The organism is Vibrio sp. Vb1980 (assembly GCF_033338615.1).
In the GTDB taxonomy this organism is placed as follows: Bacteria; Pseudomonadota; Gammaproteobacteria; order Enterobacterales; family Vibrionaceae; genus Vibrio; species Vibrio alginolyticus.
This window is the reverse complement of record NZ_JAWOSZ010000003.1, coordinates 285,918-343,588: the sequence shown is the minus strand read 5'-3', so window position 1 is coordinate 343,588 and position 57,671 is coordinate 285,918. Positions and strand designations below refer to the sequence as shown.

General features: G+C 45.4%; 48 protein-coding genes (1 of these 48 only partly in view). 24 read left to right on the top strand and 24 right to left on the bottom strand.

Annotation, left to right across the window (positions count from 1 at the left end):
- Positions 1-190: 190 nt before the first annotated feature.
- The 4 genes from R7F64_RS08010 to dhaR all read left to right on the top strand — a co-directional run bounded on the left by R7F64_RS08010 (position 191) and on the right by dhaR (position 6,089).
- Positions 191-2,143, top strand: a complete 1,953-nt coding sequence (locus tag R7F64_RS08010; protein ID WP_318071582.1) for a PTS mannitol transporter subunit IICBA — start codon at positions 191-193, stop codon at positions 2,141-2,143.
- Between the two features lie 111 nt (positions 2,144-2,254).
- Complete coding sequence (locus R7F64_RS08005; protein WP_005379709.1) at positions 2,255-3,403, top strand: mannitol-1-phosphate 5-dehydrogenase; 1,149 nt, start codon at positions 2,255-2,257, stop codon at positions 3,401-3,403.
- Between the two features lie 84 nt (positions 3,404-3,487).
- The gene (locus R7F64_RS08000; RefSeq protein ID WP_005379708.1) at positions 3,488-4,018 is read left to right on the top strand and encodes an MltR family transcriptional regulator; all 531 of its coding nucleotides are present in this window, start codon (positions 3,488-3,490) and stop codon (positions 4,016-4,018) included.
- Positions 4,019-4,163: 145 nt separating this feature from the next.
- Positions 4,164-6,089 (top strand): dihydroxyacetone kinase operon transcriptional regulator DhaR, encoded by a 1,926-nt coding sequence (gene dhaR, locus R7F64_RS07995; protein WP_262635426.1) that lies wholly within the window; start codon positions 4,164-4,166, stop codon positions 6,087-6,089.
- Between the two features lie 80 nt (positions 6,090-6,169).
- Here dhaR and ptsP read toward each other — a convergent pair whose 3' ends face one another.
- From ptsP to dhaK, 3 genes are read right to left on the bottom strand one after another with little or no spacing between them, the layout of a single operon-like run.
- Positions 6,170-8,569 (bottom strand): phosphoenolpyruvate--protein phosphotransferase, encoded by a 2,400-nt coding sequence (gene ptsP / locus R7F64_RS07990; RefSeq protein WP_205390705.1) that lies wholly within the window; start codon positions 8,567-8,569, stop codon positions 6,170-6,172.
- A 1-nt stretch (position 8,570) separates the two neighbouring features.
- Positions 8,571-9,206: a dihydroxyacetone kinase subunit DhaL gene (dhaL, locus tag R7F64_RS07985; protein ID WP_053304323.1), complete on the bottom strand. Its 636-nt coding sequence runs from the start codon at positions 9,204-9,206 to the stop codon at positions 8,571-8,573.
- Positions 9,207-9,221: 15 nt separating this feature from the next.
- Complete coding sequence (gene dhaK, locus R7F64_RS07980; protein WP_258490716.1) at positions 9,222-10,280, bottom strand: dihydroxyacetone kinase subunit DhaK; 1,059 nt, start codon at positions 10,278-10,280, stop codon at positions 9,222-9,224.
- A 353-nt stretch (positions 10,281-10,633) separates the two neighbouring features.
- On the opposite strand from dhaK, the gene R7F64_RS07975 reads away from it, so the two are divergent.
- Positions 10,634-11,716 carry a glycerol dehydrogenase gene (locus R7F64_RS07975; RefSeq protein WP_005379703.1) on the top strand — a complete coding sequence of 361 codons (1,083 nt, stop codon included), beginning with the start codon at positions 10,634-10,636 and terminating at the stop codon, positions 11,714-11,716.
- Positions 11,717-11,798: 82 nt separating this feature from the next.
- Here the strand turns inward: R7F64_RS07975 and glmS are convergent, their stop codons facing one another.
- Both glmS and R7F64_RS07965 read right to left on the bottom strand, forming a co-directional pair.
- Entirely contained in the window at positions 11,799-13,631 is a 1,833-nt protein-coding gene (gene glmS, locus R7F64_RS07970) for a glutamine--fructose-6-phosphate transaminase (isomerizing) (protein WP_005379702.1), read from the bottom strand.
- A gap of 110 nt (positions 13,632-13,741) precedes the next feature.
- Positions 13,742-14,503 (bottom strand): DeoR/GlpR family DNA-binding transcription regulator, encoded by a 762-nt coding sequence (locus R7F64_RS07965; RefSeq protein WP_005379701.1) that lies wholly within the window; start codon positions 14,501-14,503, stop codon positions 13,742-13,744.
- A gap of 433 nt (positions 14,504-14,936) precedes the next feature.
- On the opposite strand from R7F64_RS07965, the gene pykF reads away from it, so the two are divergent.
- Both pykF and R7F64_RS07955 read left to right on the top strand, forming a co-directional pair.
- Complete coding sequence (pykF, locus tag R7F64_RS07960; RefSeq protein ID WP_005392243.1) at positions 14,937-16,349, top strand: pyruvate kinase PykF; 1,413 nt, start codon at positions 14,937-14,939, stop codon at positions 16,347-16,349.
- Positions 16,350-16,506: 157 nt separating this feature from the next.
- Positions 16,507-17,193 carry a GntR family transcriptional regulator gene (locus R7F64_RS07955; protein WP_080659233.1) on the top strand — a complete coding sequence of 229 codons (687 nt, stop codon included), beginning with the start codon at positions 16,507-16,509 and terminating at the stop codon, positions 17,191-17,193.
- Positions 17,194-17,247: 54 nt separating this feature from the next.
- Here the strand turns inward: R7F64_RS07955 and R7F64_RS07950 are convergent, their stop codons facing one another.
- The 8 genes from R7F64_RS07950 to R7F64_RS07915 form a co-directional block, all read right to left on the bottom strand.
- Complete coding sequence (locus tag R7F64_RS07950; protein ID WP_318071581.1) at positions 17,248-19,128, bottom strand: diguanylate cyclase; 1,881 nt, start codon at positions 19,126-19,128, stop codon at positions 17,248-17,250.
- Positions 19,129-19,238: 110 nt separating this feature from the next.
- Positions 19,239-19,733, bottom strand: a complete 495-nt coding sequence (gene ilvN / locus R7F64_RS07945; protein ID WP_005379697.1) for an acetolactate synthase small subunit — start codon at positions 19,731-19,733, stop codon at positions 19,239-19,241.
- 1 nt (position 19,734) lies between these two features.
- On the bottom strand, positions 19,735-21,459 hold the full coding sequence (locus tag R7F64_RS07940) for an acetolactate synthase 3 large subunit (protein ID WP_258650248.1): 1,725 nt from the start codon (positions 21,457-21,459) through the stop codon (positions 19,735-19,737).
- 449 nt (positions 21,460-21,908) lie between these two features.
- Positions 21,909-23,717 carry an AMP-dependent synthetase/ligase gene (locus tag R7F64_RS07935; protein ID WP_033906039.1) on the bottom strand — a complete coding sequence of 603 codons (1,809 nt, stop codon included), beginning with the start codon at positions 23,715-23,717 and terminating at the stop codon, positions 21,909-21,911.
- A 293-nt stretch (positions 23,718-24,010) separates the two neighbouring features.
- Positions 24,011-24,970, bottom strand: coding sequence for a LysR family transcriptional regulator CalR (gene calR, locus R7F64_RS07930; RefSeq protein ID WP_005379693.1), 960 nt, complete (start codon positions 24,968-24,970; stop codon positions 24,011-24,013).
- A gap of 555 nt (positions 24,971-25,525) precedes the next feature.
- A complete protein-coding gene (locus R7F64_RS07925) occupies positions 25,526-26,572 on the bottom strand; it encodes an MJ1255/VC2487 family glycosyltransferase (RefSeq protein WP_005379691.1) in 1,047 nt (348 codons plus the stop codon).
- Between the two features lie 3 nt (positions 26,573-26,575).
- Positions 26,576-27,124, bottom strand: a complete 549-nt coding sequence (locus tag R7F64_RS07920; protein WP_033906038.1) for a phosphatase PAP2 family protein — start codon at positions 27,122-27,124, stop codon at positions 26,576-26,578.
- A 152-nt stretch (positions 27,125-27,276) separates the two neighbouring features.
- Positions 27,277-28,074 (bottom strand): SH3 domain-containing protein, encoded by a 798-nt coding sequence (locus tag R7F64_RS07915; RefSeq protein WP_054579260.1) that lies wholly within the window; start codon positions 28,072-28,074, stop codon positions 27,277-27,279.
- 517 nt (positions 28,075-28,591) lie between these two features.
- On the opposite strand from R7F64_RS07915, the gene leuA reads away from it, so the two are divergent.
- From leuA to R7F64_RS07890, 5 genes are all read left to right on the top strand, one after another.
- Positions 28,592-30,139, top strand: coding sequence for a 2-isopropylmalate synthase (gene leuA / locus R7F64_RS07910; protein ID WP_005379685.1), 1,548 nt, complete (start codon positions 28,592-28,594; stop codon positions 30,137-30,139).
- A gap of 82 nt (positions 30,140-30,221) precedes the next feature.
- The gene (gene leuB / locus R7F64_RS07905) at positions 30,222-31,313 is read left to right on the top strand and encodes a 3-isopropylmalate dehydrogenase (RefSeq protein ID WP_054579261.1); all 1,092 of its coding nucleotides are present in this window, start codon (positions 30,222-30,224) and stop codon (positions 31,311-31,313) included.
- Positions 31,314-31,507: 194 nt separating this feature from the next.
- Entirely contained in the window at positions 31,508-32,908 is a 1,401-nt protein-coding gene (gene leuC / locus R7F64_RS07900; RefSeq protein WP_005379681.1) for a 3-isopropylmalate dehydratase large subunit, read from the top strand.
- Positions 32,909-32,919: 11 nt separating this feature from the next.
- A complete protein-coding gene (gene leuD / locus R7F64_RS07895; RefSeq protein ID WP_005383071.1) occupies positions 32,920-33,522 on the top strand; it encodes a 3-isopropylmalate dehydratase small subunit in 603 nt (200 codons plus the stop codon).
- Between the two features lie 335 nt (positions 33,523-33,857).
- Positions 33,858-34,640: a DUF547 domain-containing protein gene (locus R7F64_RS07890; RefSeq protein WP_017820269.1), complete on the top strand. Its 783-nt coding sequence runs from the start codon at positions 33,858-33,860 to the stop codon at positions 34,638-34,640.
- A 142-nt stretch (positions 34,641-34,782) separates the two neighbouring features.
- Here R7F64_RS07890 and djlA read toward each other — a convergent pair whose 3' ends face one another.
- On the bottom strand, positions 34,783-35,637 hold the full coding sequence (gene djlA / locus R7F64_RS07885) for a co-chaperone DjlA (RefSeq protein ID WP_005383076.1): 855 nt from the start codon (positions 35,635-35,637) through the stop codon (positions 34,783-34,785).
- A gap of 266 nt (positions 35,638-35,903) precedes the next feature.
- Here djlA and lptD point away from each other — a divergent pair, with 266 nt between their 5' ends.
- The 6 genes from lptD (at position 35,904) to R7F64_RS07855 (ending at position 42,664) form a co-directional block, all read left to right on the top strand.
- Entirely contained in the window at positions 35,904-38,249 is a 2,346-nt protein-coding gene (lptD, locus tag R7F64_RS07880; protein WP_064353593.1) for an LPS assembly protein LptD, read from the top strand.
- Between the two features lie 59 nt (positions 38,250-38,308).
- The gene (gene surA / locus R7F64_RS07875) at positions 38,309-39,592 is read left to right on the top strand and encodes a peptidylprolyl isomerase SurA (RefSeq protein ID WP_053306855.1); all 1,284 of its coding nucleotides are present in this window, start codon (positions 38,309-38,311) and stop codon (positions 39,590-39,592) included.
- A complete protein-coding gene (gene pdxA, locus R7F64_RS07870; protein WP_005383085.1) occupies positions 39,582-40,580 on the top strand; it encodes a 4-hydroxythreonine-4-phosphate dehydrogenase PdxA in 999 nt (332 codons plus the stop codon). Before surA ends, pdxA begins: the two co-directional genes overlap by 11 nt.
- Positions 40,577-41,386, top strand: a complete 810-nt coding sequence (rsmA, locus tag R7F64_RS07865; protein WP_005379669.1) for a 16S rRNA (adenine(1518)-N(6)/adenine(1519)-N(6))-dimethyltransferase RsmA — start codon at positions 40,577-40,579, stop codon at positions 41,384-41,386. The genes pdxA and rsmA overlap by 4 nt, the downstream gene beginning before the upstream one ends.
- A 75-nt stretch (positions 41,387-41,461) precedes the next feature.
- Positions 41,462-41,842 (top strand): Co2+/Mg2+ efflux protein ApaG, encoded by a 381-nt coding sequence (gene apaG / locus R7F64_RS07860; protein ID WP_005379668.1) that lies wholly within the window; start codon positions 41,462-41,464, stop codon positions 41,840-41,842.
- 15 nt (positions 41,843-41,857) lie between these two features.
- Positions 41,858-42,664: a symmetrical bis(5'-nucleosyl)-tetraphosphatase gene (locus tag R7F64_RS07855; protein WP_170893666.1), complete on the top strand. Its 807-nt coding sequence runs from the start codon at positions 41,858-41,860 to the stop codon at positions 42,662-42,664.
- A gap of 269 nt (positions 42,665-42,933) precedes the next feature.
- On the opposite strand, the gene folA is transcribed toward R7F64_RS07855, so the two are convergent.
- From folA to rplU, 6 genes are all read right to left on the bottom strand, one after another.
- The gene (folA, locus tag R7F64_RS07850; RefSeq protein ID WP_005379666.1) at positions 42,934-43,413 is read right to left on the bottom strand and encodes a type 3 dihydrofolate reductase; all 480 of its coding nucleotides are present in this window, start codon (positions 43,411-43,413) and stop codon (positions 42,934-42,936) included.
- 9 nt (positions 43,414-43,422) lie between these two features.
- A complete protein-coding gene (locus R7F64_RS07845; protein WP_005379665.1) occupies positions 43,423-43,896 on the bottom strand; it encodes a threonine/serine exporter family protein in 474 nt (157 codons plus the stop codon).
- A complete protein-coding gene (locus R7F64_RS07840) occupies positions 43,896-44,696 on the bottom strand; it encodes a threonine/serine exporter family protein (RefSeq protein WP_132936735.1) in 801 nt (266 codons plus the stop codon). Before R7F64_RS07840 ends, R7F64_RS07845 begins: the two co-directional genes overlap by 1 nt.
- 195 nt (positions 44,697-44,891) lie before the next feature.
- Positions 44,892-46,067, bottom strand: coding sequence for an Obg family GTPase CgtA (gene cgtA, locus R7F64_RS07835; protein ID WP_005383091.1), 1,176 nt, complete (start codon positions 46,065-46,067; stop codon positions 44,892-44,894).
- A 212-nt stretch (positions 46,068-46,279) separates the two neighbouring features.
- The gene (gene rpmA / locus R7F64_RS07830) at positions 46,280-46,537 is read right to left on the bottom strand and encodes a 50S ribosomal protein L27 (protein ID WP_005383095.1); all 258 of its coding nucleotides are present in this window, start codon (positions 46,535-46,537) and stop codon (positions 46,280-46,282) included.
- A gap of 20 nt (positions 46,538-46,557) precedes the next feature.
- Positions 46,558-46,869: a 50S ribosomal protein L21 gene (gene rplU / locus R7F64_RS07825; RefSeq protein ID WP_005383096.1), complete on the bottom strand. Its 312-nt coding sequence runs from the start codon at positions 46,867-46,869 to the stop codon at positions 46,558-46,560.
- Positions 46,870-47,125: 256 nt separating this feature from the next.
- On the opposite strand from rplU, the gene ispB reads away from it, so the two are divergent.
- Positions 47,126-48,097, top strand: coding sequence for an octaprenyl diphosphate synthase (ispB, locus tag R7F64_RS07820; protein WP_025768368.1), 972 nt, complete (start codon positions 47,126-47,128; stop codon positions 48,095-48,097).
- A 93-nt stretch (positions 48,098-48,190) separates the two neighbouring features.
- Here the strand turns inward: ispB and R7F64_RS07815 are convergent, their stop codons facing one another.
- Both R7F64_RS07815 and mdh read right to left on the bottom strand, forming a co-directional pair.
- Positions 48,191-48,382 carry a hypothetical protein gene (locus R7F64_RS07815; protein WP_005379661.1) on the bottom strand — a complete coding sequence of 64 codons (192 nt, stop codon included), beginning with the start codon at positions 48,380-48,382 and terminating at the stop codon, positions 48,191-48,193.
- A 113-nt stretch (positions 48,383-48,495) separates the two neighbouring features.
- Positions 48,496-49,431, bottom strand: coding sequence for a malate dehydrogenase (mdh, locus tag R7F64_RS07810; RefSeq protein ID WP_005379660.1), 936 nt, complete (start codon positions 49,429-49,431; stop codon positions 48,496-48,498).
- 359 nt (positions 49,432-49,790) lie between these two features.
- Here mdh and argR point away from each other — a divergent pair, with 359 nt between their 5' ends.
- The 4 genes from argR (at position 49,791) to R7F64_RS07790 (ending at position 54,989) form a co-directional block, all read left to right on the top strand.
- Complete coding sequence (gene argR / locus R7F64_RS07805; RefSeq protein ID WP_005379659.1) at positions 49,791-50,261, top strand: transcriptional regulator ArgR; 471 nt, start codon at positions 49,791-49,793, stop codon at positions 50,259-50,261.
- Positions 50,262-50,666: 405 nt separating this feature from the next.
- On the top strand, positions 50,667-51,635 hold the full coding sequence (locus R7F64_RS07800) for a TAXI family TRAP transporter solute-binding subunit (protein ID WP_005379657.1): 969 nt from the start codon (positions 50,667-50,669) through the stop codon (positions 51,633-51,635).
- 291 nt (positions 51,636-51,926) lie between these two features.
- Complete coding sequence (locus R7F64_RS07795) at positions 51,927-54,506, top strand: TRAP transporter permease (RefSeq protein ID WP_171345715.1); 2,580 nt, start codon at positions 51,927-51,929, stop codon at positions 54,504-54,506.
- A gap of 45 nt (positions 54,507-54,551) precedes the next feature.
- Positions 54,552-54,989 carry a universal stress protein gene (locus R7F64_RS07790; protein ID WP_005379654.1) on the top strand — a complete coding sequence of 146 codons (438 nt, stop codon included), beginning with the start codon at positions 54,552-54,554 and terminating at the stop codon, positions 54,987-54,989.
- A 63-nt stretch (positions 54,990-55,052) separates the two neighbouring features.
- Here R7F64_RS07790 and R7F64_RS07785 read toward each other — a convergent pair whose 3' ends face one another.
- Positions 55,053-56,129: an alkene reductase gene (locus R7F64_RS07785; RefSeq protein ID WP_318071580.1), complete on the bottom strand. Its 1,077-nt coding sequence runs from the start codon at positions 56,127-56,129 to the stop codon at positions 55,053-55,055.
- Positions 56,130-56,221: 92 nt separating this feature from the next.
- Here R7F64_RS07785 and R7F64_RS07780 point away from each other — a divergent pair, with 92 nt between their 5' ends.
- Positions 56,222-57,169: a LysR family transcriptional regulator gene (locus R7F64_RS07780; RefSeq protein ID WP_005379650.1), complete on the top strand. Its 948-nt coding sequence runs from the start codon at positions 56,222-56,224 to the stop codon at positions 57,167-57,169.
- Positions 57,170-57,187: 18 nt separating this feature from the next.
- On the opposite strand, the gene thiQ is transcribed toward R7F64_RS07780, so the two are convergent.
- Positions 57,188-57,671: the 3' portion of a thiamine ABC transporter ATP-binding protein gene (thiQ, locus tag R7F64_RS07775; RefSeq protein ID WP_005379648.1), read on the bottom strand. Its footprint extends 221 nt past the window's final position; the window shows 484 of its 705 coding nt (coding positions 222-705); its start codon lies beyond the right edge, outside the window; the stop codon is at positions 57,188-57,190.

Here is a 57,671-nt window from a genome sequence, read left to right as displayed (position 1 = left end):
AAGTTGAACTTGGTCACTTAAAAACCGTTTCTCAGCCTAAGAAATGCGGGCGTAGATCACGAAAAACCCGTTGTCAGTTCCAATTGGAAAATGTGTGGTAAATTGATTGGGTACTAAGCAATCAAACAAACGGTTTTGGCGAACCGTTTACTACAACAAGATTCATCAGAACATCGAACGGGGAATTGTTATGATATCACCAGATGCCAAGATCAAGATACAAAATTTTGGTCGTTTTCTGTCAAACATGGTAATGCCAAACATCGGCGCGTTTATCGCGTGGGGCTTTATCACTGCTCTATTTATCCCAACTGGATGGCTACCAAACGAAACGTTAGCCTCTATGGTTGGCCCAATGATTACCTACTTGCTGCCACTACTTATCGGTTACACCGGTGGTAAATTAGTTGGTGGCGATCGTGGTGCGGTAGTCGGTGCAATCACAACAATGGGTGTGATTGTCGGCACAGACATCCCAATGTTTATGGGGGCAATGATGGTCGGCCCAATGGGCGGCTGGGCTATCAAGAAATTCGATAACTACATCGATGGTAAAGTAAAAAGTGGCTTCGAGATGTTGGTTAACAACTTCTCTGCGGGCATCATCGGCATGCTATGTGCGATCCTTGCCTTCATCTTTATCGGTCCATTCGTAAAAATTCTTTCTGGTGGCTTGGCGGCTGGCGTTAACTTCCTAGTTTCTGCTCACCTACTACCACTGACTTCAATCTTCGTTGAACCTGCGAAGATCCTGTTCCTAAACAATGCGATCAACCACGGTATTTTCTCTCCACTGGGTATCCAACAAGCGTCTGAAACAGGTCAATCGATCTTCTTCCTAATCGAAGCAAACCCAGGTCCTGGTCTAGGTATCCTGCTAGCTTACATGGTGTTTGGTAAAGGTACGGCTCGTCAAACGGCAGGTGGTGCATCAATCATCCACTTCTTCGGCGGTATCCACGAGATTTACTTCCCATACATCCTAATGAACCCTCGCCTAATCCTTGCGGCTATCGCAGGTGGTATGACTGGCGTATTCGTTCTAACTATCTTTAACGCAGGTATCGTTTCTCCAGCATCACCAGGTTCAATCTTTGCAATCTTGTTGATGACTCAGAAAGGCTCAATCGTTGGTGTTCTAGCGTCTATCGCAGCAGCAACAGGTGTGTCATTCGCGGTAGCAGCACTACTAATGAAGACACAAACGTCCACAGAAGAAGACGGTGATGAAGCAGCACTAGAAAAAGCAACATCACAAATGAAAGACATGAAATCTGCATCTAAAAACGATGCGGTGGTAAACAGCCAAAGCAAAGGTGACGTAGACCTAGCGACAGTACAAAGCATCATTGTCGCTTGTGATGCGGGCATGGGCTCGAGTGCAATGGGCGCGAGCATGCTACGCAAAAAGGTTCAAGACGCAGGTCTGAGCATCCACGTAACCAACCTTGCCATTAACAGCTTACCAGAGAGTGCAGATATCGTGATTACTCATAAAGACTTAACGGATCGTGCACGTAAGCATGCTCCAAACGCACACCACATTTCATTGACTAACTTCCTAGACAGCGAGATGTACAACCAGCTAGTCACCAAACTACTAGCAGCGCAAAACCAATCCGCAGCCAATGACGACCAAATGGTAAAAGTTTCGCTCGTGGCAGCAAACGACGACAACTTCGAGCCACAGCAAACGTCGGTGTTCCAAATCCAGCGTGAAAACATTCACCTAGGTTTGAAAGCTGCCAACAAAGAAGAAGCGATTCGCTTCGCGGGCAACAAGTTGGTCGAACTTGGCTACGCAGAACCAGAATACGTAGACGCGATGTTTGAGCGTGAAGCATTGGTTCCAACTTACCTAGGCGAATCTATCGCAGTGCCTCACGGCACGGTAGAAGCGAAAGACCGCGTGAAGAAAACCGGCATTGTAATCTGCCAATACCCATCGGGTATCCAATTTACTGAAGACGACGATGATGTAGCGAAACTGGTTATCGGCATTGCCGCTAAGAACGATGAGCACATCCAGGTGATTACCACCATTACGAACGCGCTCGATGAGCCGGAGGCAATTGAGAAGCTAACCAGTACCAACGATGTGGAAGAGATTCTGAACATCCTTGGCTGTCAACAAGCGGCTTAATTACCCCTTTAATTTGCTCCTGAGGCAAATGAGGTCAGCTGTCACCCCCTATGCGGTTGGCCTCCCCCTAGTTTCGTAAGTCAACATTTTAGACATTGGTAGGTAAGAATTATGAAAAACGCAGTTCATTTTGGCGCAGGTAACATTGGTCGTGGCTTCATCGGTAAACTATTAGCAGATGCAGAAGTCGAGGTCACATTTGCAGATGTAGACGCACCACTCGTCGATCAACTGAGTCACAAGCAAGAATACAAAGTAAAAGTGGTCGGTACTGAGTGCCAAATCGACACAGTAACTCACGTCACCGCGGTAAACTCAGCCAGTGAAGATGTCATTGACCGCATTGTAAAAACCGACTTGGTCACAACAGCGGTTGGCCCTAACGTACTGGACATCATTGCAAAAACCATCGCTACCGGCATAGCTAAGCGCTTTGCAGCAGGTAACGATAAGCCATTGAACATCATCGCGTGTGAAAACATGGTTCGTGGCACCACACACCTAAAAGGTGAAGTGTACAAACACTTGGATGAATCATTGCACGCGAAAGCAGACGAATTGGTTGGCTTTGTCGATTCAGCGGTAGACCGCATCGTGCCACCAGCAGAAGCAGCGAACGATGACCCACTAGAAGTGACGGTAGAGAGCTTTAGCGAATGGATTGTGGATGAGCAGCAATTCAAGGGCGAAATCCCTGACATAGCTGGCATGGAAAGAACCAACAACCTAATGGCATTCGTAGAACGCAAGCTATTCACTCTCAATACAGGCCACTGCATTACCGCTTACCTAGGTTGCTTGAAAGGCCATCGTACAATTCGTGAAGCGATTGAAGACCCAAGTATTCATGCTGAAGTAAAACAGGCGATGCAAGAGAGTGGTGAGGTGTTGATCAAACGTTACGGCTTCGACCGTGACATGCACAATGCTTACATCGAGAAGATTCTAGGACGCTTTGCCAACCCATACTTAGTGGATGAGGTTGATCGCGTAGGTCGTCAACCAATTCGTAAATTAGGTGCAAACGATAGATTAGTGAAGCCTTTACTCGGTACAATTGAGTATGGCACTGAAAATCAAACACTTTTGAAAGGCATTGCCGCTGCGTTGAAGTACACTAACGACACTGACCCACAAGCCGTAGAGCTACAAAACTCATTAAAAGAAGTGGGAGTGAAGAAGACGCTAGCGACATACACAGGTCTTGCAGAAGACAGCGATGAAGTGGCTCAAATCGAGACACTTTACAACCAACTTTGATTTACCTGGGGGAGCTTGGCTCCCCTTCTATATCCATCTCCATGAAGAGTTGGGATAGCTAATAATTAGAAATGTATTCAGTATATGGCAGATAACATCAACGAAACCGAGATCATTGAGCGATTAAACAGCGCACCATCGGTACGAGGCTTTTTCATTGCAGCAGTCGACGTTTTTAACGATTCGATCGACGGGTTGGTGCAAAGAATCTTTCGTAAAGATAACTTCGCTGTTCAATCGGTTGTCGGTCCGCTGCTACAAGACTCTGGACCACTGGGCGATCTGTCTGTTCGTTTGAAGTTATTGTTTGGCTTGGGAGTGCTCCCCGATGACATTTACCACGACATCGAAGACATCATCAAACTCAAAAACCAACTCAATAGTGACGCTTCAGATTACGAATTCACTGACCCGAATATTCTAGAACCAATTAAGAAACTGCACTTGGTGAAGAAAATGGGCATGGTACAACTGGAAGTCAGCGAACCAGATGACGACATCGACCTTGAGTTTTATCAGCTACAACTGCAACGTCAACAACAAATCATTAAGTCAGGGCTCTCACTTGCCATTGTCGAGATTTGCAATGAGCTCGGCAAAGACAGCCCTTTTTAATCGAAAAACTGGCAAGGAAGCCTCCTCAACTCGCCCCTCTTTTTGCACATTCTTCTATACAACGTGCGTGAAAGCCATCACAGTCCATATTCCGATGTCTCTGTAACATCAGACCAATCTATCGCTAGTATTGAAACGGTATCGCATGCTTTCAATCGAAGACACTAAAACTAAGTGGGAGTTTTTCCAGAAACACCACTGGGTATCTCCAGAATTTTCCCGCACTCCCGTCCTCGAGTCGTGGGAGCGTTGCATAAAGCAATGCAGCCCTTACACCTGGTCAAAACCACATATTGCCTCTGGATTTACCTTCTCATCTCTAATGAAGCGCAACGAACATCTCATCGAATGCGCCACGACCGTACTTGAAGATACGTACGATATGCTTGGTGACGAAGACCTGGTATTGATGGTAACCGATGGCAACGGCTGTATTCTCTCCACCGTCGGGCACGACTCTATGCGACAAGAGATGCAAACGCTCGGCATAAAACAAGGCTGTTTTCTCTCCGAAGGAAAGATAGGCACAAATGCAGTCAATCTCTGTATCAACACTCATATCCCGTGTGAAGTTTTTGCTGCCGAACATTTCAATCGCCACTTGCACTCTTATGCCTCTGTAGCGGCGCCTGTTTTTGACCAATTTGGCAAATTACGCGGTACAACATGCCTTTTCAGAAAAGCGGAAAGCTATAAGAAAGAAGACTTAGTCATCATCGCGTCGAGCGCGAAAGAAGTCAGCTTGCAAATCCACATTCAGTCGGAACAAGAAAACATGAACCGCCTTACTTGTGCGCACAACGCAACGTTAGAATGCATGGATGACGGCCTTCTGGCCTGGGATGAAGAAAGCCGTATAACCATGGTAAATCACCAGTCCGAGCGCTTGTTAAACATTGAAGCCAGTCAGGTCTTGGATAAAGAAGTCTTTTCTGTTTTGCGCTTCCCACCGAATGTCCTTACTAGTATTGAGTCAGGTGCGAGCATAAACCGTAAACTCACAACGGTAGAGGTTCGTGGCGAGTTTGTTGAGGCGATCATCACCTTGCGTCCACTCAACGACGGCACACACTTATTGTTCTTGCACCCTATCGATAAAATTCGCGAACTTGCTCAACAACAAATAGGTGGCAGTGCGCGCTATACGTTCAGCACTTTGCCCGTCATTTCACGAAAAATGAAGCATGTCATTACCGTGGCAAAACGGGCCATAAAGTCCAAATCACCGATTCTAATTACGGGTGAAGAAGGTGTAGGAAAAGCCACTCTCGCCATGGCGATTCATAACGAAAGCACCTACAAAGAAGGGCCGTTCATTACGCTCAACTGCCGCTCCATCAATACAGAGCAACTGGTCAAAGAAACCCTAGGCTACGACGAAGGGCAAGGCATGCCTTCTAAGTTTGAACTCGCCCATGGCGGTACGCTCTTTTTAGAGAAGGTGGAATATCTGTCGCCCGATTTACAAGCCGTGTTACTTAAGTTGTTAAAAACTGGGCTCGTCAGCCGCAGCGACAGTTTGCGATTGATCCCCGTAGACTTTCAACTTATTACGAGCACCGCTTCAGAGATCAGCGAGTATGTCACTCAGCGCTCATTTGGTCGGCAACTTTATTATGAAATCTCCTCGAACGAGCTGCATATTCCGCCACTACGAAAGCGTAAAGAAGACATTGAATTTCTCGTCCAGCAGCTTATCAGCCATTACGAACGCCGCCACAATGTGACGATCTCGATAGAGCCAGTCGCACTGGAAGCGTTGATGAATTTTCGTTGGTCAGGCAATAACTCCGAATTAAGAAATCGAACTGAGCGAATTTTGCTTAACCGCAGTTCCAACTTAATCAAGCTGAACGATATTCCTGAAGACATTAAACTGAATTCTCGCCATACCGCAGAAAATACGCCAGTAATCACGTTAGAAGAAGCCGAGAGAAGAGCTATCGTTCAGGCTTGGAATCAGTGTGATGGCAAAATGCATGATATGGCGAAAGCATTGCAAATTGGCCGCACGACCTTATGGAGAAAAATTAATAAGTTTGGGCTGCAGGAGCAAATGAAGCTGTATTAAGTCGTGAATTGGCGTTCCTATAACAAAAGTAAAACCGGCGTAAGCACGCCGGTACAGATGTACTAACGATAAGGTATCGATTAAACATCGACAGACAACTGACGAATCTGCGCTTTTAGTCCCGGGAGCATACTCGAACTGGCGCTGAATTTTCGCAACCCCACGCGAAGCAATGTTTCTGTGGCATTTGGATCGCTAGCCATCTCACCACACATACTAACCGGTATGCCCGCGCGATCGCCTGCTGCACACGTGAGCTCAATGGCTTTTAGTACCGATGGTTCAAAGTAGTTCACCAATTCAGCAACAGCGGCGTTACCTCGATCGGCGGCCATAACATATTGAGTCAAATCATTGGTGCCGATAGAGAAAAAGTCGACTTCTTGTGCTAACGCATCAGCATTCAACACCGCGGCTGGTACTTCAATCATAATACCGACAGGTAAATGAGTCGCATCCAAGCCAAGTTGGTTTGCTTGATGTGCCAACAGCGCTTTTACTTTTCTCACTTCTTCAACCTGGGCCACCATCGGTATCATCAATTGAATATTCGGTTGCTCGTGAAAGGCTCTCAGAATGGCTCGAAGTTGGGCGGTAAACAATGACTCATGTTGAAGGCACAACCGCACCCCTCTCAAACCTAAAAATGGATTATCTTCCGATGGCATAGGATAAGCGGCTAAAGGCTTGTCACCGCCAACATCTAAACTTCTAATCGTAAGTGGCTTATCACCAAGTGCGGCGGCAATATCACGATAGACTTGATATTGCGCTTCCTCAGTTGGCAACTCATCACTGTTTTGAAATAGAAACTCAGTCCGAAATAGACCAATGCCCTCAGCTCCTGATGTTAGTGCATCATCAATATCTTTCGGTCCACCAATATTGGCGAATACTGGAATATGGACACCATCACAGGTGACTGCGGCTTGCTGAGCACTCGCTAGTGCACTTTGTCGGGTGCTTTGCCACTCAATTTGTTGCGCTTCTAATTCCTGTTGTATGGCATCTGAAGGAGAGAACCATAAATGCCCTCGAAAGCCATCAATAGTCACCACTTGCCCAGCACGCACAGCATCAAGACAACCCTGAGCTTTAACGATGGCAGGAATCCCCATCGCACGAGCAAGAATCGCACTGTGAGAGGTTTTTCCTCCTTCACTCAAACAGATACCAAGCACTTTAGATTTATCAAGCCCGGCCACATCAGAAGGCATAAGGTCACGGGCCAACAAAATACTCGGTTCCTGAATGTCGATGGCATTAGGCGTTACGCCTGTCATTTCGACCATAACTTGGCGTGCTATATCATGCACATCTGCTTCGCGTTCCCGCATGTACTGACTTTCTGCCTGGCGAAACTCTTTGGCCAACGTTTGCAGTGATTCTACCCAAGCTTGCTCGGCTATCATGCCCGTTTGAATTCGCGACTCGACCGATGCCCATAATTCTGGGTCACTGAGCATCATGCTATGAGCGGAAAATATTTCCCCTTTCGGCTGCTTCGCTTGCTCCTGCAAATGTTGAACAACCACGCCTATCGCACGCTTAACCCGTTCAATTTCATCTTGTTCACTTTGGAAATCACGTTCAGGCACTGCTGGCATTTCATGAGTAAAAAGGACAGCAGGAGCAGTAGCGATACCGTCATTGACTCTAATACCAACAACAGCACCTTCAATCTGATTTGAGGTCATGCCATCGAGCAGAGTATCCGAGCTTTCTTCAGGTTCGATAATGCCTTGCTCAACCGCCTCTTTTTCTCCGAAGTGCTCACTAGCTAAGGCTTCAAATGCCTTGATTGCTTCACTGGATTGAGGTCCAAGTGCGCATAAGGTGATCGTCTCTTGACTACGAACGCCAAGTTTCGCAATGCTGTTCAAGCTTTTCGCGTTCACACGGCGCTCGCCTTTTTTCAACCATAATTGGCAGTCGAAAGGCGCGAGTGCACCAACAATGGCCGCAGCGGGACGAGCATGTAATCCATGCGGATTTTGCACTACCCAATCAAATGTCCGTTCTTGCTCAAAGTTCTCTGATACTGGCGCTATCTCAGCGGATGTTAGTGGCTGATCACCAAGATGCTCTCGTTTTACGCTTAACGCATTCTGTGCCTCTTCGACTACCGTCGATAAAGGTAGCCCGGCAGCAGCAGCCACCGACGCCGCCATGGTCCCTTCAACAATAGGTGCCGAGATAAGGGTGACATTTTCCCTCACATGATCATCAACCAGATCCAGAGCCATTTCCGTGCTAAGCAACGCGCTGCCAAGATCCATCAACACAACAACCCCTTGTTGATCTTGTACCTGCTCAATCGCTTCCATCACGGCAATGGCATCGGTTCCGATCGGGTTCTCTGGATCATCAATCCCAGCAGCAATCGCAAGCTTGGCTTTGCCTTGCGTCATTTGGGTGGCAAGTTCTGCCACCCCTTCTGCAAGTCGACGACTATGAGATACAACTACAATTCCCACCATCTTAATTACCTGCTATTGCCTGCTGTAGTGCTTTAATCATTAACAGAGAAGAGGTTGCACCGGGGTCTTGATGGCCAATACTACGTTCACCTAAATAGCTTGCTCGCCCTTTTTTCGCCAACATTTCAATCGTGGCAACCGCGCTCGTTTCTGCTAGCTCAACCATTTCATTCAGTAAGTGATCGGCGCTCATGCCATTTTCTAACGACGCCTTCACGCTAACTAAAACGGGTAACCAAACATCACACATGGTTTTATCACCCAGTTCCGCTTTACCACGAGACACTACGCCATCCACACCGCTTTTTAGTGCATCCACTAACTCTTCAAATGTTAATTGCTCTCGAGTTCCGACAGCGGCAGCCGTGCGAATAAACAGCGTGCCATACAGCGGGCCACTTGCCCCACCAACACTAGAAAGTAAGGTCATGCCCGTATTCTTGAGAATGCTGCCGATATTTTGGTCCGCAAATTGCGGCAGTTTTTCCGCGACTTTTTTAAAGCCACGGTTCATATTGAGACCGTGGTCTGCGTCACCAATATCACGATCAAGGTCGGTCAGAAAATCTTGATTCTCTTGATACGTTTTTGCACATAACTCTAGCCAGTGAACGATATGTTGTTTTTCAATTTGCATGTTTGCTCCCCCCTCTTACCACTTGATCGCAGCCGTATCGACAGGAGCATCAAACAGCTCCAACATCTCTTTGTCTGCCTTCAGCAACGTAATCGAAACGCCTTCCATATTGAGTGACGTACAGAAGTTACCAACCATATTACGCACGATATGGAACCCTGCTTGCTCGCAGTTATGAGCCAGACGGCGGTACACTCCGTAAAGCTCTGAAGTTGGCGTACCACCCATACCATTCACCATCACGATATAGTCGTGTTCAGCGGCGAAAGGCTCAATGCTGGATTCCACTTCATCCCATTCACCTTCGTCACGATTCCAAATACGCAATGTGCGCTGATAAGGTGTGTTTTCAGCAACTTCAGCAAACATTTCATCCACTAACGTATCGACATCGGTGTATTTCACTCGCTTGATACCTGGTTCACCATGGATACCAACACCAAACTCCACTTCATCATCTTCCAGAACAAAAGATGGTTTACCTGCTGCGGGTACAACACAAGCATTAAGCGCCACGCCAAATGAACGACAGTGATTATTAACGCGACGAGCCAGCGCTTCACATTGCTCCAACGAATAACCTTTGCTCGCGGCAGCCCCAACTAACTTTTCAACCAATACCGTTCCAGCAACGCCACGGCGACCAGCGGTGTATAGGCTGTCTTTGACTGCAACATCGTCATCCACCAACACCGACCCAACTTTGATACCATCGGTATGAAGCAACTCCACGGCCGTTTCAAAGTTCAACACGTCTCCGGTGTAGTTTTTAATGATAAATAGCACGCCTTCACCAGTATTCACTTGGTTGCCACATTCGTACATTTGATCTGGCGTTGGTGAAGTAAACACCTCACCAGGACAGGCGCCTGTCAGCATGCCTTTACCAATAAAACCAGCGTGCAAAGGTTCATGACCACAGCCACCACCAGAAACCAGTGCCACTTGCCCCGGCGTTTCCTCGTGCCACATGTAACGAGGCTCGTAGTTCGCTTTTAGCTCAGGGCGGGACAATGCCAGGCCTTCCATTTGCTGCAATACAACATCATCGACTTGGTTAATTAACTTTTTCATCGTTCTATCTCATTCCATTTATATTTTTATGTAGGGTATGAATTCATCTTAAACAGAGAAAAAGCGTGCTCAACAAAAATCAATCTGTTTCATATTGAAACAAAAACTTCGGCATTATTGTTTCAATATGAAACGAAAAACGACAAATTTTCCTGAATAGTGATCGTCGCTATAAAGCATGCTGATGCTTATTACTTCTGACAGTCGGTTTGACACAGAGGTCATAAAAGCATGGAACAAAACCAGAGATATCCTTCACCACTTACCACACCAAACCTAATATAAACCTTATCCCTACAATGGATATTCATTGCACTCCAAAACACACACAAAAAAGGTTAAAGGTTTGAATTATGGACAAAATTATTATCAGCCCAAGCAAATACGTCCAAGGTGAACAAGTACTTACATCTATCGCTCACTATGTGAAAACATTGGGTGAACGTCCGTTAGTAATTGCCGATGAGTTCGTGACTAACCTGGTTGGTGATGACGTCAAACAAAGTTTTGCTGACGAAAAGCTTCCACTCACTATGAACATTTTTGGTGGCGAATGTTCGCGCGTTGAGATTGAACGCATCACGGACATTTGTGCCACTCAAAAACACGATGTCATTGTCGGTATTGGTGGTGGTAAAACGTTAGATACAGCAAAGGCTGTTGCGTTTTACACCAAAATTCCTGTCGTGGTGGTTCCTACGATTGCCTCGACTGATGCGCCAACCTCAGCGCTTGCGGTGATATACACACCTGAAGGTGAATTTGCAGAATATTTGATGATCCCTAAAAACCCAGACATGGTCATCATGGATACGTCAGTCATCGCCAAAGCCCCTGTTCGCTTACTTGTATCGGGGATGGGCGACGCGCTTTCCACCTACTTTGAAGCTCGTGCCAACATGACTTCCGGTAAGGCAACAATGGCTGGTGGGTTAGCGACGCGTTCAGCACAAGCGCTTGCGAAACTTTGCTATGAAACCTTGCTTGAAGATGGTGTAAAAGCAAAAGCTGCGGTAGAAAATGGTGTGAGCACCAAAGCGGTAGAAAACATTATTGAAGCCAATACATACCTAAGCGGTATCGGTTTTGAAAGCAGTGGTCTAGCGGGTGCTCACGCTATTCATAACGGCCTAACTAAGCTTGAAGAGTGTCATCATCTCTATCATGGTGAGAAAGTCGCGTTCGGCACACTAGTTCAGCTGGTACTAGAAAACGCAGCGATGGAAGAGATTAATACGGTTCTTGCATTCTGCCGCTCTGTAGGTCTACCAACCAACTTATTTGATATGGGCGTTAAAGAGCTTAACCACGCTAAGTTGCGCGAGGTCGCCGAAGCCTCAACGGCCGAGGGAGAAACTATCCACAATATGCCATTCCCAGTGACGGCAGAAAATGTCTACTCTGCAATTCTAACCGCTCACCAGTTGGGTCAATAACTCACCCCCTTAAAGTGGGCTTAAATAAAAAAGCGGCACATACTCTCGCATGTGCCGCTTGGATTTTTGCTGTTAAGCGTAATTACTCAACCGTCACCGCTTTCGCCAGGTTACGTGGTTGGTCTACGTCCGTACCTTTGATCAGTGCTACGTAGTAAGACAGCAACTGCATAGGGATGGTGTAGTAGATCGCCGCCGTGATTTCACTAACGTGAGGCATCGTGATGATCTTCATTGTTTCATCGCCTTCGAAGCCTGCGTCTGCATCTGCGAATACATACAGAAGACCGCCACGCGCACGTACTTCCTCAACGTTTGATTTTAGCTTTTCAAGTAGGTCGTTGCTTGGTGCAACCACAACAACTGGCATGTCAGCATCAATTAGAGCCAGAGGACCGTGTTTCAGTTCACCCGCCGCGTACGCTTCTGCGTGGATGTACGAGATCTCTTTCAGTTTTAGAGACGCTTCCATCGCGATTGGGTAGAACTCGCCACGGCCTAGGAACAATGTGTGGTGCTTGTCTGCAAAATCCGTTGCTAGTGCTTCAATTTCTTTCTCGAAAGAAAGTGCCGCGTTGATTTGCTTAGGAAGTGCGTGTAGCGCTTCAACAATCTCTTTTTCTTTCTCTTTGCTAATGCGACCTTGCTCTTTACCCAGTGCCGTTACCAACATAAGTAGTGCAGAAAGTTGAGTCGTGAACGCTTTGGTTGAAGCCACACCGATTTCAACACCAGCGCGAGTCATGAATGCAAAATCTGATTCACGAACCAAAGAGGAACCCGCTACGTTACAGATGGTCATCGCCGCCATGTAACCTTTCTCTTTTGCTAGGCGAAGTGCTGCTAACGTATCTGCAGTTTCACCAGACTGAGACAACGTAATAAGAAGGCTGTTTGGACGAGTCACAAACTTGCGGTAACGGAATTCAGACGCAATTTCTACATCACAGCTAACGCCTGCAATGTCTTCAAACCAGTAACGTGCCGTCATACCTGCGTTGTAAGACGTACCACACGCCACGATTTGTACGTGTTCTACTTTGCTTAGAATGTCTGCCGCGTGCACACCGATCGCGTCTGTCACAACAGAATCTGACGTGATACGACCTTCCATTGTGTTGATCAACGCTTTAGGTTGCTCATAGATTTCTTTTTGCATGAAGTGACGGTATTGGCCTTTATCACCTGCATCATGCTCTGCATTAGATTCAACAATTTCACGCTCAACTGGCTCACCCGTTGCATCAAACACAGTGACTTCACGGCGAGTAATTTCTGCTACGTCCCCTTCTTCTAGGTACATGAAACGGCGCGTAACGTTAAGTAATGCAAGTTGGTCAGACGCTAGGAAGTTTTCACCTACACCAAAACCGATCACGATCGGGCTGCCTGAACGTGCTACTACGATGCGAGATGGGTCTTTGCGATCCAACGCTACCGTGCCGTATGCGCCTTCAAGTTGTTTTGCTGTTTTTTGTACCGCTTCTAATAGCGTTTCTGAAGTACGAAGTTCCCACTCAACCATGTGTGCGATAACTTCTGTATCCGTTTGCGATTCAAACACGTAGCCACGAGATTGAAGCAGCTCACGCAGCTCTTCATGGTTTTCGATGATGCCGTTATGGACCACTGCGATATCACCAGACATGTGTGGGTGAGCATTGATTTCAGAAGGTTCACCGTGCGTCGCCCAACGAGTGTGCGCAATACCAGTTCCGCCGATCACTTTTGCTTCTTCTACTGCATCAGCCAATTCTTGTACTTTACCCAAGCGACGAACGCGCGTTAGGTTTGATTCGCCATCAACAACCGCAACGCCAGCAGAGTCGTAACCGCGGTACTCTAAGCGGCGTAGACCTTCAACCAAAATTTCTGCAACATCTCGTTGTGCTACTGCACCTACGATTCCACACATGTGTTTATCTCCGTTTGTAGTTTTGTTCTTCCCTAGCCATGATTTCAAATAGAGGCAGCAAGCAAAGGCCTTTATCCAGAGGGAAGTAAAATATGAAACTGATTACATTATTAGGCGCAAATGACTTTCACGCCATGTTGTTCAATCTGTACTTTATGCTCTGCTTGGATATCTGCATCGGTCACCAACACATCAACTTGATGCCAAGCGAGCTCTAAGTTTGGGATCTTACGGCCGATTTTTTCGGACTCGATCATTACGATCACTTCACGTGACGCTTCTGCCATTACCTTACTTAAGCCAACCAACTCATTAAATGTCGTGGTTCCACGCTCGAGATCGATGCCATCCGCACCGATGAATAGTTGGTCAAAGTCGTAAGCTCGTAATACAGATTCGGCCACTTTGCCTTGAAAGGACTCTGAGTGCGTATCCCAAGTACCGCCAGTCATCAGCAGTGTCGGTTCGCTCTCTAATTCATTTAGGGCGTTAGCAACATGCAACGAGTTGGTCATGACCACTAAGCCACGTTTGTCATTCAACTGTTGAATCAGCGCGGCAGTCGTGCTGCCACTGTCGATCACGATGCGATTATGATCGCGAATCAATGATGCTGCTGCTTTTGCTAAGCTTAACTTTCGAGTCGAAACATTAGCGCCCAATTCTTCGTGAATGACTTCCTTTGGGATAGCAATCGCACCGCCATAGCGGCGTAGAAGTTGGCCGTTTTTCTCTAAAGAAGCTAAATCCTTTCTAATCGTGACCTCTGAGGTTTCGAATTTCTGAGCAAGTTCATCAACGCTGACTTCTCCTAGTTCAGAAACCAAGTTAGAAATGGCGTGTCTTCTTAATTGAGTGTTTCGTTTCGACATTTAAGTTTTTATTTTAAGTTTCGATGTGAAACTTATTATAGTCAAACCGAAACTTTCAAGTCCATTTATTTCGATCCAAAAAATTAATATTTCTCGATAAAACCTTGTCCTAAGACAATTCTTAAACAGTGATATTGGATTCATTCAGTGGTAGAATTCGCCACCGAAAAGAAAAAAAATTACAGAATTGAAGGCTATTTTTTTGCAACTTTCTGCATATAAAGTGGGATTAGTCACAAAAAGGTAACCAAAATCGCCGATCTTTTAGTCATAAAATGACTAAACTTGGTGAAAGACTTTCAGAATCTGAAGTTCTAATAATGAGACGAAAAATCGGTGGGTGACAGGTACTAAATGTCATCAAAAACGTCCTGACTTCAGAGTAAATAACCGACTTTCAAATTGTAACTATACTTACCGGAGAGTATCTTCCATGAAAAAGACCAAAATCGTATGTACGATTGGCCCTAAAACAGAATCTGTAGAGAAGCTAACTGAACTAGTTAACGCAGGCATGAACGTAATGCGCCTTAACTTCTCTCACGGTGACTACGAAGAACACGGCACTCGTATCGCGAACTTCCGTAAAGTAATGGAAGCTACTGGCAAACCACTAGCAATTCTTCTAGATACTAAAGGTCCAGAAATCCGCACTATCAAGCTAGAAGGCGGTAACGATGTTGATCTAGTAGCAGGTCAAGAATTCACTTTCACAACTGACACTTCAGTTGTAGGTAACAAAGATAAAGTTGCAGTAACTTACGCTGGTTTCGCAGCAGACCTAAACGTAGGTAACACTATCCTAGTAGACGACGGTCTAATCGAGATGGAAGTTATCTCTAAGACTGAAACTGAAGTTAAATGTAAAGTTCTTAACAACGGTGCACTGGGCGAAAACAAAGGTGTTAACCTTCCTGGCGTTTCTGTAAACCTACCTGCACTATCTGAAAAAGATAAGAACGACCTTAAATTTGGTTGTGAGCAAGGCGTTGACTTCGTAGCAGCTTCTTTCATCCGTAAAGCGTCTGACGTTCAAGAAATCCGTGAAGTACTTGCTGCAAACGGCGGCGAGAACATCCACATCATCTCTAAGATCGAAAACCAAGAAGGTGTTGATAACTTCGACGAGATCCTAGAGCTTTCTGACGGCATCATGGTTGCACGTGGTGACCTAGGTGTTGAAATCCCAGCTGAAGAAGTAATCTTCGCTCAGAAAATGATGATCGAGAAGTGTAACCGTGCACGTAAGATGGTTATCACTGCAACTCAAATGCTTGATTCTATGATCAACAACCCACGTCCTACTCGTGCGGAAGCAGGCGACGTTGCTAACGCGGTAATGGACGGTACTGACGCAGTAATGCTTTCTGGTGAAACGGCGAAAGGTAAATACCCTGTTGAAGCGGTAACTATCATGGCTCAAATCGCGAACCGTACTGACTCAGCGCTAAAAGCTGAACTAGGTTCTCGTCTAGACAGCCCACGCCTACGCATCACTGAAGCAGTATGTAAAGGTGCAGTCGACACAGCTGAGAAACTAGCTGCTCCACTTATCGTTGTTGCAACTGAAGGCGGTAAGTCTGCACGTTCAGTACGTAAGTACTTCCCAACTGCAAACATTCTAGCGCTAACAACTAACAAGAAAACTGCTGCACAGCTAGTTCTAACTAAAGGTGTTACTCCTGTAGTTGTTGATTCAATCGAAAGCACTGACGCATTCTACGTAGCGGGTAAAGAACTTGCTCTAGAATCAGGTCTAGGTAACAAAGGCGATATCGTTGTTATGGTTTCTGGCGCTCTAGTTGCTTCAGGTACTACGAACACAGCTTCTGTACACGTGCTATAAGACTGAACTTTTAACACTTCAGTTTCTTGAGAAGGAGGGCTTATGCCCTCCTTTTTTATATGGCTTTCTTGCTCTCATAATAGGCTAATTGTATTATTTACCTCTATCAGAATTTCGTACTGTTTAATTTTATCGTCACGATTAAAGTTTCTATGAGGTGTATGTGTCTAGTCCCACTCTTACCGACAAAGTATTAAGAATGATCCGTCAGGATATTCTCGATGGCGAGCTTAAACCAGGTCAAAAACTCGTGGTTGCCGAACTCAAAGAGAAGTACAACGTAGGAGCGTCACCCATTCGAGAAGCATTGGTGCAATTATCTTGGAGCAAATACGTCAAACTCGAGCCGCAAAAAGGCTGCTGGGTTGCACCTGTATGTAAAGATGAGTTACATGACTTGTACGAAAGCCTGCAAATGGTCTCCGCATGCTTACTCAGTAAGGCAATTATGATTGGCGATGAAAAATGGGAACTGGATGTACTAACTGCTTATCACAAGTTATCCCGAGTAAAACCTGGCGAAAGCTTTTGTTGGAGGGAATGGGAAGAGCGCCAAAATCAGTTTCTTACTGCGCTGTTTGAAGGTGCTGGCTCTGTCAATATGTTTGGGTTTTTCCGCGATCTACTCACGCAAATTAAACGCTACCAATACTTCGCGATGCAGATTTTAGGCACAGGGAACCCTGGGCACTGTAATCTCGATGAGCAAGAAATACTGATGAAGGCATCGCTAGACAAAAAGAGTCAGGATGCTTTAGGTTATCTAGAGCGTTATTTGAGACAGTCAATACAGTGTATCGAAGCCGCCATCGACAACCAATGTCGCATACTGGCTAGCGAATAACGCTGAGACTAAAAAGCGGGGGTCTATCCCCGTTTTTTCGTTTTTGTAAAAGCACTAAGCAATATCATCATAACTATGACACAGCGATACGCAGTTACGCCCTGCACTTTTTGACTCATACAAAGCAATATCAGCACATTTATACGTTCTTGTACGATCAGAGGTTAAATCACTATACCCAGCACTGACAGTAATGCCTCTATCACTACGCATTTGAACCGCGACACGTAGCCTGTTCAATACAATTTCAGCCTCTTCTAGTGTTGTATGCGGCATGATCACTGCAAATTCCTCACCACCGACACGAGATACAAAGTCTGTGCTTCGGACTTCTTCTAGGAGGGTTTCTGCGACACTACAAATCACCTTGTCTCCTTCGTCGTGGCCAAGCTCGTCATTAATACGCTTAAAATGGTCAATATCAAACAACGCCAAACAAGCAGGAGGGCTATCAGGATAGCGTTCAATAATCCCCGCATATTGCGCCAATTGCTCTTCAAATTTTCGGCGGTTCCACAACCCCGTCAAGCCATCTTTTTCGCTTAGGTTTCGTAATTTTTCTTCTAACTCTTTTTGCCCAGAGATATCCACCAGCGACGTAATGTAATAACTCACTTTACCTGATTTGGTTAAATTCGCCTGAATACGTATTATTGCGGTAAAGACTTGATTAAACTTAGTTCGACAACGAATCTCCCCTTCCCATACGTGTTCACTCTTCAATGCTTTCCAGATACTCAGGTTTGCTTCGAGATCTTCAGGTAAGAGAATTAAATGATGTGCACTCCAACCTTGGGCATGCTTGGTTGAGTAACCCATCATATTTTCAAACTCTTGATTAACCATGATGATTCTATGTGAAGCATCCGAGATCATCACCGCAGTCATACCATCAAGAGCAGCTCGAGCCAACTTCGATTCCATACTATGACGCCGATAATGCAGAGCAAGGGCTGCCGTCGGCAAAGTGAAGCCGAGCACCAAACTTAAAACAAAAAACGCTTCTTGGATTAAGTCATCAATATCCCTCTGAGCTCGGGATAATAACTGCTCATTGGTAAGATCAATAACCAGATGAAGAGGTTCGCTAGAAACAAACTGGATGGTGCGATACGCGACCAAATTCGAACCATTGTAAGCATAGCCCGAATCTTTTGAATTTAAACTACGCCAAATGTTTGGGTACATCCGGCCAAAATTAAATTGAGAGCGAGCGGGAATTATATGGCCATACAAACGAGCTGATTTAGGGCTATCAATGTAAAATCCGTCACTCTTAATCAGCTCAATATGGAAATCAAGCACTGACGAATAGTTGAGTCGAGAGGATAAATAGTCAATATCAACATTAAGCACAAGATACCCTTCGCGCTTTCCGTTAAGCGAAATAGGCATCAAAATACGCAGTGACGGGCTATAGGGATAGACTAACTCGCCATACTCTCGTTCTAAACCGATCCCCCACGAAGCGATTTCGCCATCGTCTAAGTTCTTAGCGAATTGAAAGTAATCTCGCTCTGACTTATTTTGCAATTTGATCGCGGGCAACGCAGCGCCTGTTTCAATCTCATAATTAATCCTCACTTTTTCTCGACCAGAAACATCAAGAAAGCGAATTTGCTTATACAACTTTTGATTGATTGCGACCGAGATCCACATGTCTTCTAAGATGGAACGGTTCACCCGGTTAGGTTGGCGCAGATATTCATACAGACTTTGGCTGTGACCAAGTAGGTCACTGATCGTTTCGATTTGATCCTGAATATTGCTGTATTCACGGCCAGTATAGGCCAATTGATGTAACGCTTCTTGAGCGGTGTTCTCAACATTGTTTTCTAACAACGTCAGATATTTCTGATAGTAGTAAGCGGCAGTGAGTGCACTAAAAAATAGTGCTGTCGCCAATAAGGTGCCGACTCGCTTAGGTACTTTCACACGTCTAATGCCTATCATGCTTACTAAAACGACAATTATATCATTAATTGTTATTTTCTAAACAAAAAAGCCACTTAGATTAAGTGGCTTTTCTATATGCAATCAGAGAGTTAAGGTTTGAGGGCTCGCTCTCCTCGCGCAATGCCAACGACACCACTACGAGCAACTTCGACAACTTCGGTCACTTCGGATATCGCTTGAATGAAGGCATCTAGCTTTTCACTCGTACCCGCAAGTTGTACGGTGTATTGGGAAGCCGTGACATCCACGATCTGGCCACGGAAGATGTCTGCCGTCCGCTTCACTTCTGCTCGCGCAAAACCACTGGCTTTCACTTTCACCATCATCAGTTCACGCTCAATGTGCTCATACTCGGTGACTTCTTGTACTTTCAGCACATCGATCAATTTGTGTAACTGCTTCTGAATTTGTTCCAACTGCATCTCATCAGATGTCGTGGTAATGTTCATTCGCGACAGGGTTTCATCATCAGTCGGTGATACCGTCAAAGATTCAATGTTGTAACCACGTTGAGAGAACAAACCAACAACACGAGACAACGCACCCGGTTGGTTTTCCAATAGCAATGAAATAATGTGTCTCATATTAAGTTCTCTCCGTTTTGCTTAGCCACATTTTATCCATACCCTCACCTTTGATTTGCATCGGGTATACGTGTTCGGTTTCGTCTACGTTGATGTCCACAAACACCAGACGATCTTTCATATCCAACGCTTTTTGTAGCCCTTCTTCGAGCTGATCAGGCTTTTCGATACGAATACCGACGTGACCATAAGCTTCTGCAATCGCTGCAAAGTCAGGAACAGAACTCATGTAAGAATTAGAGTGACGGCCTTGATAAATAATGTCTTGCCACTGTTTTACCATGCCTAAGAATCGGTTGTTCAGGTTGATGATCTTCACTGGAATGTCGTATTGCATGGCTGTCGACAATTCTTGAATATTCATCTGAATACTGCCGTCACCAGTCACAACCACGACCTCTTCTTGTGGCATGGCAAACTTCACGCCCATGCCAGCCGGAAGACCAAATCCCATGGTGCCAAGACCACCAGAGTTTATCCAACGGCGCGGCTTATTGAATGGGTAGTACAGCGCCGCAAACATCTGATGCTGGCCCACATCAGACGCCACATATGCGTCGCCATTAGTTAGCTTGTGCAGCGTTTCAATTACTTGCTGTGGCTTGATTCGTTCTGGAGACGTTTCATAAGACAAGCAGTTGCGGTCACGCCATACTTGAATGTCATCCCACCATGCGGTGATAGCATCTTGATCATTTCCACTACCTTGCTCTGCAAGCAGCCCGAGCATGGTTGTCAGCACTTTTTCCGCAGAACCTACGATCGGCAAATCCACTTTCACGTTTTTCGAGATCGATGACGGATCGATATCAATATGCATCACTTTTGCGTTTGGGCAGTACTTTTCAAGGTTGTTGGTTGTACGGTCATCAAAACGCACACCGATACCAAAAATAAGATCCGCTTCATGCATTGCCATATTAGCTTCGTAAGTGCCGTGCATACCCAACATGCCCAGTGAGTTTTTATGTGTACCCGGGAATGCCCCCAAGCCCATCAAAGTACTCACTACTGGTAGGTTCAGTTTGTCGGAAAGCTCTAAAATATGTTCATGGGCGCCAGAAATCACCGCACCACCACCGATATAAAGCACTGGTTTTTTCGCTTCTAATAGCGATTTAAGCGCTTTTTTAATCTGGCCTTTATGGCCCGAAGTTGTCGGCTTGTAAGAGCGCATAGAAAGCGTTTCTGGATATTGATAAGGCAGTTTGATTTGCGGGTTCATTACATCTTTTGGCAAATCAATCACAACTGGACCAGGTCGACCTGTAGTCGCGATATAAAACGCTTTTTTGATTGTTTCAGGAATATCTTCCGCTTTTTTTACTAAAAAGCTGTGTTTGACCACTGGGCGGGAGACACCGACGATGTCACACTCTTGGAAAGCATCATTACCAATTAGGCTATTTGGTACGTTACCCGAGATAACGATCATTGGGATAGAGTCCATATACGCTGTTGCAATACCCGTAATGGTATTGGTCGCGCCCGGCCCCGAGCACACAAGTACGACACCCGGTTTACCGGTAGCTCGAGCGTAACCATCTGCCATATGAGTGGCGGCTTGCTCATGCCTTACAAGTACGTGTTTGATTTGATCGGTTTTGGCATGCAGTGCATCGTAGATATCCAAAACAGAGCCACCTGGGTAGCCAAAGATCTGCTCTACGTGCTCTTCTATCAGAGATTGAACCACCATCTCTGCGCCTGACAACATTGCTGTCATAATTGCTCTCCTTAGCCAGTTTCCTCACCGTAAGGTCAACGGATTGGTCTGGTTTTACATAGTCTAGGTCTTATTCGTAGCCTAATCGAAATACTTCCACGTTTTCGGCTATGTCTTGCGTTCGTCATAACATCCCGCAAGGTTACCCAACAAATGTAACGTTTTATTATCAAAGGGTCTAATGAGAGATTGGTCTACTTTTTAAACAAGATACTAGTAATTAGAATGTTAGTAGGAATAGCAGCCACACATCTCCTATTTCACAGTACAAACTAAAAAGTCAACGCTCAAAAAAAGAACATTATTTCATAAGATTTTAGCTATTGGGTGCGAAATAGCGTTATTTGACGAGCAAAGCAGAAAAAATCAATACAAACAAAAATCCCCAGCAATGCGCGATCACATCACTGGGGATTTTTTCATCAATATAAAATCTAAGTCAGCTTAAGTTACTTTTTATCCGACTTTTCCTTATACATTTCTTCAATTTCATCTTGGTATTTGTCATTGATGACTTTACGACGAAGTTTTTGAGTTGGCGTTAACTCACCATCATCCATAGAGAAAGCTCTTGGTAACAGTTTAAACTTCTTCACTTGTTCAAACTTTGCCAACTCTTTTTGAAGATCGTTCACACGCTTCTCAAGCATTTCGACCACCTGGTGGTGCTTAATCAACTCAACGCGATCGTGATATTTGATATTCAGCTCTTTCGCGTACTCTTCTAGCGAATCATAACAAGGCACGATAAGCGCAGAAACAAACTTACGAGTATCCGCAATGACTGCGATTTGCTCGATAAAGTGGTCTTTACCAATCGCACCTTCAATCATTTGTGGAGCGATGTATTTACCACCTGAAGTTTTCATCAACTCTTTGATACGGTCGGTGATGAACAAGTTGCCATTTTCATCAATGTAACCAGCGTCGCCCGTTTTTAGGAAACCGTGCTCATCAAAGGTCTTTTCCGTCTCTTCTGGCATTTTGTAATAGCCACGCATCACCATTGGACCACGAACCAGAATCTCGTTGTTTTCGCCGATCTTAACCTGTGCGCCAGGCATCGACATACCAATAGAGTCGGGGTTAAAACATTTATCATCCCAACACGATACTGTCGCCGTGGTTTCAGTCATGCCGTAGCCCAACTTAACGTTGATACCAATCGCATGGAAGAATCGACCGATGGTTTCATCCAGCTTTGCACCGCCACAAGGCATAAAGTTGATTTGCCCGCCAAGTAGCGCACGCAGTTTGCTCAGAACCAACTTATCCGCCAAAGCGTATGACTTACGCAGCAAGAGCGATGGCTGACGTTTTTCTTGATGACAAGCGGCCATTTTTGCGCCCATGTTGACTGCCCAAGTAAACATGATCTTACGGTGAATCGGCGCGCGAGACACTTTCTCGTGAATCGCAGAGAAGATCTTCTCATAGAAACGCGGTACGGCACACATCACGGTAGGTCGCACCTGGCTCAGTGCATCACGTACTTGCATGGTGTCTTGCAAATAGCAGTTGGTCGCCCCTTTGTACAATACATAAAAGGTCCAAGCGCGCTCAAATACGTGTGACAACGGAAGGAAACATAATGACACGTCACTTTGAGAAAGGCTCAAGCGCTGATCGTGCCCTTCCAATTGCGCCGCAATGTTTGCGTAGTCCAACATAACGCCTTTTGGCTGCCCTGTTGTACCCGAGGTGTAGATCAGCGTGAGTAGATCATCTTCTTTTGCCTGATCTAAACGCGCATCCAATTCAACTTGATATGTAGTGTCGCCTTTGGCAACAAATGCTTGCCAAGAGATAACGAAATCATGATCGCCAAGTTCTATATCATCAGACATCGCAACAATGAGCTCTAACTGTTCGCACTGGTCGAAAATGCTCACGGCTGCATCAAATTGAGGCTGTTCACCAACAAACAGAACTTTGACGTCTGCATTGTTAATGATGTACGCCGACTGAGCGGCAGTATTGGTTGGGTAAATAGGTACTGTCACGCTGCGTAATTGCAGTGCTGCGATATCAGCGATCGTCCATTGCGGCATGTTGTTCGAGAAAATGCCGATCTTATCTTGGACTCCTAATCCCTGAGCCAAAAGTGCAAGTGATAAAGCATCAACTTGCTGACCAAATTGCGTCCACGTAATACCTTGCCACTCCTCACCCACTTTATGCTTGAGTGCAACGCGTGTACCACCGTTCGCAATTTGTTCACGAATACGTTTAACGATATGAAAATCTAACTTGGCCATTCTTTTACTTACCTTTTGGCTTACAGGCGTAAGCTAATTGAGCGAACAAGTGTACTCACGGCTTGCTAAAACGCAACTGACCAGTATCAAACTTATCACTAATAAGAGACAACTATCACTTATACGTCGCGAACGTACCTCAAATTGCTGAATGATTACTCTATTTAACTTACTGTTTCGATTGTTGATTACGAAAACAAAAAGCCCCGAGAGACAAAAATCGCTCGGGGACCAATGAATTGTAAAAATTGATGATTACCAATATGGTCTAATCGAGAAGACCAAACGTCATCTTATTTTGCGGCAACGACTTCACCACAAGTGATCATCAGTTGATCGCGTAGCCAAATGTGGCCTTTATCTTTTTCACTTGATTCATGCCAGCTTAAGAATCCGCTGATTTCTTTGTTCGCAAATGGGAAATCAAGAATTTGCAGTTGATCGCTGTTTACCGCATTTTCCGCCATCCAACGTGGTGCAATAGTCACAAGCTCAGATTGACCCACCACGTATAGTAGGTTGCTTAAACTAGAACCTTCATACGCCGCTTGGCAATCCAGTTCACGGTACGCTTGCTCTGAGAAACTACGTTGGCCATGCACTTTCGATAACTTCGCATGCTTTTCGTTAAGCAGTTGCTCAGCCGTCACACCACCTTGAATGCGTGGGTGTGTTTTTGATGCGATAACCACTAATTCATCTTTGAAGATTTCAGTACTTGAGAAACCTTGCTCATCAAAACGAGCGTAGTCGATCACGAAATCAATTTCTTGGTAGCGCATACGCTCAGACAACAAACGGTCAAATTCTGCATCTAGGTGAAGCTGAACGTTTGGTGCTTGTTGATTCACTTTTGCCATGATCTTCGGAGCAAAACGCATGTCGCAAGGGCTGCAAATCGCAAGCTTGAATAAGCGAGTCGAAGATTCTGGTTGGAATACAGAGCTAGGAAGTTCATTGCGAATCAGCTGTAGTGCTTGGCGAATAGGGCCAAACAGTTGACGTGCTCGTTGCGTAGGCTGAATACCACGGCCTTGGCGCATGAATAGCTCGTCGTTAAACATCACTTTTAAGCGTGCCACGGCGTTACTTACCGCCGGCTGAGACATGCCTAGGTTATGTGCTGCACGAGTAATATTTTGCTCTTGCATTACAGCATCAAATACAGTCAGTAGGTTTAAATCTACACCACGCAAAGTGCTTTCCATACGGTAGCTAGCAATTGCGCTCATCGCGTCTTTCTTCTCTAACATTGAGTGCGCCTCTTTTGTAATCGTCAACTTTGTTCATTAAATTCATAACGAATAGAATCCCATCTCGCACAAAAGACGGCGGCTGGATTCGAATCATTTTACGAATAGATAACCTAACTTTTTATTATATTTATCGTCCGGATACTTCCGGCTCGAACTGTACTATCAACTAATCGATTGCGGTTTCGCAACTAGATTGATATTTAATCAGTAAATTTTAGCCAATTAGGTATTTATTTGTTAAATAACAAAGATTTGATAAAAACATAAAAAACTATAAAACACGTAAAAATGCATTCTTTGAGGACGTATTTAGCAAATTGATAGGACAGGCGGTCAACACAAGCATGCATTTAGCTCAGTTATTAGTTGAAATAAGAACAACAGATGACAGCTATATCTCTGATTGAATTTTGCACTTATCAGTCAAATTATCAGCAAATACACACTGAATAGAAATGAGAGAGGAAGAATAAAAATGCAGCCTTCCAAATAGAAAGGCTGCAACAAAATCGTGTCAAAAATGGAAGGAACAATGTACTTAGAACAACGTACTTAAATGTTCGACACGTAACTTGGAAAATCAACCTGCTCCCACAGCTGTCTGGATAACTCTGCTTTTGAATCCCATGCACCTTGCAGTACCCAATGAACAATAGCCTGAGCAACATCTGGGTATTTCACACTTTCGGCTTGTTGCTCCTTTAGCCACTGGCGTACTGCGGAAATGTCTAAGCTCTCCATCGACATCGCAAGCCCTAAATCTTCTAAGGTCGCAACATTGCTCTGCTGCTCGAATTGACCCGCGAGTGGCTTTAGTAACAATTTTTTCCCCAAAGACAAGGCTTCTGAAGGAAGCTCAAACCCACCATTAGCAATGACACCACTACAGCGATGCAAATGATGCTGGAAGTTGCTGTGGCATAAAGGGCGCAGTTCTATGTTTTCTACCTGCTCACATTCGATCACATCCGGGTGATAACAGATAAACGCTTGTTGATTAAAGTGGAACAATAAGTCCGAGATATCTTCAATCGATTCGAACGGTAGATACACCAACACGAAGTCGTCGTTTTCTGCTTGGCTATCGACGGTATGCACTATCGGTGGTAACAAAGGTTGATCAAAATGATGCCAATGCAAACCAAGGTGGTGTTGAGAAGGCGCAAAGTATTCAATGACGGATTTATCTAACCAACTTGCTCCCTTTAGTGGCACCGGATAACGGAAAGCATTTTGGTGGCTGATACCAATAGAAGGCTTATTTTGTTGTCTCGCTGCCCACGCAGTCACAGGTTCGAAATCATTAATGATAAGATCGTAGGACGACAGATCGAGTTGCTTAACTTCTTTGAAAAACTGCACCAAATTGTTATTCAATGCTGTTTTCGCGTAGTTTACAGAGCCTTTTTCGGTAATAAAGGTGAAGCCTCGGCGAGTCTGGTAATCGCCAAATGCTTCCATTGAAAAGTATTTTTCCGGCGCTCGCCCAGAAAACAAAAAGTCGACCTCAACATCGTGCTCTTTAAACGCATGACTCATCGCCCTTGCGCGTGCAATATGTCCGTTTCCTGTCCCTTGAACACCGTACAAGATTTTCATCAATTAGCCTCCTAACATCGCAATCGCTAATCCACCACAAAGACTGCCAAGCAGCGCACCAATGATGACATCGGTAAAAAAGTGCACACCCAATAAGATTCGCGCGGTTCCGATTAAACTTGCCCAAAAGAATGCAGCAACGCCTAGGCTCGGATAGAAATGGTCAATCAGCGTCGCCATGACAAACGCAGCGGCAGTGTGTCCTGAAGGAAGACTGTAGCGATCAGAGGGTGTAATAAAAGCAGGAAGGAGTGCATTAAGCTCTTCAGGGCGACGACGCTTAAAACTATTTTTCAGCGTCCAATAAATTGGTAGCTCGATAGCAAAAGCAAGTAAACCCGCCAGTAAAAACCAGACTCCTTGCTCCTTATCTAAATACCAAGCTAATAAACCCAACACCAAGTAAAGGTGCCCGTCACCACTGTGGGAGACTCCTTTGCTGATATTGGCGACTTGTTGATTAAAACGGTGCTTAAGACAAACACTAGAGAGCGCTAAATCAAACTTAGCAATGGTTGCAATTGGCTGTGTAATTGTCTCTATGGTTCGCATGTGACCTTTCCTTACTTTGACAACGCCTTTGTGTGAAAAGTAGGAGGTTTAGGTGACAACAGCATGACGGGAATTTGGACAATTAATGACAAAGGCCAAATTAAGGTGTGCCCAACAATTTATCTATTGGGCATAACCATAAAAATAGAGCATTAAGAAGGGTTTGTTGGTTGCGGTTGAGGGGTGTCTATATACCAGACTTTTCTCTTCTTGCGGCAGGCGCGCAAAGAGCCCGTCGTCATGTCGCCATCTTTTGTAAGCTCATAGCTCAGTGAGCGGCAAGTATAGTTTCCCGACAGTTCATGCTCTATACTCGTTTGCTCCGTTTTACTCGATTTAGGCTCTAGTAGAGGGTTAGGCTGAGTAGATAAAATGTCACGATTTATCACATTGCTGCGCGCATAATCCTTATGGACATAACCTTTTATCACTCCTTTCTGTTCAACGAGAAACCAAGGTTGATCAACCACTTTTGCTAGCACATTAAAGACTTCCCCTTTCGATAATACGCCAAGCTTTGCCCCTTCAAGACTCGGTTTGGAGCGTAGGTTTAATGTGGTCTTAGAGCGGTAAGAGACATCCATAAACTCTACTGGGTTTGAAGTATCGACACCTTCAGTGGTTGGTCGGAAAACTTCCGCTTGCTGTTTCTCACTAGGTTGAACACGGATCTTCCACCAAGAATACGTTTCCGGATCTTTACCTTTAAACTTATTTCGGCTGTCAGACTCAAGGGCAACAAGCATCTGATTCAAGAACGATTCGCGTCCTTCATAACTCAAAAATCGATCCATTTGATCATTGATGACCATGACGCTCTGCGAGTGATCATTCATAACAACGGGGGAAGCCACTTCTACATAGGTCTGCGATTGAAACAGCTGACAACCCGACAAGCTGACCAGAGTAAATACTATGGCTGAACGTCCAAATTGTTTTGTTAACCTCATTCTTTCCCTAACCCTTATTTCTTTTACCTAGTGCAACTGCACTACTATAAATGGTCATTCAAAACTTTTGCCAAACAATTCGGACCTTTGTGTGACAAGTCGCAATCCCGATGCTTGTTTTGGTAATGAAACGTCGCAAACTTGATGAGAACTTACTTCTTCTAGCACGTTTCTATCGCATCATGTCGTTTCACTTAGTGCATCATTTTTTTCAAGCAAACGAAAAGACTCATCCGATATGAATAAAAAATCGACTTTAGGGTTGACGCGCTTCATGGAGTGCGGTACTAATTTGTTAACTTAATTATGTGGAAAGCTTAACAACTATGTCAGCTCATTTTTCTATCCTGCTTAGCCTCCTCCTGATCGTGACCAGTTCGCGCGGGTAGGCTGTGGAAGAAAAATAACCACACCAATTTCTAAGAACCCGCATGAGAATGCGGGTTTTTTTATATCTAAATACTGGAAGTAAACGATTCACTTGCGCAAAAGTGCAGAAATCAGGAAGGAAGCAAACATGAACGATCAGGTCATTATATTCGACACCACATTGCGTGATGGCGAGCAAGCGTTGTCAGCAAGCTTGACGGTTAAAGAAAAACTGCAGATTGCCTATGCGCTGGAAAGACTCGGCGTTGATGTTATCGAAGCTGGCTTCCCAATCTCTTCACCAGGTGATTTCGAGTCTGTACAAACCATCGCAAAAAACATAAAAAACAGTCGAGTTTGTGCCCTTTCGCGTGCCGTTGCGAAAGACATTGATGCTGCCGCTGAAGCCTTAAAAGTGGCTGACCAATTCCGTATTCACACGTTTTTAGCCACTTCCACCATTCACGTAGAAGACAAACTACGCCGCAGCTACGACGATGTACTAGAAATGGCAGTCAACGCCGTTAAACATGCACGTAACTACACTGATGATGTCGAGTTTTCTTGTGAAGATGCTGGTCGTACTCCAATCGACAACCTATGTCGCATGGTAGAAGCCGCCATCAATGCAGGTGCGAGTACAATCAACATTCCAGATACCGTTGGCTACACCGTACCAAGTGAGTTTGGTGGGATTATTGAAACCCTATTTAACCGCGTTCCGAACATTGATAAAGCGATCATCTCCGTTCACTGTCACGACGATTTGGGGATGTCAGTTGCCAACTCTATTGCCGCCGTTCAAGCTGGCGCACGTCAGATAGAAGGCACGATCAATGGCATTGGAGAGCGAGCGGGTAACTGTTCACTTGAAGAGATCGCAATGATCATCAAGACTCGTCAAGAGTTTTTGGGCGTTCACACTGGCATTAAGCATGATGAAATTCACCGCACCAGTAAGTTGGTTAGCCAGCTATGCAATATGCCTATTCAAAGCAACAAAGCAATTGTGGGTGCAAATGCGTTTAGCCACTCTTCAGGCATCCACCAAGATGGCATGTTGAAGAATAAGAATACCTACGAAATCATGACCCCTGAGTCTATTGGCCTAAAAAACCAAGCTCTGAACCTAACCAGCCGCAGCGGTCGCGCTGCCGTGAAGAGCCATATGGATACCATGGGTTACAACGAAGACGAGTACAACCTAGACGCGCTGTATGCGGATTTCTTGAAACTTGCTGATCGCAAAGGCCAAGTGTTCGATTACGACCTAGAAGCCCTAATGCACTTCTCGAACTTGCGTGAAGAAGATGACTTCTACAAATTGAGCTACCTAAGCGTGCAGTCAGGCAGCGTAATGGCTACCACCAGCATCAAAATGCAATGCGGTGATGAAGAAATGTGTGAAGCAGCGGTCGGTAATGGCCCAGTTGATGCGCTATACCAATGTATCTACCGCGTGACAGGCTACGACATCGTTCTGGATAAATTCGACCTAACCGCGAAAGGTGAAGGTGAAGATGGTTTGGGTCAAGCAGACATCATTGCCAACTACAAAGGTCGCAAATACCACGGTACGGGTGTTTCCACCGACATCGTTGAGGCTTCCGGCCAAGCATTATTGCACGTTATTAACAGCATTCATCGTGCAGATAAAATCGAAGAAATGAAGCAGAAAAAGATTGCGACTGTGTAATAACAACCGGGCTACACGGCTCAGGAAAGAACACGCTCGTTGAAATAATTAAGCTCAAAATTAGAAAACTTAAAGGATTAACATGACAGACAAATCGTACAAAATTGCCGTCCTACCCGGTGACGGCATTGGCCCGGAAGTAATGGCGCAGGCACATAAAGTATTGGATGCAATCGAAAAGAAACATGGTATTGCGTTTGAGCGTGACGAGCATGATGTCGGTGGTATCGCGATCGACAACCACGGTTGCCCACTTCCAGAGAGCACAATAAAAGCATGTGAAGAGTCTGATGCAGTCCTATTCGGCTCGGTTGGCGGCCCTAAGTGGGAGCACTTACCACCAAACGACCAACCTGAACGTGGTGCCCTACTTCCACTACGCAAACACTTCCAACTGTTCTGTAACTTACGTCCAGCGCAAATTCACTCAGGTCTTGAAGCTTTCTCACCGCTACGTGCAGACATCTCGGGTCGCGGCTTTGACATCGTGGTAGTCCGTGAACTGACGGGTGGTATCTACTTCGGCCAACCGAAAGGTCGTGAAGGTGAAGGCGCAACAGAAAAAGCATTTGATACTGAGGTGTACCACCGCTTTGAGATCGAACGTATTGCAAAAATCGCTTTTGACTCTGCTCGTCTACGTCGCAAGAAAGTGTGCTCTATCGACAAAGCGAACGTTCTACAAAGCTCTATCTTATGGCGTGAAGTAGTCGAAGAAATCGCAAAAGACTACCCAGATGTCGAGTTGTCACACATGTACATTGATAACGCGACTATGCAGCTTATCAAAGACCCTGCTCAGTTCGACGTAATGCTGTGTTCAAACATCTTCGGCGACATCATTTCTGATGAATGCGCGATGATCACAGGCTCTATGGGTATGTTGCCTTCAGCAAGCCTAAACGAAAGTAAATTCGGTCTGTACGAGCCAGCAGGTGGCAGTGCACCAGATATCGCAGGTAAGAACATCGCTAACCCTGTGGCACAAATCCTGTCTGCGGCACTGATGCTACGTTATAGCCTAGGTGAGGAAACGGCGGCACAAGACATTGAAGCGGCAGTTTCAAAAGCACTATCAGCGGGTGAGCTTACGGGTGACCTTGCTGGTGACAACCCAGCACTTTCGACGTCTGAGATGGGCGATAAGATCGCTGAGTACATCTTAAACTCTTAATACAGAACAGATTCATAATAAATACTAAATCCTCTATCCACCAATGACTTACCTCTAAGTCATTGGTGCAATAGCAAGGCAGCAAGCCCATTTATATTAAGGCGTTTAGTTCGCTAAATAAGCTAAATAACTGGATAAACGGGTGTCGCTAACGCAGTTATTGCGGCAACGGCGATGAGGAAAGGAAGCAAACAATGGGCAAAACATTATACGAAAAAGTCTACGACGCACACGTTGCCGTCGCAGCAGAAGGGGAAAACCCAATCTTGTACATCGACCGTCACTTGGTACACGAAGTGACGTCTCCGCAAGCATTTGACGGCTTGCGTGAAAAAGGTCGTAAAGTGCGTCAGGTCAGCAAAACTTTTGCCACCATGGACCACAACGTTTCGACAACCACCAAAGACATCAACGCATCGGGTGAGATGGCTCGTATCCAGATGGAAACGCTATCGAAAAACTGTGAAGAGTTTGGCGTTACGCTTTACGACATCAACCATAAATACCAAGGTATTGTGCATGTTATGGGCCCAGAGCTTGGTATTACCCTACCGGGCATGACCATTGTTTGTGGTGACTCGCACACGGCTACACACGGTGCATTCGGCTCTCTCGCTTTTGGTATTGGTACATCAGAAGTTGAGCACGTATTAGCAACTCAAACGCTAAAACAAGCGCGCGCCAAAACGATGAAGATCGAAGTAAAAGGCAAAGTGGCTCCGGGTATCACGGCGAAAGATATCGTGCTAGCAATCATCGGTGAAACTACAGCAGCTGGCGGTACAGGCTACGTGGTTGAATTCTGTGGTGAAGCGATCACTGACCTTTCAATGGAAGGCCGCATGACCGTATGTAACATGGCGATAGAGCTAGGTGCGAAAGCCGGTTTGATTGCGCCAGATGAAACCACGTTCGAATACATCAAAGGCCGTAAATTCTCACCTCAAGGTGCCGACTTTGATGCAGCAGTAGAATACTGGAAGACATTAAAAACTGACGATGATGCTCAGTTTGATGCAGTCGTGACGCTAAACGCAGCAGACATTAAACCACAAGTCACTTGGGGTACTAACCCAGGCCAAGTGATCGCGGTAGATCAACCTATCCCAGCACCAGAAAGCTTTGCCGACCCAGTAGAAAAGGCATCGGCAGAAAAAGCATTGGCTTACATGGGCCTAGAGGCAGGCAAGTCATTGTCTGATTACAACGTCGATAAAGTCTTCGTTGGTTCTTGTACTAACTCACGTATCGAAGACATGCGCGCAGCCGCTGAAGTAGCGAAAGGTCGCAAAGTCGCGCCTCACGTTCAAGCGCTGATCGTTCCTGGCTCTGAGCAAGTAAAAGCGCAAGCAGAAGCGGAAGGCTTGGACGTTATCTTTAAAGAAGCGGGCTTTGAGTGGCGCCTACCAGGTTGCTCGATGTGTCTAGCAATGAACAATGACCGTTTGGGCCCACATGAACGTTGTGCGTCTACTTCAAACCGTAACTTTGAAGGCCGCCAAGGTCGTGATGGCCGTACCCACCTAGTGAGCCCTGCGATGGCAGCGGCAGCAGCAATTGCTGGTCACTTTGTAGATATTCGTGAACTAGACTAAGGAGCAAACCAATGTCAGGCTTTAAACAACACACAGGCTTAGTTGTTCCTCTAGATGCAGCGAACGTTGATACTGATGCCATCATTCCAAAGCAGTTCCTACAAAAGGTCTCCCGCCTAGGGTTTGGTAAGCACCTATTCCATGACTGGCGCTTCCTAGACGATGCTGGCGAACAGCCAAATCCAGAGTTCGTGATGAACGCACCTCGCTACCAAGGCGCGTCTATCTTGCTGGCTCGTGAAAACTTCGGCTGTGGCTCATCTCGTGAGCACGCACCGTGGGCACTAGCGGATTACGGCATCAAAGCGATGATCGCACCAAGCTTTGCCGATATTTTTTACGGCAACTCGATCAACAACCAAATGGTGCCAGTTCGTTTGACTGAACAAGAAGTGGATGAAATCTTCCAGTTTGTTGAGGCAAATGAAGGTGCAGAAGTCGAGGTCGACCTAGAAGCGAATGTCGTTCGTGCCAACGGCAAAGAATATGGTTTTGAAATCGATTCGTTCCGTCGTCATTGCTTGCTAAACGGTTTGGACAACATTGGCCTAACCCTTCAACACGAAGATAAGATTGCTGAGTACGAAGCGAATATTCCAAGCTTCTTGCGTTAAGACGCGTTAGTAAATACACAAATCAAGGGCTGGCAATTGTCGGCCCTTGATTTGTTTTGGGTGACTGATCTCATATCGCTTTGCTTACGGAATGCCGAACGCCTCTGTTGAAATTCGTCATCCTGAACAGCGACGAAGGAGCGTGATTCAGGATCGACTACCAGAGCGCACTGTACAGATTCATACTGTCTTTACTCAAGAGTTTGTGGATATTAGATTCCTGATATCGCTTATGCTCCTCGGAATGACAGCGAATAAAGGCCACTGATTACTGAAAGAAAACAAGCACTAAACTGGTCTACACTATCAACAATATCTCATTCAAAGGTATCTCTATGAAGCGTCTGTTATTGCTGTTGTGTGCTCTGGTTTCTTTCTCGACATTGTCCGCGCCTAAATCCGACTTATGGCCATATTGGAAACAATCGAATCAAGCCAACCAAACCCAAATTTCTCATCAAGAATGGCAACAACTGCTCGATACTTATTTAGTTGAACAAGGCGAGAATACCTTGTTTCGTTATAGCCAAGTCTCCTCTGTCGATAAAACTAAGCTGAAACAATACATCCAGCGTTTGGCAAAACTAGACCCTCTACAATACAACCAAGCAGAGCAATATGCCTATTGGGTAAACCTTTACAACGCCATCACGGTAGATCTTATTTTGGATAACTATCCAGTCGAATCAATCACCAAGCTAGGTGGTTTATTTAGCTTTGGTCCTTGGGGAGACGATGTGGTCGTGGTCAATGGGAAGGATCTAACTTTAAACGATATTGAACATCGAATTTTGCGTCCAATTTGGAATGACCCAAGAACGCATTACGCGGTTAACTGTGCCAGCCTAGGATGCCCTAATCTGCAATCTCAAGCATTCACTGCTGGCAACACGCAAGCTCTACTGGATAGTGCCGCCAAAACATTTATCAACAGCAGCAAAGGCGTATCTATCCAAGGTAACACGGCACAGCTGTCTTCTATTTATGATTGGTTTGCAACGGACTTTGGTGGAGAAAAACAAATCTTCAAACACATCGCAAAGTACGCACCGCAATACAAAAACTTCTCTGGCAAAGTGAAATACGAATACGATTGGGACTTGAATCAAGCCAACTAAACTGGGGGATGTGAGGTCAATTAGCATTAGGGACATAATAGGCCAAAAGCTAAAGACACCGGCAACTCAAAGACTAAGACATGAAAAAAAAGGGCACTGAGTGCCCTTTTTTACATCCAAATGTTTGATAGAAAACGTCCGACTACTTAAAGCCTTTAACCTTCTTAATAAGATCGTAAGCGTTTTGAATCTCTTGAGATTTCTCTTTCGCGACGTTCATCATCTCTGGTGGTAAACCTTTAGCCATCAATTTGTCCGGGTGATGCTCGTTCATCAGTTTACGATAAGCACGCTTAACGGTTTTACTGTCGGCATCTGAAGACACATCCAGAATTTTGTACGCGTCGGCCAACTGATCCGCTTGTGAAGCTTGTTGCCAGCTACCACCAGAAGATTGGCCTTGATGCTGACCATGAAAACCACCCTGGCTTTGGAAACGGAATGCGGCTTCTTGCATTTGCAAGCGACGCTCTAGCTGCTCAGAAGAGAAACCCAAACCACGTGCTATTTTGTGTAACACATTTCGTTCACTAGGATGAATCGAGCCATCTGCAAAGGCCGCCGAGATTTGCAGCTCTAAGAAAAATTGCAACAAGTCAAAGCGACCAGCTGTCGAAATTTTCACACGAACAAGAACGTCTTCTAACGGAAAGTCGCTGTCTTTACCTTCACGAAACGCGTCTTGCGCTGCGCGACGCTGTTCGCCATGCAAATTCATGCGGTCCATCATGGCTGAGGCAAGTTGGATTTCCTCTTTGGTGACTTGGCCTTTCGCTTTTGCCACATGTCCCATTACCGCAAACGCCGCTTTAAAAAACTCTTCTTGGCGCTGAGCTTGACTTGGCCCTTTTCCAAAGCCGCCAGTAGAGAACCCGGCTTGACTCAAGCGACGTGCTTTATCGAATTGATGGCCAATAAATAAGCCAAAGAGTAAACCTAGCGGCCCGCCAAGTAACAAGCCAAAAAAGGCACCCAGAATTTTGCCAAAAATATGCATTATGTGTTCTCTATCAATGAATTTTTATCGACGACGGCGGTCTTATAGTGCCGGATGCAACGATTTCCTTTATGATAATGGAATTAGTTTTATTTCGGCTAGGCCATTTCGCCTGCTTATCTTTGCAGCTATTTTGTCGTCATTATGCCACAGTGAATCAATACGCTGGGATAAATGCGACTATAGTTGATTCATTTGGCTATTACGCTAGGGTACAACAAGCCCTATAGCCATCGAGTAGTAGTGACACAGGAAAGTTCAATTCAATGCAACATTTCTCCCGCACATTTTTAGCGGCCTCTATCAGCACCGCCTTGTTTGTACCCACCACTCAAGCTGAAGCGAATATCCATGATAGTGTGCAGGAAATGCCCGCCACAGATCAATGTTTGGTCGATACAAGTGGCGAGGAGGACGCTCTTAATACCCCAGTAGTGGTAGAAGCTGACACCCTGCAAGCCATCAATGGTGACAAAGCTCAGTACTCAGGTAATGTACAAGTCACCCAAGGCCAGAAGAAAATTACCGCAGATAGCGTAACGCTGCACCAACAAGACAACGTCGTGGTTGCCGAAGGCAACGTGACTTTCAATGACGGCCAAGTCAAAGCTCGATCTGATCGTGTTACTAACGACATTAATCAAGATACGTTTTCGCTTGAGAACACCGATTATCAGTTCCTTTGCCAACAAGGCCGAGGCACTGCAGCCTATATCGCTCGCACAGGTCAGTCGGTTTATGAACTCGAAGACGGCTCTATCACATCGTGCCCTCAAGGCGATAATTCATGGCGATTGGTTGCGTCAGGCATCGATGTTGACCAAGATGAAGAGACAGCGACGCTGCATCATCCTCGATTTGAAGTGTTAGATGTGCCTGTTTTCTATGTGCCGTATCTAACCATGCCAATTGGAGATACGCGCAAAACGGGTTTCCTCTTCCCTTCTTTATCGTACGGTTCTAGTGATGGTATGGAAGTCGAGGTGCCATTCTATTGGAACATCGCGCCTCAATATGACATGACACTCACCACGCTCTATATGCAGCAACGTGGTACAAAACTCGATACTGATTTCCGCTATCTAACAGATGGTTGGGGAAATGGGGAAATCAAAGGCGAATACCTCAATAGTGATCGCAAATATCAGGACGAGTCTCGTTGGGGCTACCAAGTTAAACACGACGGTATCATCAATAAACAGTGGATAGTCAAAGTCGATTACTCAAAAGTGAGTGATATTGATTACTTCCTCGATCTCGACTCCGACATTGGTAACCGTGAAGATGGTCAACTGGTTCAAGAAGGACAAGTACAATATCGTTCTGGCTTCTGGGATGCCTCGTTAACCGTTCGTGACTTCCAAATCTTATTGAAAGAAGAGAACCGCCCTTATCGCCTGCTTCCTCAGTTAGACTTGAACTACTACACGCCGTTGTGGGGAGATTACCTTAACTTTGACGTGAAGAGCCAAGTCAGCCGCTTCGATACCAGCGATGCTGCGCGACCAAATGCGACCCGTGTTCACATTGAACCAGGGCTTACATTACCACTCTCAAACTCATGGGCAACGTGGACAACAGAAGCGCGTGTGCTCTCTACGTATTACTCTCAAGACTTAACGGGTTTGACAGATGTAAACCTGCAAAACCAGTTGGATGATGAAGTTTCTCGTGTTATTCCTGAGTTCCGTACGCATGCGCAACTTTACTTAGAGCGAGATACAAGCTGGATCAAGGGCTACACACAAACACTGGAGCCTCAGCTGCAGTACTTGTACGTACCTGAAGAAGATCAAACCAACATCTACAACTACGATACCACCTTGCTACAAACCGACTACTACGGGCTATTCCGCAGTCGTAAGTACAGTGGCATTGATAAAATCGCCTCGGCGAACCAGTTAAGCTACGGTGCGAGTACTCGCTTCTTTGATGATGACTATAAAGAGCGTCTTAACGTTTCATTTGGTCAGATTTACTACTTCGATAAAAAGACCAAACTGAGCAACAGCCCAAATCTTCCGGATGAGACAACCAATTACTCATCATGGGCAATTGAAGCTGATTTCAACTACAACGATTACTTGTTCTATCACGGTGGAATTCAATACGATATTGATTTGAGCTCCATGCAGTTGGCAAACAGTACCTTGGAATACCAATTCAACGGCGGCTTTATTCAGGGTAACTATCGCTACGTTACGCGTGAATACATCGAAGATACGATCATTCTCGAAAACCTAGACACAATTACTCGTAAAGGTATTTCTCAAGCAGGTATTGTAGCGGCCTACGAGTTCAACCCGAACTGGTCTGCGAGTGGTCAATACTACTACGACCTCAATGAAAATGCGGACCTAGAATGGTTAGCGAGCCTACGTTACCAATCTGACTGTTGGTACATTGGCGTCACTTACTCAAACCAATTGCTTGGTTGGGAAGACCAAGCTATCGGCAGCACCGGGGCATCACCTGAATACGAAAATAACTTCAGCGTTAACTTCGGTATTCAAGGCTTTGCGACCAACCAGCGTGAAGACACTGCTGTCAAAGAACTGGATGGTTCTGACAACGCGATTAAGTACGGCCGCCCATTCTATCTGAACAATTAATCAAAATAGGCGTCTTAAATGAATAAGACGCCTATTCAAAAATACTGACGGAATTTTAAATGAAAATTTGGAAATCAATCTTATTCACGACCCTACTCTCTTGCGGAGCGGTTGCAGCACCAGTAGAGATCGATAAGGTTGCGGTCATCGTGAACGACGGTGTAGTTCTACAAAGCGACATCGAAACAGCGATGAAAACGCTGCAAGCCAACGCACGTCAAAGTGGAAAGAGCTTACCTTCTACCAGCGTATTAAAAGAACAAGTTGTTGAAAAACTTATTATTGACACGTTGCAAGGCCAAGAAGCAGACCGTATTGGTGTGCGTATTGACGACAACCGTTTAAACCAAGCGATTGCAGAGATCGCACGTAATAATGAGCAAACAGTAGAACAACTCGCCGCTTCTGTAGAAAGTGAAGGTTTAAGTTACCCAGAATTCCGCGAACAAATTCGTAAGGAAATCGCCGCATCAGAAGCTCGCAATGCACTGGTTCGTCGCCGTATTAATATCCTTCCAGCAGAGGTCGATAGCCTTGCTGAGCAACTATCACAAGAAACCAATGCGACTGTTCAATACAAAATTGGGCACATTCAACTGCGCTTCTCTGACGATAAAGAAAAGTCAGCTGTAGAAGCAGAAGCTAAAGCGCTCGCGAAAAAGCTAAACGAAGGTGCAGACTTTACGGAGATGGCCTACACCTACTCAAAAGGTCCTAAAGCTTTACAAGGTGGTGACTGGGGCTGGATGCGTAAAGAAGAGATGCCAACCATCTTTGCTGATCAGATCAAGATGCAAAACAAAGGCAGCATTATTGGTCCATTCCGTAGTGGCGTTGGTTTCCACATCCTAAAAATAGAGGATGTAAAAGGCCTAGAAACGGTTGCGGTAACGGAAGTAAATGCGCGTCATATTTTGATTAAACCAACAGTGATTCTGAGCGACGAAGGGGCGAAGAAGCAACTGAATGAATTTGTACGCCGCATCAAAGCCGGTGAAGCAACGTTCGCTCAATTGGCAACACAATACAGTCAAGATCCTGGCTCGGCAGCACAAGACGGTGAACTAGGTTACCAAACACCAGATCTTTACGTGCCAGAATTCAAGCACCAAGTAGAAACTCTGCCAGTTGGCTCAATCAGCGAACCGTTCAAAACCGTTCACGGCTGGCATATCGTTGAAGTGTTGGATCGTCGCCAAGTTGACCGTACTGACTCAGCGATGAAGAACAAAGCTTACCGTATTCTATTTAACCGTAAATTTAATGAAGAAGCGGGCGCATGGATGCAAGAGCTACGCGCAAGTGCGTTTGTTGAAATCGTGGATGACAACAATGACAACTAATACAATTCGTAGAATTGTCGTAACCGCAGGGGAACCTGCGGGTATCGGCCCAGACTTAGTGCTTGCCCTATCGAAAGAAGATTGGGCGCACCAAATTGTCGTCTGTGCCGATAAGAATATGCTGACGGAGCGAGCCAAGCAGCTTGGCATCGAAGTCCAACTGTCTGATTACAATCCAGAAGAAGCACCTAAAGCACAAAAAGCGGGCACGCTTATCGTTGACCATATCCAAATATCGGAACCTGCGGTCGCAGGCGAGCTCAATGAAGCGAATGGCCACTATGTACTAAAAACGCTAGAAAGAGCGGCTTTAGGCTGTATGAATGATGAATTTGATGCTATTGTCACCGGCCCTGTTCATAAGGGGGTGATTAATCGCGCAGGTGTTGCATTCAGTGGTCATACTGAATTTTTCGCCGAGAAGTCACAAACGCCGCTAGTCGTAATGATGCTAGCAACGGAAGGACTACGCGTGGCGCTGGTTACAACACATATTCCTTTAGCTTATGTGTCCAAAGCTGTCACCGAAGAGCGATTAGAAAAAATCATCGATATTCTTCATAAAGACCTTGTAGAAAAGTTTGCTATCGCACAACCAAACATCTACGTTTGCGGGCTTAACCCTCATGCTGGCGAAGATGGCTGCTTAGGTCGTGAAGAGATCGAGACCATCACTCCGACACTGGAAAAAATTCGACAAGAAAAAGGTATCAACCTGATCGGCCCTCTTCCGGCTGATACCATTTTCAATGAAAAATATTTAAATGATGCTGATGCTGTTTTAGGCATGTACCATGATCAAGTATTGCCAGTATTAAAATACAAAGGCTTTGGTCGTTCAGTAAATATTACTCTTGGTCTACCTTTTATTAGAACATCGGTGGACCACGGTACTGCATTAGATCTGGCAGGGACAGGTCAAGCGGATACAGGGAGTTTCCGAACAGCGCTCACGCATGCGATAGATTTGGTAGAGAAGAAACAATGAGAAATGATGTCCATTTAGGACACAAAGCGCGTAAACGTTTTGGTCAAAACTTCCTGAACGATCCATACATTATTGATGGAATCGTATCAGCGATTAACCCAAAACCAGGTCAAAACCTGGTTGAAATCGGTCCTGGTCTTGGTGCAATCACTGAGCCAGTAGGTCGTGAAGTGGATAAGTTCACAGTTATCGAATTAGACCGCGATCTGGCGGAACGCCTACGTACTCACCCTGAACTGGCAGATAAGTTGACCATCCATGAGGGTGACGCTATGCGTTTTGACTTCACTCAACTAGTGAAGCCAAACAACAAGCTGCGCATTTTTGGTAACTTGCCGTACAACATCTCTACACCATTGATGTTCCACCTTTTTGAGTTCCATAAAGACATTCAAGACATGCACTTTATGCTGCAAAAAGAAGTGGTAAACCGCTTAGCCGCCGGCCCTGGCAGCAAAGCTTACGGCCGTTTGACGGTAATGGCTCAGTACTACTGTAAAGTGGTACCAGTACTGGAAGTACCGCCAACGGCATTCGTTCCACCACCGAAAGTGGATTCTGCCGTTGTTCGTTTAGTGCCTTACGAAGAGCTGCCATGCCCGGCGAAAGATCTGCGTTTGCTCGATCGCGTTTGTCGTGAAGGCTTTAACCAACGTCGTAAAACAGTTCGTAACTGCTACAAATCGTTGTTAAGCACAGAAGTACTAGAAGAGCTAGGTGTTAATCCAAGCATGCGTCCAGAGAACCTGACGCTAGAACAATTCGTCGCAATGGCGAACTGGCTTGCGGATAACCCGCAGCACTAAGAACTCAAACAATGAGCCAAACCCTTGTAGGTTTGGCTTATTATTATTGGGATATTACGTTTCTGAGGAGTGCACATGGACGTCATTCAACCTTGCATCAAAATTCAAGTTCACACCAAATACATCGAAGAACAGTCCAACCCAGAGCTACAACGCTACGTTTTCGCTTATATCATCACCATCAAAAACCTTAGCCAGCAAACCGTACAGTTAGTGAGCCGCCGCTGGCTAATCACAGACTCGAACGGCAAGCAAATGACGGTTGAAGGAGACGGAGTTGTAGGCCAGCAGCCCTTTATTCCAAGCAATGATGAATACACGTATAGTAGCGGAACCGCGTTAGAAACCCCTGTCGGCGTTATGCAAGGACACTACAAAATGCTGGATGAGAAAGGGCAAGAGTTCATCACCGAAATCGAACCATTTCGCTTGGCTGTTCCAAATGTTTTAAATTAGTAAATTGGAGATTCAGTGGCTACCTATATTGTTGGTGACATCCAAGGCTGTTTTGATGAATTGCAGCGACTACTAGAAAAAGTATCTTTCTCTGCGAAAAAAGACCAACTTTGGCTTGCTGGTGATTTGGTCGCCAGAGGGCCTAAATCACTAGAAACGTTACGCTTTGTGAAGTCACTTGGCGCAAACGCAATCGTGGTGCTTGGTAATCACGACCTTCACCTTCTCGCAGTGGCTCACGGGATAAAAAAGGTCAAAGACAAAGATAAAACCGCACCTATTTTCACGGCCCCTGACAAAGAGGAACTACTGACATGGCTAGCTCAGCAACCTCTAATGGCCGAGCATGACGAGTTCGTGATGTGTCACGCTGGCATATCACCGCAGTGGAATCTAAAAACAGCGAGAAAGTGTGCCCGTGAAGTTGAGCGCATCATCCAAAGTGAAGAGCTGCCTTGGCTATTAAAAAACATGTACAGCAATCAACCGGATTCCTGGGATGACTCTCTACAGGGTTTGGACCGATACTGTTATATTATCAATGCTTTTACGCGGATGCGCTTTTGTTTCCCTGATGGTCGTTTGGATATGGATTGTAAATTGCCACCGCAACAAGTTTCCGGTAACGAACTTATTCCATGGTTTGATGTGCCTAAACGTATCCACTTAAACAAAGCGGTGCTCTTTGGGCACTGGGCTGCACTGCAAGGTTATATGAACAGCGAAGTCATCGGGCTAGATACTGGCTGTGTTTGGGGCGGAAGCCTAACCATGATCCGTTGGGAAGATAAGAAAATTTTTACTCAGGATGCGTTAAGTTAAACACTGAATAACAGTCGATAATCCATAGTAGGAGGAATACCTGTCACTTAACACCTCCTGTAGGGTCATTCCAACGAGCCTTAACGAGACTAGAAATCTAATATCCTCGCGCTGCGAATAGATAGAAATACCTTTGACAACAAAGTACTCGTATAGAGGCTCCTGAATCTCGCTCTTTCGTCGCTTTTCAGGATGACGGTAGGTTGGGATGGCCGCTCGCTGTTATACGAACGGCATTACCGTATTAACTACGCGGTGTTAATCTCGAATTACTTTTCTAACACAGTAAAGCGCATGTTGTAGGCGTTCTTCTCATCGGCTTGATACATTTCTGAGTAAGTTTCCTTAAACTCGTCTCCCCAATCTGGGAACTGAGTATCACCATCAATGGCCGCTTCAATGTGTGTTACATACAGTTTATTGGCCATAGGCAGACAAGTGGTGTAAATCGCACCACCACCAATGATCATCACTTCTTCCACATCACCTGCGACTTCCAGAGCCTGCTCAATCGATGTTACGGTAGTGACACCTTCGATCTTTAGTGTCTCATCACGGCTAATAACAATATTCAAGCGACCAGGTAAAGGGCGACCAATAGACTCATAGGTTTTGCGTCCCATCACAACCGGTTTTCCCATGGTACAACGCTTAAACCAAGCGAAATCGGCGGGAAGATGCCAAGGCATTTGATTGTCTTTGCCAATGATGCGATTGTCGGCCATCGCGGCAATCATACTAATGATCATGTTAGGTCCTTATACAATTGGTCTGCGGCGATAGAATAACAGCCCCGGAACCGCAAGACCAACTGCTAAACCTGCAATAATAAACATGGCCTTAAGAAAGTTTTCCATACAGGTTGCGACAAGCTCGGGTGAGTAGCCAACATGATTGATTTCTACCATAGCGATCATTGCTTTGTACGCAAACACACCCGGCACCATCGGGATCAAAGCAGCCACAGTAAACACTTTTGGATGCGCGAGAAAACGGTGAGACCAGTACACACCAATCATCCCAACTAACGTCGCGGCAAAAAAGGTTGCCCACTCAATAGGAATGCCAAACTGCATCATCAAGTAGCGGCTACCATGACCAATCGCACCACCAACAGCGCAATACACTAAAGCTCTTTGTGGCACGTTAAAAACCAATGCAAATCCTACGGCGGGAATCGCCGCAAAAAACATGTCATTCAACAGGCCAAACATCAAATCAAATAAACTCATTAGATAGCCCACCCCCAAATTCCAGTTACACTCATCGCAGCAACGATCCCCAAACATGTCGCCAACGTTAGTAAACTAGCCATCACAAATCGAGCAATCCCCATATTAATGTGGCCTTTCAACATATCTGCGACAGAGTTAATGAGTGGGAAACCAGGTACAAGCATTAATACTGACGATGCCATTGCTACGGTAGGTAGATTACCGACTTGGTAAATTTCCGCCTGTGCTGAAATTAAGGTAGTCACAAAAGCGGTCGCAGCAAAGTTCAATAGAGGGTTGAAATGACGATGACCAATTTCTTGGCGAACGATCATGCCACCAGCTGAAGCTAAAAAGGTCATGATGAAGACTCCCCAATCACCACCAGCTAGATGACTGAATGCCGCACAAGACAAGCCAATCATAAACACCACCAACCAGCGGTTATAACGCTCTGGACTGATAGCGTTCAGCTTTTTCTGCGCCATGGTTGCATCGAGCAAACCACGTTCCATCATGATACAGATTCGTTGAATTTGCGTAATAACGCGCATATTGATGCCACGATCAGCGCAGCTTCGGGTGGTGGTGATGCAATGCCCATCCATTACCGTCGTCACAACCAATGCATTAGCTGATAGTGCTACCGCAACTTCATTCACCCCACAAGCAAGGCCAATACGACGCATAATATCGCTCACAAGAGTACTTTCAGCACCATGAGCAAGTAGCATTTGTCCGGCTTGGGCGACAAGACGAGAAATCGATCGTTGAGTAGATACCGCCAACTCTCTAGGCGGTATGGTTTCTAGAGTCATAAATAAGTCTAATTCCTTTTAGGGTGTTACTCATTCATACGCGCGAGGGCCAAACTAACCCTCAAAAAACACGACGTATCGGTTATTGTGCCGTAAATCACATCACCTAAATATGATTTAGATACAAAAAAAGCCGCAATAAATAATTGCGGCTTAATGAATTATAGGCAAACAGGCATTGTTTGACCGTTCTGATTAGTCACGAACGTAGACAACGTGACCGTCATCTTCTTCATCGTCCCAGTCATCCCAATCGTCGTCGTCATCTTCAGTGATAACGTCTTTACCCGCCATCGCATCTTTATGGTAATCATCCCACATGAAGTTTACTTTATCTTCTTCAGCCACTTCTTCCTCTTCGCGAGGTAGGTTATCCATAAAGTCAGCCAGTTTGTAACAAAGCTCTTTAGTACCGTTACGATTGATCGCCGAGATCTTAAAGTACTCGTCTTCCCAACCTAGTGCGTCTAAGATTTCTTGGATCTTCTCATTCGCTTCTTCTTCAGGCATTAGATCAACTTTGTTGAACACTAACCAGCGCGGCTTACTTGCCAGTTTCTCGCTGTATTGTTCTAGTTCATCAATGATCGTCAATGCATTTTGCACCGGATCGGACTGATCAATAGGCATAATATCGATCATGTGCAGCAACACTCGACAACGCTCTAAGTGCTTCAAGAATCGAATACCAAGGCCAGCGCCATCTGCTGCACCCTCGATCAAACCAGGGATGTCTGCAACAACAAAACTTTTCTCTGGTACGACACTTACGACACCCAAGCTTGGGATCAAAGTCGTGAATGGGTAATCAGCGACTTTCGGTTTTGCTGCTGATACTGCGCGGATAAAGGTTGATTTACCAGCATTAGGTAGACCAAGCATACCCACATCAGCAAGAAGCAATAGCTCAAGACGAATTTCGCGTACTTCACCTTTTGTACCCAATGTTCTCTGACGAGGCGCGCGGTTTACTGAAGATTTGAAACGCGTGTTACCTAGACCGTGCCAACCGCCTTTTGCGATCATCACTTTCTTACCGTGTTCAGCAACTTCCGCCACGATTTCATTTGTGTGGATATCCACAGCGCGCGTACCCACAGGTACACGAAGAACGATGTCTTTACCACGCTTACCTGTACAGTTACCACCGCGACCGTTTTCACCACGCTCAGCTTCGTAGAAGCGCTGGAAACGGTAATCAATCAGGGTATTTAGGTTTTCATCGGCTTGGATATAAACATCACCACCGTCACCGCCATCACCGCCATCAGGGCCACCTTTAGTGATGAATTTTTCACGCCAGAAACTGACAACGCCACTACCGCCATCACCAGCCTGAACTTTTACTACCGCTTCATCTACGAACTTCATCTTTTACTCCGACTACTTCGTGCGTGGATTAAATCTTACTATGTCATCCGACAATTTTAGCAGATGACAGATCTAAGCTCCCAGATTCAAATCGCTTAGGATCTTAGCGAGAAACTTCGATATGTCGACTACCACAAATAAAAAACCCCGCCGATTCGGCAGGGCTTTTGAATTCAGCTTAAAGCTATTAAGTAATTTGGTTAAAAACCTAATTACTCAGCTTCGATGCTTACAAACTTACGGTTCTTAGGACCTTTCACTTCGAACTTCACTTTACCTTCAGTAAGAGCGAATAGAGTGTGGTCTTTACCGATACCTACGTTGTTACCAGCGTGGAACTTAGTACCACGTTGACGAACGATGATGTTACCTGCAAGTACAGATTCACCACCGAAACGCTTAACACCTAGACGTTTGCTTTCTGAATCGCGGCCGTTACGAGTAGAACCACCAGCTTTTTTGTGTGCCATTGTTAAACTCTCCTAATAGATTAAGCGTTGATACCAGTGATCTTCACTTCAGTGAACCACTGACGGTGACCCTGTTGCTTACGAGAGTGCTTACGACGACGGAACTTAACGATTTTAACTTTATCGCCACGACCGTGTTGTACAACTTCAGCAACAATTTTGCCGCCCTCTACAAGAGGAGCACCAACTTTGATGTCTTCGCCGTTAGCAACAAGAAGAACTTTATCAAATTCTACAGTTGCACCAGTTTCAACGTCTAATTTCTCTAAACGAAGAGTTTGACCTTCGCTTACACGGTGTTGTTTACCACCAGATTGGAAAACAGCGTACATATTTTACTCCGCTTTTTCCGCACAGCCTTTCTTGAGGGTGTGCGCTAAACTAATCATCAATAGGGCGCAGATTCTACAGAATAGATGCTCCTATGACAAGCCATATTTTGAAAAAATTGGCGAAAAGCTAATCGCCAAAGAAAAGTGCGGCAATCATGCCCTTTAGTAATGTATTAATCAACGTTTTTTAGTGTATTATTCGACAATTATATAAATCGAATAAGCCTTGCAGGGTCTAACTTCAGCCGGATATACGATGGATTTTAAAACTATCCAAGCGCTTACTGCCGATGACATGGCAAAAGTGAATGAAACAATTCAAGCCCAACTTAATTCTGATGTCTCTTTAATCAACCAGCTCGGTTTTTATATCGTGAGTGGTGGAGGCAAACGTCTAAGACCGCTTTTAGCGATACTGTCAGCCCGTGCACTTGGTTACCAAGGCAATGGTCATACAATGGCAGCTGCGTTTATTGAGTTTATCCATACAGCGACTTTGCTGCATGATGACGTGGTAGATGAATCAGACATGCGCCGTGGTAAAGCCACTGCGAATGCAGCATTTGGCAATGCGGCTAGCGTATTAGTTGGGGACTTTATCTATACACGCTCATTTCAGATGATGACAGAACTAGGATCCATGAAGATCCTTAAACTAATGAGCAATGCCGTAAACGTGATCGCCGAAGGTGAAGTACAGCAGTTGATGAACTGTAACGACCCTGACACGACAGAAGAAAGCTACATGCAAGTCATCTACTCTAAGACTGCGCGCTTATTTGAATCCGCAACTCAAATCGGTGCAATCTTAAATGATGCTCCTGAGCATGTTGAAATCGCAATGCAAAATTACGGTAAGTATCTAGGCACTGCGTTTCAGCTCATTGATGACGTCATGGATTACACTTCTGATGGCGAAGACATGGGTAAAAATGTGGGTGATGACTTGGCCGAAGGCAAGCCAACTTTACCTCTACTCCATGCTATGCGTAATACCACACCAGAAAACTCAATCATGATTCGTGAAGCGATTGAGAAAGCGAATGGCATGGATCGCTTAGAAGAAATTCTTGCGGTCATGAAAGAAGCAGGCTCTCTGGAATACACAACGCAAAAAGCTCTAGAAGAAGCAGACAAAGCAATCGCAGAACTATCAGTGTTGCCAGAGTCTGAATACAAACAAGCGCTTGTTACTCTGGCTCATGTCGCTGTACAACGCACGAAGTAATCAATAGCTACCCATAACGCAAGGCTTATAGCTAAAAGGAAGAGCATGCTCTTCCTTTTTTACGTTTGATACCTAATGACGACGCCCGAGGCGCTAGTAATATCTGTCACTACCGCCATGCAGTTGTGGATCATCTTCTATTTCATCAAAGCTAACGGCGAGCTGCTGTTCAGTCCCTTGTTTGGACAACAATACCGTCTCTGCTTCATGGTCGACCACTAATATCGTACCGACGCCTTGTTGGCACTCAACAACCATGCCTTTACGGATTCGACTCGCTTCCATCATCTTCTCCTTCACTACGTGGTTTTATTCGACCATTTTTACGAAGTTGAGAAATCAAGGATCAAAAAAGCCGATCAAAATGATCGGCTTTCTTCTTATATAGGCTTTCTAGATTACTTTGCGAATTCAACACCAATGTTGATGTCGCCATTTAGTGTTTCTAGCATACCGTCTAATGCAGACTTTTCGTAATCGCTGAGTTTGCCGTAGCTTAGTACTTCTTCAACGCCTTCTTTACCCAGTTTCACAGGTTGCGCGAAGTACGTCGCGTGTTCGCCGTCGCCTTCAACGTAAGCGCACTCAACTACGCCTTCTTCACCTTGAAGAGCACGAACCAGAGACAGACCAAAGCGACATGCAGCTTGGCCCATTGATAGTGTTGCACTACCACCACCCGCTTTCGCTTCTACAACTTCAGTACCTGCATTTTGAATACGTTTCGTTAATGCTTCTACTTCTTCAGCTGTAAACTCAACACCTTCTACTTGAGACAGTAGAGGTAAGATCGTTACGCCAGAGTGACCACCAATAACTGGCACGCGAACGTCACCTGGATCTTTGTCTTTTAGCTCAGCAACAAACGTTTCTGAACGGATAACATCCAACGTTGTTACACCAAATAGACGACGCTTATCATAAACACCCGCTTTTTTAAGAACTTCAGCAGCAATTGGCACTGTTGTATTTACAGGGTTTGTGATGATACCAACACAAGCTTTCGGACAAACAACCGCAATCTTCTCCGCTAGCGATTTAACGATACCAGCGTTTACATTAAATAGATCCGCACGATCCATACCTGGCTTACGCGCAACACCAGCAGAAATTAGCACAACATCCGCGCCTTCTAGTGCTGGAGTAGGATCTTCACCAGCGTAACCTTTGATAGAAACTGGCGTAGGGATGTGGCTAAGATCAGCGGCCACACCAGGAGTTACTGGAGCAATATCATATAGGGCTAGATCAGAACCAGCAGGAAGACGGTTCTTAAGTAGAAGGGCCAGGGCTTGACCGATGCCACCAGCGGCACCAATAACGGCTACTTTCATGTAGTTCTCCTTGAGAGTATTTCTCTTATAAACGTATTCGTAGGGTAGTTTGTAACCAACTTAAATAAAGCTATCGGAATCACAACTTGATTACAATCAATTAACGCTAGCTTTGCGACCTCGCGCAACTCGCTGTTACCGTGCTACAAATGGGGCTTGGATTATTCTTTTATTCTGTTGAAATGACAAGGAATTCAAGAAAACAGATACAGCCCTACTTCAGCGCGCTAAAGAATTCTATGTGGTATATAGTTTACAGTGACGCATCTAACATAATCCTGGGACTCTTTGGCACCGCCTGAATATATATGCGAGAATATGCAAAATTGCTTACCCGTAATAAGAGATTTGTAATGACTATGCGCAATTCAGAAAAACAAGACAACTTAGTTCGCGCCTTTAAAGCCCTGTTAAAAGAAGAAAGCTTTGGCTCACAGGGCGAGATTGTTGACGCACTCAAACAGCAAGGGTTTGAGAGTATCAACCAATCTAAAGTCTCACGTATGCTGACTAAATTTGGCGCCGTCCGTACGCGCAATGCAAAAATGGAAATGGTTTACTGTCTTCCTGCTGAGCTAGGTGTCCCAACAGTCAGCAGCTCTCTGCGTGAACTGGTACTAGACATCGATCGTAACGCAGCGTTAGTAGTAATTCACACCGGCCCAGGTGCAGCGCAGTTGATTGCTCGCTTGCTTGATTCACTCGGTAAATCCGAAGGTATTCTTGGTGTTGTCGCGGGTGACGATACCATTTTCATTACGCCAACCATGGCAATTACGACTGAGCAACTCTTCAAATCAGTGTGCGAGCTGTTCGAATATACTGGTTAAGTTCTATAAAGCTTCAATCAGCTAACTCATTGTGGGTTATAAAAGAAGTCTCATTTTGTAGCCCATAATTTATGTAAATTTTTTGCTTACTCCGCTCATTCTTTAACCATCCGTTTTGTGATTAACATCACGCAATTGATCTTTTTCATTTCAGTCACTAAACGTTAATTAAGTAATTGTTATAAAAAGAATTAAATCACAAATTGAATCCTATCCCCTGATACAAAATTCAGACTTATCAACTATAACATTTAACAATTGGATAATTTTCTGCCAATTTTTTGTTATGATTCGCTCGCTTTTTCAAACGATTGGATTGAAAAAGGTGCCGTTTCCAAATAGGAAACTCCAGAAGTGATTTATGGTTATTTCCGGGTAAATAATGAATATAAGGAAGGGAAATTCATGGCATTTAACAAACTTCTCAAAGTAGGCGCTATCGCTGCAGCCGTAATGGGCGCAGGCGCAGTTAACGCTCAAGAGTTTATTACCATCGGTACTGGCTCTGTGACTGGTGTTTACTACCCAACTGGTGGTGCTATCTGTAAGTTGGTAAATAAAGGTCGTAAAGACCACAACATCCGTTGTTCAGTAGAATCGACTGGTGGCTCAATTTACAACGTTAACACTATCCGTGCAGGCGAATTAGATTTTGGTATCGTGCAATCGGATTGGCAGTACCACGGCTACAACGGTACGAGCAAGTTTGAAGAACAAGGCCCGTACAAGAAGCTACGCGCAATGTTCTCTCTTCATACAGAACCTTTCAACATCATTGCGCGTGCAGATTCAGGTATTGAAAACGTTGAAGACCTGAAAGGTAAGCGCGTAAACATCGGTAATCCAGGCTCTGGTGACCGTGCAACGATGGGCGTTGTCATGGAAGCGATGGGTTGGACAAACGACAGCTTCAAATTGGCGTCTGAGCTAAAAGGCTCTGAACGCTCTCAGGCACTTTGTGATAACAAAATTGACGCCTTCATTTACATGGTCGGCCACCCGAACGGTTCAATCAAAGAAGCAACCACATCATGTGATGCGAAGCTAGTTTCAGCAACAGGCCCTAAAATCGATAAAATTGTTGCCGACAACCCATACTACGCCTTTAGCTCAGTACCGGCTGGTATGTACCGCGGTACAGACAAAGACGTAAACAGCTTTGGTGTTGCAGCAACAATGGTAACGACCTCTGATGTTTCAGACGATGTCGCTTACAACGTGGCAAAAGCTGTGTTTGAAAACTTTGATACCTTCAAACGTCTACACCCTGCATTCGCAAACTTGAAGAAAGAAGACATGGTGAAAGCTGGTCTTTCTATTCCTCTTCACCCAGGTGCAGAAAAATACTACAAAGAAATGGGTCTAATTAAGTAATTTCCTCAGACTCTACATACAGGCAGGAAAGAATATTTTCTGCCTGTTTGAGCATACAGGTTGTAGCACGTTCTAACTGTATGCTTCATTCGCCAGTTTTCTTCTGATAACTGCGAGCTCATACCCAAGAAAACTTAAACGCCGCCTAACAGAGTATCCAACAATCAACACTTTGAGTTCAGGCAGCAAAATACTCGAAAGCAAACTTCGCTCCATTCACTACACTGATAGAGGCGAAGTGTGGTTCTCGATAAAAATCAGACAGGACCATCAATAATAAGGAAAAAGTACATGGCGACGAATCAAGCTCCGTCACAAGATGTGCAAGAAATGGTGGCTCAGGCAGACACAGGTGCACGTAGCCCTTCGGGAATGCAAGGACGAATCCTTTGGTTTGTTCCTCTGTGTTGGTCACTATTTCAATTATGGTACGCATCCCCGTTACCATTTATTTTCAATTTTGGCGTACTGAACGACACGGAAGCGCGATCTATCCACCTTACTTTCGCGATCTTTTTGGCTTTCACTGCTTATCCAGCGATGAAGAATTCTCCTCGCGATCATATCCCTCTTGTTGATTGGATACTCGCGTTGGCTGGCAGCTTTTCAGCAGCCTATATATACCTTTTTTATACCGAGCTAGCAGGACGCTCAGGCGCACCGACAACGGTTGATATCGTTGTTGCTGTTATCGGTATGCTCCTCCTTTTAGAAGCAACACGCCGAGCACTTGGTCCACCATTAATGGTCGTGGCTGCTGTTTTCCTTACTTACACCTTTGCAGGCCCTTACATGCCTGACGTTATCGCGCACAAAGGGGCAAGCTTGAACAAGGCCATGTCTCACTTGTGGCTAACAACAGAAGGCGTTTTTGGGGTTGCGCTAGGTGTTTCTACCTCTTTTGTCTTCTTGTTTGTATTGTTTGGAGCAATGCTGGAACGCGCTGGTGCCGGTGCTTACTTCATTAAAGTTGCCTTCTCGTTGCTTGGCCATATGAAAGGTGGTCCAGCTAAAGCGGCCGTTGTTGCATCAGGTTTATCTGGTCTGGTTTCTGGTTCTTCAATCGCAAACGTAGTAACAACTGGCACCTTTACCATTCCACTGATGAAGCGTGTTGGCTTTCCCGGCACAAAAGCGGGTGCGGTAGAGGTAGCGGCTTCAACCAATGGTCAGTTAACACCGCCAATCATGGGTGCAGCAGCATTTTTGATGGTGGAATACGTCGGTATCTCCTACGTTGAGGTGATTAAAGCTGCCCTACTTCCAGCGCTAATCTCTTATATTGCTTTAATTTACATTGTTCACCTTGAAGCATGTAAAGCAGGCATGACAGGCCTTCCTCGTCGCCACAACCCAACACTAGTACAAAGTCTGCTGTCCTTTACTGGCACAATCTTAGGATTGTGTGTGATCAGCGCATTGGTTTACTACGGAGTGGGTTGGACAAAGGACGTCTTTGGCGATGCCGCGACACCAATTGTTACCGTCGCACTATTAATCGCGTACGTTGGGTTGGTGAAAGTCTCAGCAAATCACGTGCAAGATGGCGCAATTGAGATTGATGCAGAATTAACAGAAGTACCTGATCCTGGCCCAACCGTTAAGTCAGGCTTGCACTACCTACTCCCTATCGTCGTATTAGTTTGGTGTTTGACTGTCGAACGTTTCTCACCTGGCCTTTCGGCATTCTGGGCAACGGTGTTCATGATTTTCATTTTGCTTACTCAACGTCCGTTGATTGCACTGCTGTCAAAGCAAGGTGACATGCTTCAGCAAACCAAAGATGGCTTTGTCGATCTTGCCGAGAGCTTAGTTTCTGGTGCGCGTAATATGATTGGTATCGGCGTTGCAACCGCGGCAGCGGGCACCGTTGTTGGTGTTGTTACACTAACGGGTATCGGCCTAGTGATGACCGACTTCGTCGAGTTTATCTCTGGTGGCAGTATCATTCTTATGCTGCTGTTTACCGCCATCATTAGCTTGGTTCTGGGGATGGGTCTGCCAACAACGGCGAACTACATCGTGGTCTCTACGCTAATGGCGCCGGTTATTGTTACGCTCGGCGCGGCGCATGGCTTGATTATTCCGTTGATAGCGGTGCACTTGTTCGTTTTCTACTTTGGTATTTTGGCCGACGATACCCCACCTGTAGGTCTTGCAGCTTTTGCAGCAGCCGCAATTGCGAAATCAGATCCAATTCGTACCGGTATCCAAGGTTTTACTTACGATATTCGAACCGCTATTTTGCCGTTCATGTTTGTGTTCAATACCCAGTTATTGTTAATGGGGATCGACTCTTGGTGGCATTTGGCACTCACGGTCATCTCATCGATCATTGCAATGCTGATATTCTCTGCGGCAACTCAAGGGTGGTGGTTCACGCGTAACAAGTGGTGGGAAACAGTCCTATTATTAGTACTGACGTTTTCGTTTTTCCGTCCAGGTTTTTGGTGGGACATGCTGTACCCAGCGAAAGTTCTTTCTCCTGGCGTTGAGGTAGCTCAAATCACGGAAACACTAAATGTAGGAGAATCATTGGAGTTACGTGTTGCCGGTGAAAACCTTGAGGGCGACTACATTGAGAAAACGGTTCGTCTTCCATTCGAAGACAGTGCGACAACAGCAGACGCACGTATTTCATCTATGGGTCTGATGCTGACCGAAAGTGACAAAAAAATGATTGTCGATATGGTTGAATTTGGTAGTCCAGCAGAGTCCGCAGGTATCGACTTTGATTGGGAAATCAAGTGGGTTATCCAGGATGCAGACCGTCCGATGAAAGAGTGGGTGTTTGTACCATGCTTAATGATTTTGCTGGTGCTTGCCATGAACCAAAAACGTCGTGCTCGTAAGGAACAATTGAGCGCATAACCGATTTGGCCCCGAGGATAAAGGGGCCTTAATGAGAGACATTGAATGTACAAACAAATTCTTGTTCCGGTTGATCTAAATGACCAAGGCTTTTCAGACCGAGCGGTTGAACTAGCGGTTTGGCAGGCAAAGCAAGCAAATGCTCAAATCCATCTTCTGACGGTACTACCTGGTATTCACATGTCGATGGTTGCCACATACTTTCCGAAAGATGCTGCGGCCAAAATGAAGCAAGACGTGAAGCAGCAACTAAAAACTTTCGCTAATGAGCATATTGCTGAAGATGTGGTTTACCAAGTGCATGTTGCTGAAGGCAAGGCCTACGCGACCATTCTTGATTATGCAGAACGTTTAGGCGCTGATCTCATCATTATGCCAAGTCACAAGCGCTCTAAAATCAATAAAGTAATGCTTGGCTCTGTCGCGAGTAAGGTTGTGGAATATTCTCCAATCAATGTGATGGTCGTAAAACCGCAAGGCTAAGTAAATACAGAAACGAAAAAGGACGCTAACATTAGCGTCCTTTTTATATTAAACAAGTAAGGGTTATGCCATCATTGGGTAATCGGTATAACCTTCTGCTCCACCCAAATAAAAGTGTTCTGGTTTCGCCTCATTAAGAGGTGCATTTTTCTTAAATCGCTCAACTAAATCTGGGTTTGCGATAAAGGGAACGCCAAATGCGACCACATCAACTTTGTTTTCTGCAATTGCTGTTGCCGCTTCTTGTGCACTGTAGCCCACGTTCGCCATTAAGTGACCTTTATAGTTTTCGCGTGCTGGCTTGAGAACATCTGCTTTTTGTACGCCTTTCAGATCCGCACGCATCACGTGCCAATAAGCAAGATCGAAAGAATTAAGTTGCTCTGCTAAGTAACGCACCAAGCCAACTGGATCACTGTCTTTCATGTCATTAAATCCATTTAGCGGAGATGTACGCAGACCGACTCTTCCAGGTCCCCACACCTCAACGACTTCTTTCACTATCTCAAGTAAAAATCGAGCACGATTTTCAACCGAGCCACCGTATTCATCGGTACGTAAATTTGAACCGTCACGAAGGAAGTTATCAATAAGATAACCATTGGCGCCATGTATCTCGACCCCATCAAAGCCGGCTTTCTTGGCGTTTTCTGCACCTTGTTTAAACGCCGCAACAATGGAAGCTATCTCATCCACTTCGAGTGCTCGTGGTACCGTATATGCTTGCTTACCCGAAGGGGTATGGACTAATTCATCACGAATGGCCAATGCGCTCGCCGCTACAGGTGTTTTTCCTTCATTCAGATCAGGATGACAAGCTCGTCCCGCATGCCAAATTTGCAGTACAATCTTACCGCCTCTCTCATGAACCGCATCCGTTACCTTTTTCCAAGCTGCGATTTGCTCTTCGCTGTAAATGCCCGGCTCTGCCATGAAAGCAGACGTACCTTCTATCACCATGGTGCATTCAGCAATGATAAGTCCGGCACTCGCACGTTGAGCGTAGTATTCAACCATAAGGTCATTAGGAATATGGTCCGCACCAGCACGAGCTCGCGTTAAAGGCGCCATAATGGCACGGTTATCTAATGCTAATTGACCGAGTTCGATAGGAGAAAATAAGTCTACAGAGTTGGACATGTTGTTTACCTCAAATGACAATAACTTGATGGCTAAGGATGAGGTGCCAGACTATAATCAGATTAATATTGAAACAATATGGATAATTGAAAGTGATTGTTCGCAATTTAGAAACAATTGACTTTAGAACGCTTTCTATCTTTGTCACAAGCTGTCGACTACTGAGCTTAACCAAGTGCGCACTGGAGTTAAACCTACCAAAATCTACTGTTAGCAAAGCCATAACCAAACTCGAACAACACTTTGAAGCCAAACTGCTAGAGCGCACAACCCGAAAGTTAGTGATCACCGAAGCTGGCCAAATGGTTTTAGAGCGTGCTGCAAGCTTAGTTGAGGAATTCCACTCAATTGGCCATGACGTTCAGGAGATGGAACAACAGATCCAAGGCCGGCTGCGTATTTCCGCGCCACCAGCGTTGGATGCGTATATGGCGGAGCACATCTTTTTGCCATTTTTAAAACAATGGCCAAAAGTACAAATTGCGTTAGAAGCATCGAACGATTTTGTTGATCTGTTTTCACACGGCTTTGATATGGCAATTAGAGTCGGTCAGATAGTTGATGATCGATTAATCGCGAAAAAATTAGGCTATACCACTCGAGTCCTGGCTGCTAGCCCTGAGTATTTAGCTGAGTTCGGCGTACCTGAAACGCCAGAAGACCTGACAAAACATAACTGTTTGAGGTATCAATATGTTTCAGAAATAGGACCTTGGACGCTGATCTCACACGATAATACCGTCAATGTTTCAATAACCAGTAACTTCTCAAGTACAACTGTAGAAGCAATATTGAAAGGCGCACTTAAAGGACTAGGCATCGCGAACTTACCTGTGCAGAACATGACGCAAGAGCTAGAAAGTGGCACCTTAGTCAGAGTGTTACCGCAATGGCACACGGTACCAATGCCTATTTATTTAGTGTATCGTCCTGGAGCAAACCGCCCACGGCGTGTACAAGCAATGATTGACCATATCATGAGCTTAAGATCTCAATTTGAATTTGGCCCTCGGCATGGTTTGTGTTGCGGAGAAGCATAACCTAGCAACTATCAGGCACTAGCATGCTGCTCGGATAAATGCCGCAAGCTTCTCACTAGCATGCTGTTCACTCAATGCAGACATATCACCCGCGGCTTCCACTTTACCATCTGCCACAAACACAAAGTGGCTGGCAATCGCTTTGGCATCGCTTAAATGGTGCGTGACCATCAATACAGTTATTCCCCGCTCTGCTGCGAGTTTTTTTACCAAGCTCAGCATCTCTTCACGCAACACCGGATCAAGCGCCGAGAACGGCTCATCCAATAGCCACATGGGATGAGGCTGAACAAAACAACGCGCTAAGGCAACACGTTGACGCTGGCCACCAGAAAGATGCTCTGGCAAACGGTCGAGGTACTCTGCAACACCAACTTGCTGCGCGGCTTGTTCAATCTGACGATTTTGGTCCACCGTAAGCTTTAGCCCTGGGTGTAAGCCCAAACCGATGTTGTCACGCACCGATAAGTGAGCAAACAAATTGTGCTCTTGGAACAACATA

Excerpts from the sequence above, each read along its gene's own strand:
- dhaR (WP_262635426.1), top strand. The coding sequence starts at position 4,164 with ATGCTTTCAATCGAAGACACTAAAACTAAGTGGGAGTTTTTCCAGAAA.
- R7F64_RS07915 (WP_054579260.1), bottom strand. The coding sequence starts at position 28,074 with ATGAGGTTAACAAAACAATTTGGACGTTCAGCCATAGTATTTACTCTG.
- R7F64_RS07965 (WP_005379701.1), bottom strand. The coding sequence starts at position 14,503 with ATGTCGAAACGAAACACTCAATTAAGAAGACACGCCATTTCTAACTTG.
- calR (WP_005379693.1), bottom strand. The coding sequence starts at position 24,970 with ATGTTAGAGAAGAAAGACGCGATGAGCGCAATTGCTAGCTACCGTATG.
- R7F64_RS08000 (WP_005379708.1), top strand. The coding sequence starts at position 3,488 with ATGGCAGATAACATCAACGAAACCGAGATCATTGAGCGATTAAACAGC.
- R7F64_RS07975 (WP_005379703.1), top strand. The coding sequence starts at position 10,634 with ATGGACAAAATTATTATCAGCCCAAGCAAATACGTCCAAGGTGAACAA.
- R7F64_RS07795 (WP_171345715.1), top strand. The coding sequence starts at position 51,927 with ATGGCGACGAATCAAGCTCCGTCACAAGATGTGCAAGAAATGGTGGCT.
- leuB (WP_054579261.1), top strand. The coding sequence starts at position 30,222 with ATGACAGACAAATCGTACAAAATTGCCGTCCTACCCGGTGACGGCATT.
- mdh (WP_005379660.1), bottom strand. The coding sequence starts at position 49,431 with ATGAAAGTAGCCGTTATTGGTGCCGCTGGTGGCATCGGTCAAGCCCTG.
- R7F64_RS07925 (WP_005379691.1), bottom strand. The coding sequence starts at position 26,572 with ATGAAAATCTTGTACGGTGTTCAAGGGACAGGAAACGGACATATTGCA.
- leuA (WP_005379685.1), top strand. The coding sequence starts at position 28,592 with ATGAACGATCAGGTCATTATATTCGACACCACATTGCGTGATGGCGAG.
- R7F64_RS08005 (WP_005379709.1), top strand. The coding sequence starts at position 2,255 with ATGAAAAACGCAGTTCATTTTGGCGCAGGTAACATTGGTCGTGGCTTC.
- dhaK (WP_258490716.1), bottom strand. The coding sequence starts at position 10,280 with ATGAAAAAGTTAATTAACCAAGTCGATGATGTTGTATTGCAGCAAATG.
- argR (WP_005379659.1), top strand. The coding sequence starts at position 49,791 with ATGCGCAATTCAGAAAAACAAGACAACTTAGTTCGCGCCTTTAAAGCC.
- djlA (WP_005383076.1), bottom strand. The coding sequence starts at position 35,637 with ATGCATATTTTTGGCAAAATTCTGGGTGCCTTTTTTGGCTTGTTACTT.
- glmS (WP_005379702.1), bottom strand. The coding sequence starts at position 13,631 with ATGTGTGGAATCGTAGGTGCAGTAGCACAACGAGATGTTGCAGAAATT.
- pykF (WP_005392243.1), top strand. The coding sequence starts at position 14,937 with ATGAAAAAGACCAAAATCGTATGTACGATTGGCCCTAAAACAGAATCT.
- ptsP (WP_205390705.1), bottom strand. The coding sequence starts at position 8,569 with ATGGTGGGAATTGTAGTTGTATCTCATAGTCGTCGACTTGCAGAAGGG.
- folA (WP_005379666.1), bottom strand. The coding sequence starts at position 43,413 with ATGATCATTAGTATGATTGCCGCGATGGCCGACAATCGCATCATTGGC.
- R7F64_RS07815 (WP_005379661.1), bottom strand. The coding sequence starts at position 48,382 with ATGGAAGCGAGTCGAATCCGTAAAGGCATGGTTGTTGAGTGCCAACAA.
- cgtA (WP_005383091.1), bottom strand. The coding sequence starts at position 46,067 with ATGAAGTTCGTAGATGAAGCGGTAGTAAAAGTTCAGGCTGGTGATGGC.
- R7F64_RS07920 (WP_033906038.1), bottom strand. The coding sequence starts at position 27,124 with ATGCGAACCATAGAGACAATTACACAGCCAATTGCAACCATTGCTAAG.
- R7F64_RS07845 (WP_005379665.1), bottom strand. The coding sequence starts at position 43,896 with ATGAGTTTATTTGATTTGATGTTTGGCCTGTTGAATGACATGTTTTTT.
- R7F64_RS07840 (WP_132936735.1), bottom strand. The coding sequence starts at position 44,696 with ATGACTCTAGAAACCATACCGCCTAGAGAGTTGGCGGTATCTACTCAA.
- ilvN (WP_005379697.1), bottom strand. The coding sequence starts at position 19,733 with ATGAGACACATTATTTCATTGCTATTGGAAAACCAACCGGGTGCGTTG.
- R7F64_RS07890 (WP_017820269.1), top strand. The coding sequence starts at position 33,858 with ATGAAGCGTCTGTTATTGCTGTTGTGTGCTCTGGTTTCTTTCTCGACA.
- lptD (WP_064353593.1), top strand. The coding sequence starts at position 35,904 with ATGCAACATTTCTCCCGCACATTTTTAGCGGCCTCTATCAGCACCGCC.
- ispB (WP_025768368.1), top strand. The coding sequence starts at position 47,126 with ATGGATTTTAAAACTATCCAAGCGCTTACTGCCGATGACATGGCAAAA.
- rpmA (WP_005383095.1), bottom strand. The coding sequence starts at position 46,537 with ATGGCACACAAAAAAGCTGGTGGTTCTACTCGTAACGGCCGCGATTCA.
- R7F64_RS07785 (WP_318071580.1), bottom strand. The coding sequence starts at position 56,129 with ATGTCCAACTCTGTAGACTTATTTTCTCCTATCGAACTCGGTCAATTA.
- dhaL (WP_053304323.1), bottom strand. The coding sequence starts at position 9,206 with ATGCAAATTGAAAAACAACATATCGTTCACTGGCTAGAGTTATGTGCA.
- surA (WP_053306855.1), top strand. The coding sequence starts at position 38,309 with ATGAAAATTTGGAAATCAATCTTATTCACGACCCTACTCTCTTGCGGA.
- pdxA (WP_005383085.1), top strand. The coding sequence starts at position 39,582 with ATGACAACTAATACAATTCGTAGAATTGTCGTAACCGCAGGGGAACCT.
- R7F64_RS07935 (WP_033906039.1), bottom strand. The coding sequence starts at position 23,717 with ATGGCCAAGTTAGATTTTCATATCGTTAAACGTATTCGTGAACAAATT.
- R7F64_RS07940 (WP_258650248.1), bottom strand. The coding sequence starts at position 21,459 with ATGACAGCAATGTTGTCAGGCGCAGAGATGGTGGTTCAATCTCTGATA.
- rplU (WP_005383096.1), bottom strand. The coding sequence starts at position 46,869 with ATGTACGCTGTTTTCCAATCTGGTGGTAAACAACACCGTGTAAGCGAA.
- R7F64_RS07800 (WP_005379657.1), top strand. The coding sequence starts at position 50,667 with ATGGCATTTAACAAACTTCTCAAAGTAGGCGCTATCGCTGCAGCCGTA.
- apaG (WP_005379668.1), top strand. The coding sequence starts at position 41,462 with ATGGACGTCATTCAACCTTGCATCAAAATTCAAGTTCACACCAAATAC.
- R7F64_RS08010 (WP_318071582.1), top strand. The coding sequence starts at position 191 with ATGATATCACCAGATGCCAAGATCAAGATACAAAATTTTGGTCGTTTT.
- leuD (WP_005383071.1), top strand. The coding sequence starts at position 32,920 with ATGTCAGGCTTTAAACAACACACAGGCTTAGTTGTTCCTCTAGATGCA.
- rsmA (WP_005379669.1), top strand. The coding sequence starts at position 40,577 with ATGAGAAATGATGTCCATTTAGGACACAAAGCGCGTAAACGTTTTGGT.
- leuC (WP_005379681.1), top strand. The coding sequence starts at position 31,508 with ATGGGCAAAACATTATACGAAAAAGTCTACGACGCACACGTTGCCGTC.
- R7F64_RS07790 (WP_005379654.1), top strand. The coding sequence starts at position 54,552 with ATGTACAAACAAATTCTTGTTCCGGTTGATCTAAATGACCAAGGCTTT.